Origin of the sequence: Patulibacter sp. NPDC049589 (assembly GCF_040675535.1) — a bacterium.
In the GTDB taxonomy this organism is placed as follows: Bacteria; Actinomycetota; Thermoleophilia; order Solirubrobacterales; family Solirubrobacteraceae; genus Patulibacter.
Genome location: NZ_JBFAPC010000033.1, coordinates 1 through 42,021 on the forward strand (window position 1 = coordinate 1; position 42,021 = coordinate 42,021).

Annotated in this window: 41 protein-coding genes, 1 tRNA gene and 3 pseudogenes; 36 read left to right on the top strand and 9 right to left on the bottom strand. The window is 75.0% G+C overall.

Annotated elements, in window-relative coordinates; all coding sequences use genetic code 11:
* The 14 genes and pseudogenes from AB0L40_RS08545 to AB0L40_RS08610 form a co-directional block, all read left to right on the top strand.
* Positions 1 to 1,292: AAA family ATPase (locus AB0L40_RS08545; protein ID WP_364352127.1), on the top strand; the 1,292-nt coding region annotated here is incomplete at its 5' end.
* 134 nt (positions 1,293 to 1,426) lie between these two features.
* A complete protein-coding gene (gene ftsY / locus AB0L40_RS08550; protein ID WP_364352130.1) occupies positions 1,427 to 2,434 on the top strand; it encodes a signal recognition particle-docking protein FtsY in 1,008 nt (335 codons plus the stop codon).
* A 68-nt stretch (positions 2,435 to 2,502) separates the two neighbouring features.
* A complete protein-coding gene (locus AB0L40_RS08555) occupies positions 2,503 to 3,504 on the top strand; it encodes an aldo/keto reductase (RefSeq protein ID WP_364352133.1) in 1,002 nt (333 codons plus the stop codon).
* Positions 3,505 to 3,586: 82 nt separating this feature from the next.
* Positions 3,587 to 4,015: an NfeD family protein gene (locus AB0L40_RS08560; protein WP_364352136.1), complete on the top strand. Its 429-nt coding sequence runs from the start codon at positions 3,587 to 3,589 to the stop codon at positions 4,013 to 4,015.
* A 210-nt stretch (positions 4,016 to 4,225) separates the two neighbouring features.
* On the top strand, positions 4,226 to 5,221 hold the full coding sequence (locus AB0L40_RS08565; protein WP_364352139.1) for an SPFH domain-containing protein: 996 nt from the start codon (positions 4,226 to 4,228) through the stop codon (positions 5,219 to 5,221).
* 48 nt (positions 5,222 to 5,269) lie between these two features.
* Positions 5,270 to 5,803 (top strand): SRPBCC family protein, encoded by a 534-nt coding sequence (locus AB0L40_RS08570; protein WP_364352142.1) that lies wholly within the window; start codon positions 5,270 to 5,272, stop codon positions 5,801 to 5,803.
* Positions 5,804 to 5,839: 36 nt separating this feature from the next.
* Positions 5,840 to 7,264, top strand: a complete 1,425-nt coding sequence (gene ffh, locus AB0L40_RS08575) for a signal recognition particle protein (protein WP_364352145.1) — start codon at positions 5,840 to 5,842, stop codon at positions 7,262 to 7,264.
* A 204-nt stretch (positions 7,265 to 7,468) separates the two neighbouring features.
* Positions 7,469 to 7,717: a 30S ribosomal protein S16 gene (gene rpsP / locus AB0L40_RS08580; protein WP_364352148.1), complete on the top strand. Its 249-nt coding sequence runs from the start codon at positions 7,469 to 7,471 to the stop codon at positions 7,715 to 7,717.
* 7 nt (positions 7,718 to 7,724) lie between these two features.
* A complete protein-coding gene (locus AB0L40_RS08585; protein WP_364352151.1) occupies positions 7,725 to 7,994 on the top strand; it encodes a KH domain-containing protein in 270 nt (89 codons plus the stop codon).
* A 1-nt stretch (position 7,995) separates the two neighbouring features.
* Entirely contained in the window at positions 7,996 to 8,619 is a 624-nt protein-coding gene (gene rimM / locus AB0L40_RS08590; RefSeq protein WP_364352154.1) for a ribosome maturation factor RimM, read from the top strand.
* 4 nt (positions 8,620 to 8,623) lie between these two features.
* Entirely contained in the window at positions 8,624 to 9,319 is a 696-nt protein-coding gene (gene trmD / locus AB0L40_RS08595; RefSeq protein WP_364352157.1) for a tRNA (guanosine(37)-N1)-methyltransferase TrmD, read from the top strand.
* Between the two features lie 203 nt (positions 9,320 to 9,522).
* Positions 9,523 to 9,861, top strand: a pseudogene (gene rplS, locus AB0L40_RS08600) (50S ribosomal protein L19); the annotation flags it as partial.
* Between the two features lie 129 nt (positions 9,862 to 9,990).
* Positions 9,991 to 10,695 (top strand): signal peptidase I, encoded by a 705-nt coding sequence (gene lepB, locus AB0L40_RS08605; protein WP_364352160.1) that lies wholly within the window; start codon positions 9,991 to 9,993, stop codon positions 10,693 to 10,695.
* A 6-nt stretch (positions 10,696 to 10,701) separates the two neighbouring features.
* Positions 10,702 to 11,385, top strand: a complete 684-nt coding sequence (locus AB0L40_RS08610) for a ribonuclease HII (protein WP_364352163.1) — start codon at positions 10,702 to 10,704, stop codon at positions 11,383 to 11,385.
* A 198-nt stretch (positions 11,386 to 11,583) separates the two neighbouring features.
* Here the strand turns inward: AB0L40_RS08610 and AB0L40_RS08615 are convergent, their stop codons facing one another.
* Entirely contained in the window at positions 11,584 to 11,991 is a 408-nt protein-coding gene (locus AB0L40_RS08615; protein WP_364352166.1) for a YraN family protein, read from the bottom strand.
* A gap of 179 nt (positions 11,992 to 12,170) precedes the next feature.
* Here AB0L40_RS08615 and AB0L40_RS08620 point away from each other — a divergent pair, with 179 nt between their 5' ends.
* The 8 genes from AB0L40_RS08620 to AB0L40_RS08655 all read left to right on the top strand — a co-directional run bounded on the left by AB0L40_RS08620 (position 12,171) and on the right by AB0L40_RS08655 (position 21,702).
* Positions 12,171 to 13,661 carry a YifB family Mg chelatase-like AAA ATPase gene (locus tag AB0L40_RS08620; RefSeq protein WP_364352169.1) on the top strand — a complete coding sequence of 497 codons (1,491 nt, stop codon included), beginning with the start codon at positions 12,171 to 12,173 and terminating at the stop codon, positions 13,659 to 13,661.
* A 17-nt stretch (positions 13,662 to 13,678) separates the two neighbouring features.
* Positions 13,679 to 14,914 (top strand): DNA-processing protein DprA, encoded by a 1,236-nt coding sequence (locus AB0L40_RS08625; RefSeq protein ID WP_364352172.1) that lies wholly within the window; start codon positions 13,679 to 13,681, stop codon positions 14,912 to 14,914.
* Between the two features lie 57 nt (positions 14,915 to 14,971).
* Positions 14,972 to 15,856, top strand: coding sequence for a bifunctional hydroxymethylpyrimidine kinase/phosphomethylpyrimidine kinase (gene thiD / locus AB0L40_RS08630; protein ID WP_364352175.1), 885 nt, complete (start codon positions 14,972 to 14,974; stop codon positions 15,854 to 15,856).
* On the top strand, positions 15,853 to 16,497 hold the full coding sequence (locus AB0L40_RS08635) for a hypothetical protein (protein WP_364352178.1): 645 nt from the start codon (positions 15,853 to 15,855) through the stop codon (positions 16,495 to 16,497). Before thiD ends, AB0L40_RS08635 begins: the two co-directional genes overlap by 4 nt.
* 86 nt (positions 16,498 to 16,583) lie before the next feature.
* Positions 16,584 to 18,275: a dihydroxy-acid dehydratase gene (ilvD, locus tag AB0L40_RS08640; RefSeq protein WP_364352181.1), complete on the top strand. Its 1,692-nt coding sequence runs from the start codon at positions 16,584 to 16,586 to the stop codon at positions 18,273 to 18,275.
* Between the two features lie 2 nt (positions 18,276 to 18,277).
* A complete protein-coding gene (locus AB0L40_RS08645) occupies positions 18,278 to 19,072 on the top strand; it encodes a hypothetical protein (protein ID WP_364352184.1) in 795 nt (264 codons plus the stop codon).
* The gene (locus AB0L40_RS08650; protein WP_364352187.1) at positions 19,069 to 20,286 is read left to right on the top strand and encodes a hypothetical protein; all 1,218 of its coding nucleotides are present in this window, start codon (positions 19,069 to 19,071) and stop codon (positions 20,284 to 20,286) included. The genes AB0L40_RS08645 and AB0L40_RS08650 overlap by 4 nt, the downstream gene beginning before the upstream one ends.
* Before the next feature lie 378 nt (positions 20,287 to 20,664).
* Complete coding sequence (locus tag AB0L40_RS08655) at positions 20,665 to 21,702, top strand: L,D-transpeptidase/peptidoglycan binding protein (protein ID WP_364352190.1); 1,038 nt, start codon at positions 20,665 to 20,667, stop codon at positions 21,700 to 21,702.
* 201 nt (positions 21,703 to 21,903) lie between these two features.
* On the opposite strand, the gene AB0L40_RS08660 is transcribed toward AB0L40_RS08655, so the two are convergent.
* A complete protein-coding gene (locus AB0L40_RS08660; protein WP_364352193.1) occupies positions 21,904 to 22,317 on the bottom strand; it encodes a hypothetical protein in 414 nt (137 codons plus the stop codon).
* On the opposite strand from AB0L40_RS08660, the gene AB0L40_RS08665 reads away from it, so the two are divergent.
* The 3 genes from AB0L40_RS08665 (at position 22,301) to AB0L40_RS08675 (ending at position 25,033) form a co-directional block, all read left to right on the top strand.
* Entirely contained in the window at positions 22,301 to 23,254 is a 954-nt protein-coding gene (locus AB0L40_RS08665; protein ID WP_364352196.1) for a tyrosine recombinase XerC, read from the top strand. The genes AB0L40_RS08660 and AB0L40_RS08665 overlap by 17 nt on opposite strands.
* 134 nt (positions 23,255 to 23,388) lie before the next feature.
* Positions 23,389 to 24,111 carry a FliA/WhiG family RNA polymerase sigma factor gene (locus AB0L40_RS08670; RefSeq protein ID WP_364352199.1) on the top strand — a complete coding sequence of 241 codons (723 nt, stop codon included), beginning with the start codon at positions 23,389 to 23,391 and terminating at the stop codon, positions 24,109 to 24,111.
* Positions 24,112 to 24,247: 136 nt separating this feature from the next.
* Positions 24,248 to 25,033: a hypothetical protein gene (locus AB0L40_RS08675; RefSeq protein WP_364352202.1), complete on the top strand. Its 786-nt coding sequence runs from the start codon at positions 24,248 to 24,250 to the stop codon at positions 25,031 to 25,033.
* A 107-nt stretch (positions 25,034 to 25,140) separates the two neighbouring features.
* Here AB0L40_RS08675 and rsgA read toward each other — a convergent pair whose 3' ends face one another.
* Positions 25,141 to 26,238: a ribosome small subunit-dependent GTPase A gene (rsgA, locus tag AB0L40_RS08680; RefSeq protein ID WP_364352205.1), complete on the bottom strand. Its 1,098-nt coding sequence runs from the start codon at positions 26,236 to 26,238 to the stop codon at positions 25,141 to 25,143.
* Between the two features lie 106 nt (positions 26,239 to 26,344).
* Between rsgA and AB0L40_RS08685 the strand changes: the two genes are divergently transcribed.
* Positions 26,345 to 26,418: transfer RNA gene (locus AB0L40_RS08685), tRNA-Gly, on the top strand.
* A 652-nt stretch (positions 26,419 to 27,070) separates the two neighbouring features.
* Here AB0L40_RS08685 and AB0L40_RS08690 read toward each other — a convergent pair.
* From AB0L40_RS08690 to AB0L40_RS08700, 3 genes and pseudogenes are all read right to left on the bottom strand, one after another.
* On the bottom strand, positions 27,071 to 27,403 hold the full coding sequence (locus AB0L40_RS08690) for a hypothetical protein (protein WP_364352208.1): 333 nt from the start codon (positions 27,401 to 27,403) through the stop codon (positions 27,071 to 27,073).
* A gap of 489 nt (positions 27,404 to 27,892) precedes the next feature.
* A pseudogene (locus AB0L40_RS08695) lies at positions 27,893 to 28,276 on the bottom strand (IclR family transcriptional regulator C-terminal domain-containing protein); the annotation flags it as partial.
* 292 nt (positions 28,277 to 28,568) lie between these two features.
* The gene (locus AB0L40_RS08700; protein WP_364352211.1) at positions 28,569 to 29,288 is read right to left on the bottom strand and encodes a GntR family transcriptional regulator; all 720 of its coding nucleotides are present in this window, start codon (positions 29,286 to 29,288) and stop codon (positions 28,569 to 28,571) included.
* Positions 29,289 to 29,567: 279 nt separating this feature from the next.
* On the opposite strand from AB0L40_RS08700, the gene AB0L40_RS08705 reads away from it, so the two are divergent.
* Positions 29,568 to 29,891 carry a hypothetical protein gene (locus AB0L40_RS08705; RefSeq protein ID WP_364352214.1) on the top strand — a complete coding sequence of 108 codons (324 nt, stop codon included), beginning with the start codon at positions 29,568 to 29,570 and terminating at the stop codon, positions 29,889 to 29,891.
* 374 nt (positions 29,892 to 30,265) lie between these two features.
* Here the strand turns inward: AB0L40_RS08705 and AB0L40_RS08710 are convergent, their stop codons facing one another.
* From AB0L40_RS08710 to AB0L40_RS08720, 3 genes are all read right to left on the bottom strand, one after another.
* The gene (locus tag AB0L40_RS08710; protein WP_364352217.1) at positions 30,266 to 31,729 is read right to left on the bottom strand and encodes a hypothetical protein; all 1,464 of its coding nucleotides are present in this window, start codon (positions 31,727 to 31,729) and stop codon (positions 30,266 to 30,268) included.
* Positions 31,730 to 31,795: 66 nt separating this feature from the next.
* On the bottom strand, positions 31,796 to 32,533 hold the full coding sequence (locus tag AB0L40_RS08715) for a hypothetical protein (RefSeq protein ID WP_364352220.1): 738 nt from the start codon (positions 32,531 to 32,533) through the stop codon (positions 31,796 to 31,798).
* 94 nt (positions 32,534 to 32,627) lie between these two features.
* Positions 32,628 to 33,980 (bottom strand): PAS domain-containing protein, encoded by a 1,353-nt coding sequence (locus AB0L40_RS08720; protein ID WP_364352223.1) that lies wholly within the window; start codon positions 33,978 to 33,980, stop codon positions 32,628 to 32,630.
* A 172-nt stretch (positions 33,981 to 34,152) separates the two neighbouring features.
* On the opposite strand from AB0L40_RS08720, the gene AB0L40_RS08725 reads away from it, so the two are divergent.
* From AB0L40_RS08725 to AB0L40_RS08765, 9 genes and pseudogenes are all read left to right on the top strand, one after another.
* On the top strand, positions 34,153 to 35,658 hold the full coding sequence (locus tag AB0L40_RS08725) for a hypothetical protein (protein WP_364352226.1): 1,506 nt from the start codon (positions 34,153 to 34,155) through the stop codon (positions 35,656 to 35,658).
* Entirely contained in the window at positions 35,655 to 36,674 is a 1,020-nt protein-coding gene (locus tag AB0L40_RS08730; protein WP_364352229.1) for a hypothetical protein, read from the top strand. The genes AB0L40_RS08725 and AB0L40_RS08730 overlap by 4 nt, the downstream gene beginning before the upstream one ends.
* Positions 36,675 to 36,753: 79 nt before the next feature.
* Positions 36,754 to 37,608, top strand: coding sequence for an alpha/beta hydrolase (locus AB0L40_RS08735; RefSeq protein ID WP_364352232.1), 855 nt, complete (start codon positions 36,754 to 36,756; stop codon positions 37,606 to 37,608).
* Between the two features lie 255 nt (positions 37,609 to 37,863).
* A complete protein-coding gene (locus tag AB0L40_RS08740; RefSeq protein ID WP_364352235.1) occupies positions 37,864 to 39,363 on the top strand; it encodes an MFS transporter in 1,500 nt (499 codons plus the stop codon).
* Complete coding sequence (locus AB0L40_RS08745; RefSeq protein ID WP_364352238.1) at positions 39,360 to 40,004, top strand: TetR/AcrR family transcriptional regulator; 645 nt, start codon at positions 39,360 to 39,362, stop codon at positions 40,002 to 40,004. The genes AB0L40_RS08740 and AB0L40_RS08745 overlap by 4 nt, the downstream gene beginning before the upstream one ends.
* Before the next feature lie 55 nt (positions 40,005 to 40,059).
* A complete protein-coding gene (locus AB0L40_RS08750) occupies positions 40,060 to 40,464 on the top strand; it encodes a phage holin family protein (RefSeq protein ID WP_364352241.1) in 405 nt (134 codons plus the stop codon).
* On the top strand, positions 40,461 to 41,036 hold the full coding sequence (locus AB0L40_RS08755) for a DUF3618 domain-containing protein (RefSeq protein WP_364352244.1): 576 nt from the start codon (positions 40,461 to 40,463) through the stop codon (positions 41,034 to 41,036). The genes AB0L40_RS08750 and AB0L40_RS08755 overlap by 4 nt, the downstream gene beginning before the upstream one ends.
* Positions 41,033 to 41,293: a DUF4235 domain-containing protein gene (locus tag AB0L40_RS08760; RefSeq protein ID WP_364352247.1), complete on the top strand. Its 261-nt coding sequence runs from the start codon at positions 41,033 to 41,035 to the stop codon at positions 41,291 to 41,293. Before AB0L40_RS08755 ends, AB0L40_RS08760 begins: the two co-directional genes overlap by 4 nt.
* A 101-nt stretch (positions 41,294 to 41,394) precedes the next feature.
* A pseudogene (locus tag AB0L40_RS08765) lies at positions 41,395 to 42,021 on the top strand (hypothetical protein); the annotation flags it as partial.

The following is a 42,021-nucleotide window of genomic DNA, read 5'->3' on the forward strand; positions in this document are numbered from 1 at the left end:
CCGTCCAGCGCCGCCGGCTCGCCCCCGACGAGGGGCCGACGGCCGTCCGCCGCGCGCAGATCGTCGGCGAGCTCGGGGCCGAGCGCCGCACTGCCGAGCGCCTGACCCGCGAGCGCGCCGAGCGGGACGCCCGCGTCGCGACGCTGCAAGAGACCCTGGAGTCCGACCTGCGCGTCGAGCCCGTCGGCCAGCGGATGACGGACCTGCTGCTCGAGGCCCTGCGGGTCGTGCGGGAGCGCGCCGCGGTGCTCGAGCAGGCCGTCCAGGACGACCGGGCCGCGGGCGACGACGTCGCCGGCCGGCTGCGCTCCTGCGCCCAGCGCGAGGCCGACCTGGCGACCCGGATGCGCCGCACCGGCGAGCGCCTGACCACCGGCGAGGTCGCCTTCCAACGCGCCCGCGACCAGGAGGCCGAGATCCTCGTCGAGCTGCAGGCGCTGGCCGAGCGCCTGGGCCTGCCGCCGGAGCCCGCCGAGGAGGCGCTGGACGAGGAGACCGCCCAGACGCTGCGCGACCGGATCGCCCGCCTCCAGAAGCGCCGCGAGACGCTCGGCCCGGTCAACCCGCTCGCGACGGCCGCGTACGAGGAGGCCCGCGAGCACGTCGAGACGATCGAGGCGCAGCGCGGCGACCTGGAGACGGCGCTGCGCGAGCTGCGCGCGTTCGTCCGCGACACCGACCGCCAGATCCGCGAGACGTTCGAGCAGACGTTCACGGCCTGCGCGAAGAACTTCGAGGAGCTCTCCCAGCACGTCTTCCCCGGCGGCCGGGGCCGGCTGCGACTCGTCCGCGAGACGCCCGAGGACGAGACGTCCGACGCCGACGGCGAGCCCACCGGCGACGGCGCCCGCGACCTCGACGACGCCGACCAGGCCGACGCGGACCGCGACGAGGACCTCGGCGTCGAGATCGAGATCACCCCCGCCGGCAAGTCGATGAAGCGCCTGACGCTGATGTCCGGCGGCGAGAAGACGATGACCGCGATCGCGTTCCTCTTCTCGGTCTTCCTCGCCAAGCCGAGCCCGTTCTACGTGCTCGACGAGGTCGAGGCCGCGCTCGACGACCTCAACATCGACCGCTTCCTCCAGCTCCTGCGCCGCTACCGCGACCGCGCGCAGTTCATCGTCGTCACGCACCAGAAGCGCACGATGGACGTCGCCGACGCGCTCTACGGCGTGTCGATGGGCGGCGACGGCGTGTCGAAGGTCGTCTCGCGCCGCCTGGACCAGCAGGGCGTCGGCCCCGCCGAGCAGCTGCCGGGGCTCGCCGACCGCAACACCGCCGCGGGCTGAGCGCCGCGCGACCGGCTCGCGGGTGGACGCGGGCCGTCCGGCCGACGCGTCGGCCGCGCGACCCGTCGGACCGGTGTCGGTGGCGCGGCGCCACGACCCGGTGGAGCTTGCGGACCCCGGTATCGTCGGAGGGGATGGCGCGCGAGTGGACCGACCTCTTCGTCCTGGACGAGACCCGCGCGGCGGCGCTCCCGGCGCCGGAGCCGGAGAAGCGCGGGCGCTTCTTCAAGCGCCTACGCGAGAACATGAAGAAGACGCGCGACGCCCTCGGCGCCGAGCTGACGCAGACGCTCTTCGACAGCCTCGACGAGGAGACCTGGGAGCGCCTCGAGGAGGCGCTGATCATGGCCGACTGCGGCGCGAAGGCGACCGCGGCGATCGTCGGGCGGCTGGAGCAGGAGGCCACCACCGGAGGCGTCACCGACCCGCAGGCGCTGCAGAACCGCCTCGCCGAGCTCCTCGCCGAGGCCGCGCGCCCGAAGGAGGACGCCCGGATCGACCTGCGCGAGGGGCCGACCGTGATCATGGTCTGCGGCATCAACGGCACGGGCAAGACGACGTCGATCGGCAAGCTCGCCAACACGCTGACCAAGGAGCTGGGCCAGAAGGTCGTCCTCGGTGCTGCCGACACGTTCCGCGCCGCGGCGGTCGAGCAGCTGCAGATCTGGGGCGAGCGCGCCGGGGTCGAGGTCGTCACCGGCAAGCAGGGCACCGATCCCGCGTCCGTCGCCTACGAGGCCGTCCGCCGCGGCCGCGAGTCCGGCGCCGACGTCGTCATCGTCGACACCGCCGGCCGCCTGCACACCCAGCTGCCGCTGATGGAGGAGCTCTCGAAGGTCCGCCGCGTCGTCGAGAAGCTGATGCCGGGCGCCCCGCACGAGATCCTCCTGACCGTCGACGCCACCACGGGCCAGAACGGCCTGCGCCAGGCCGCGGAGTTCTCGAAGGTCGCGCCGGTCTCCGGGATCGTCCTGACGAAGCTCGACGGTAGCGCCAAGGGCGGCATCGCGATCGCGATCGCCCAGGACCTCGGCATCCCGGTCAAGCTCATCGGGATCGGCGAGGCCCTCGAGGACCTCCGCCCGTTCGACCCGGACGACTTCGCCCAGGCGCTCGTGAAGCCCGACGAGGTCGCGGCCTGAGCCGACGGGCCGCGGCGCGGATCGCCCGTCCCGCCGGGCCGCCGCGCCGTGCGTCGTACGGTGGCCGCATGACCAGCACCGGTTCCCTGACTCCGCGAGCCCTCGGCCCCGACCAGGTCCCGGTCGGCCCGGTCGGGCTCGGCTGCATGGGGATGTCCTGGGCCTACGGCACCGAGGGCGACGAGCCCCGGTCCCACGCGACCATCCACCGTGCGATCGCGGCCTACGCCGACCTCGGCGTCCCGCCGCTGATCGACACCGCCGACGTCTACGGCCCGTTCGTCAACGAGGAGCTCGTCGGCCGCGCACTGGCCGGGCGCCGCGACGAGGTGCTGCTCGCGACGAAGGTCGGCCTCGTCTCGGAGGCCCCGGCCCCGGGAGAGCCGCCGCGCCTGCGCCGCGACGCCCGCCCCGAGCGGATCCGCGGCGCCGTCGAGGACTCCCTCCGCCGCCTGGGCGTCGACCACGTCGACCTCTACCAGTTGCACCGCGTCGACCCCGACGTCCCGATCGAGGAGAGCTGGGGCGCGATGGCGGGGCTCGTGGCCGCGGGCCTCGTCCGCGCGATCGGGCTGTCGGCCGTGACCGTGGAGGAGGCGCAGCGGGCCCACGCCGTCCACCCGGTCGCCTCGATCCAGTCCGAGCTGTCCCTCTGGACGCGCGACCCGATCGAGAACGGCACGCTCGCCTGGGCCGCCGAGCACGGCGCGTCGTTCCTGCCGTTCTCGCCGCTGGGCCGCGGCGTCCTGACCGGGGCGATCGACCCGACGACGCTCGGCTCGGGCGACTTCCGCTCCACCCTCGGGCGCTTCCGCGGCGACGCCTGGGAGCAGAACCGCAGCACGATCGACGTCGTCGCCGAGCAGGCCGCGCGCCTCGGGGCCACCAACGCCCAGGTCGCGCTCGCCTGGGTCCTGGCCCAGGGCCCGCACGTCGTGCCGATCCCGGGCACCACCAAGCCGGAGCGGCTGGAGGAGAACGTCGGCGCCGCGGCGCTGGTCCTCGACGACGAGGCGACGGCCGCGCTGGCCGCCACGACCGCCGCGGTGGGGGCGAACACCGGGGCCTGATGCCGCGCGGGGCGGTGGGCCGGGGAGGCGCGACGGAGGACGTCCGCTGGGCGCCGTGCCGCTCGCCGAGTAGGATCACGCCATGGACGCGTGGGTCCCCTGGCTCCTCATCGCCGTCGTCCTCGGGGTCGGCGAGGTGCTCACCCTCTCGCTCTTCCTCGGGCCGTTCGCGATCGGCGGCGGCGCGGCCACGCTGGCGTCGCTGGCGGGCGCCGACACCGGGCCCCAGATCGCGATCTTCGCGCTCGTCACGGCCCTGATGTTCGGCTTCGTCCGCCCGATCGCCAAGCGGCACCTGCGCCAGCCGCACGCCACCAAGACCGGCACCGCGGCGCTCGTCGGGCGCACCGCGCTGGTCGTCCGGGCGATCGAGGGTCCCGAGCTGCTCGGTCAGGTCCGCCTCGACGGCGAGATCTGGACGGCGCGGGCCGAGGGCCACGAGCCCGTCGCCGTCGGGCAGACCGTCACGGTGCTCGAGATCCGCGGCGCCACGGCGGTCGTCGCCGACTGACGGACGGCGGTCGTCCGCGTCCCGCCGGAACTCCGGCCCGCCCACCGGACTGGCGCACCGCCACTCGCGGGGGCCGCGTCCGACGCGCCGGTGCCGCCCCGCTCGGTGCCGTCCCCGAGCCGATTGTGCGGCGGGCCCCCGGCTTTGTAGGCTCCCCCGCAGGTCGGGCGTTCGTCCAGGCCGCCGAGCCGTCCCCCCCCGGAGGTCCCCGTGGTCATCCTGATCGTTCTTGCCGTCCTGCTGTTCTTCGCGCTGCTCGTCGCGGCGAAGACGGTGCGGATCATCCCGCAGGCGCGGGCCGGGATCGTCGAGCGGCTCGGCCGCTACCAGCGCACGCTGGAGCCGGGCCTGCGGATCACGGTGCCGTTCATCGACCGCCTGCTGCCGCTGCTGGACCTGCGCGAGCAGGTCGTGAGCTTCCCGCCGAACTCGGTCATCACCGAGGACAACGTCTCGGTCTCGATCGACACGGTCCTCTACTTCCAGATCACCGACCCCAAGGGCGCGACCTACGAGGTCGCCAACCCGCTCCAGGCGATCGAGCAGCTGACGGCGACCACGCTGCGCAACGTCATCGGCGGCCTGACCCTCGAGCAGGCGCTGACCTCCCGTGACGAGATCAACGGCCAGCTGCGCACGGTGCTGGACGAGGCGACCGGCAAGTGGGGCATCCGCGTCGGCCGCGTCGAGCTCAAGGCGATCGACCCGCCGTCGACGATCCTCGACGCCATGGAGAAGCAGATGCGGGCCGAGCGCGACCGCCGCGCCGCGATCCTCACCGCCGAGGGCTCCAAGCAGAGTCAGATCCTGACCGCCCAGGGCGAGAAGGAGTCCGCGGTCCTGAAGGCCGAGGGCGCGAAGACCGCCGCCGTCCTCCGGGCCGAGGGCGAGGCCAAGGCGATCGGCACCGTCTTCGACGCCATCCACGCCGGGCGCCCCGACAAGGAGCTCCTGAGCTACCAGTACCTGCAGATGCTGCCGGAGCTCGCCAAGGGCCAGGCCAACAAGCTGTTCATCATCCCGTCCGAGTTCACGCAGGCGCTGTCGGGCCTGGGCAGTGTCGTCGACGGGCTGCGCGACCAGGCCGCCGCGGCTCCCGACGGCCCCGCGCCGACCGGCGGCCGCCCCGCGGACCCGGCGCGTGCCGTCGACCCCCCGCGCCCGATCGATCCGCCCCGCCCGGCGGACCCGACCCGGCCCGCGTAGGGACCGACCCCGGCCGCCGGCGACCCCGCCGGCGGCCGGACCACCGTCGTGCGCTGGATCGAGCTGGAGATCGTCGTCCCGGCGCCGCCGGAGGAGGCGTTCCCCTGGGTCGTCGAGCCCGGGCTGCTGAAGGAGTGGCTGCCGCAGCTGCAGGAGCTCCGGCCCCGCGGGTTCCTGCATCACCGGCCGGTGATGCGCCACGGCGGCCTGCGGCTCGGCCTCGACGTCCGCGTCGCCCGGGTCGTCGTCCCCGAGGTCATCGAGCTCGACGTCATCTGGCGCGGGGTCGTCGGCCGCTCCGTTCTCGAGGTCGCGCCGCACGACGACGGCTCGACGGTCACCTGGCGCGTCGGCCTGACGCTCCCGCCGTCGCTGCGGCTGGCCGGACCGGGGATCGCCCGCGAGCTCCGGCGCGTCGTGCGTCGCGACCTCGAGCTGCTCGCCGAGCGCCTGGGGGAGCCCCATCCCGACGTCGCGGAGCACCCCGACGACGAGCTCGACGACGACGTCCTCGGGCCGGGCGAGGAGCCGTCCGGTCCCGCCGGGCCCACGACCGCCCTGCCGGAGCAGCGATCCGGCTGAGCCGCGGGGCCCCGGCCGTGCGAGACTGGGGGAGCCGTGTTCGACGCCCTCTCCGAGAAACTCCAGGCGACCCTCGACGACGTCCGGGGGCGCGGCTCGCTGACCGAGTCCGACGTCAACGTCGCGATGCGGGAGATCCGCCTCGCCCTCCTCGAGGCCGACGTCAACTTCAAGGTCGTCAAGTCCTTCACCGCCACGGTCAAGGAGCGCTGCCTCGGCGCCGACATCCTCGGCAAGCTCAACGCCGGGCAGCAGGTCGTCAAGATCGTCCACGAGGAGCTCGTCGACCTGATGGGCGGCCAGTCGGAGGGCCTGACGTTCGCGTCGAGTCCCCCGACCGTGATCCTCATGTCCGGCCTGCAGGGCTCGGGCAAGACGACCGCCGTCGCGAAGCTCGCGCGCTGGCTGAAGGAGGAGAAGGGCTCCTCCGTCGCCGTCGCCGCCTGTGACGTCCAGCGCCCGGCCGCCGTCGAGCAGCTGCGCCTCGTCGGCGCGCAGGCCGGGGCGACGGTCTACGACCGCGGCACCGAGCTGCCGGCCGTCGAGGTCGCCCGCTGGGCGCTCGACCAGGCCAAGCAGGACGGCAAGGACGTCCTGATCGTCGACACCGCCGGCCGCCTGCACGTCGACCAGGACCTGATGGACGAGCTCGTCCAGATCCGCGACGCGGTCCGGCCCGACACCGTCCTCCTGACCGTCGACGCGATGACCGGCCAGGACGCCGTCAACGTCGCCGAGCAGTTCGCCGCCGCCGCCGGCTTCGACGGCGTCGTGATGTCCAAGCTCGACGGCGACGCCCGCGGCGGCGCCGCGCTGTCGGTCAAGGCCGTCACCGGCAAGCCGATCCTCTTCGCGTCCACCGGCGAGAAGCTCCCCGACTTCCAGGCGTTCCATCCGGACCGCATGGCCCAGCGGATCCTCGGCATGGGCGACGTGCTGTCGCTCATCGAGTCCGCCGAGAAGCAGTTCGACGAGGGCGACGCCAAGGACCTCGAGCGCAAGCTCCGCCGCAACGAGTTCACGCTCGAGGACTTCCTCAAGCAGATGAAGATGATCCGCCGGATGGGTCCCTTGTCGAAGGTCCTCGGCATGCTGCCGGGCGTCGGCTCGCAGCTGAAGGACGCCCAGATCGACGACCGCGAGATGGACCGCGTCGAGGCGATCATCCTGTCGATGACCAAGCAGGAGCGCCGCCAGCCCGAGCTCATCAAGGGCGGCCGCCGCCTGCGCATCGCCAAGGGCTCCGGCACCTCGGTCCAGCAGGTCAATCAGCTGGTGAAGAACTTCCAGCAGATGCGCAAGATGATGAAGCAGATGTCCAAGGGCGGCATGAAGGGCCTCGAGGGGATGATGGGCGGCCAGATGCCCGGCGGTCTCCCCGGCGGCGCGGGCCAGGCCGGCCAGGGCGCCCCGGTCGGCGTGCGCGGCGGCAGCCGCGCGGCGCGGCGCCGCAAGCGCTGACCGGGAAGGGGTGCGGGGCCCCGGCCCGTGCCTCTCGGGTCCGGGAGCGGGCCGCACTGCGACGGGGCACGGCCCATCCGCAGGGGAAGCCCGCGGTGGCGCACCGCAGGCAATTCCGGGTCGCGGTAGGCTGTCCGTCTTCCGGCTTGCGGCCTCTTGGCCCCTGCCGCTGTTTTTCCTCCTGACTTTGACTGAAGGACGTTCGTGGCTGTTCGACTGAGGCTCACCCGCGTGGGGAGCAAGAAGAACCCGGTGTGGCGCGTCGTCGCCGCTGATTCGCGCAACAAGCGCGACGGCCGGGTGATCGAGACCATCGGTCAGTACAACGCGCAGACCGAGCCGTCCACCATCCTTCTCAAGGAGGATCGGGTGCGTCACTGGCTCGACGTCGGCGCCGAGCCGTCCTCGACGGTGAAGAAGCTCCTGCGCACGCAGGGCATCGAAGTCCGCTGAGCCGGCCGTGACGGCCGCCGACCAGGATCCGACCGTGGTCGCCGAGCTGCTCGGCGACCTCACGCGAGCGATCGTGGACGAGCCCGAGGCCGTCACCGTCACGCCGGAGCAGAACGCCGAGGACGGCTCCGTCGTCCTCGAGCTGCGCGTGGACGACGGCGACTACGGCAAGGTCATCGGCCGTGGCGGTCGCACCGCCTACGCGCTGCGGACCGTCGTGAAGGTCGCCGCCGCGCACCGCGAGCAGCGCGTCCTCGTCGACATCGTCGACGACTGACGTGGCGACCGACCCGCAGTCCGGACCGGACGCCTCGGGCGCTCCGGCCGGCTCCGACGCGCCCGTCCCGGGGCTCGACGCCGTCCCGATGTACGCCCTCGGGCGCATCGGCAAGGCCCACAGCCTCGACGGCTCGTTCGGCGTCACGAAGCCCAAGGGCGAGCACCTCGTCCAGGGCGCCATCGTGGTCGTCGCCGGCGTGGAGCGCGAGATCGTCCGCCGCAGCGGCACGGACGCCAAGCCGATCCTGCGCCTGCAGGGCATCGACGGCATCGACGCCGTCGAGGCGATGCGCGGCACCGACCTCTTCATCCCGCGCGCCTCGCTGCCGGAGCTCGACGACGAGGAGTACTGGCCCGACGACCTCGTCGGCCTCCCCGTCCGCGCCACCACGGGCGAGCCCGTCGGCACGCTCGCCGAGGTCCTGACGATGCCGTCCGTCGACGTGCTCCGGGTCGAGCGGGACGGCGCGGTCGACCTGCTGGTGCCGTTCCACCGCGAGGCCGTGCCGGTCTTCGACGTGGAGGGCCGGGACGTCGCGATCGACCTGGTCTTCCTCGACGAGCCCGTGCCCGGCGCGGGGGACGCCCCGGCGGGCCCCGCCGCGACGACCGACGAGGGGTGACCGGGTGCAGCTCGACGTCATGACGCTGTTCCCGGACTGGTTCGACTGGTTCCGCGAGCAGCGCCACGTGAAGAACGCGATGAAGGACGGCCACGAGGTCCGCACCTTCAACCCGCGCGACCACAGCGACATGTCCGCGCGCCAGGTCGACGACACGCCCTTCGGCGGCGGCGCCGGCATGGTCCTGCGCGTCGACGTGATGGAGAAGGCGCTGCGCGGCGTCTACGACCAGGACCCGGTCGAGCTGCGCAAGGAGCGCCGCGTCATCGCGCTGACCCCCGGCGGCCGGGTCCTCGACGACGCGTTCGTCGACGAGCTCGCGGCCGAGGAGCAGGGCATCACGCTCCTCTGCGGCCGCTACGAGGGCTTCGACGAGCGCATCGTCCAGCACTTCTGCTCCGACACGCTGTCGATCGGCCGCTACGTGCTGGCCGGCGGCGAGCTCGCGGCGATGGTCGTCTGCGACGCCGTGCTGCGCAAGCTGCCCGGCAGCCTCGGCCACGCGAACTCCGCGGTCGAGGAGAGCTTCTCGGTCGCGCTGGACGGCGACCCCGAGTACCCGCACTACACCCGGCCGGCGGAGTACCGCGGCTGGAAGGTCCCCGACGTCCTGCTCTCGGGCCACCACGCCGAGATCGAGACGTGGCGACGCGCCCGGAGTCGCGAGCGCGGCGACGGCGGCTCCCGCCTCGGTCGCTGACCGGCCCGGGGCGGACGGTCGCTCGAGGGCCGCGACGACGCGTCCTCGGGCCGTCCGGCCGGCGTTCCGGCCGCTCTGCAGCGGTTTCCGGGCCGGCAGGGGGGAGGCGCGAGGCGCCGGACCCCGGGGCTCCGCTAAGGTTCCCAATCTTGCCCGGATCACGCGCTGGTGCGTGTTTTCCGACCAGTCCGGGCCCCTCGCTGATGACCACCGTAATCGAGAAGCTCGAGCGTGAACAGCTCCGCTCGCAGCCCGACTTCCAGCCCGGCGACCGCGTTCGCGTCCACTTCCAGGTCGTCGAGGGCACGCGTCGCCGTACGCAGGTCTTCGAGGGCATCGTCATCAAGCGCCAGGGACACGGCGCTCGCGAGACGTTCACCGTGCGCAAGCAGAGCTTCGGCGTCGGTGTGGAGCGGACGTTCCCGCTGAGCTCGCCGAAGATCGAGAAGATCGACGTCGCCGCCCGCGGTGACGTCCGTCGCGCCAAGCTGTACTACCTGCGTGGCCGCGTCGGCAAGGCCGCCCGCGTCCGCGAGCGCCGCTACGTCGCGCCGGAGAAGGTCGCCGCCGCGCCCGCTCCGGTCGCCGACGAGGCTCCGGTCGCCGAGGCCCCCGAGGCCGAGGCGCCCGCCACGGAGTCCTCGGACTCCTAGCCGCACCGCTCTCCCCCCGTGAGCGACGACGCTCCCGAGCCCCGGTCCTCGACCGGGGCTCCGGCCGCGAAGGCGAAGAAGAAGAAGGGCCTCAACCCGCTCGTGGAGCTGGTGGGGCTCGTCGCCATCGCGCTGCTGCTGGCCCTCGGCATCCAGGCCTTCCTCGTGAAGCCCTACCGGATCCCGAGCGAGTCGATGGAGCCGCTCCTCGACATCGGCCAGCGCGTGCTGGTCAACCGCCTGTCGCACCACCTGGGCAGCGACCCGTCGATCGGCGACGTCGTCGTCTTCCACCCGCCCAAGGGCGCGAAGACGGACGACACCGGCCAGATCGACTCCGCGGAGTGCACCGAGGCGGACAACATCGAGAACGGCCGCCCGTGCCCGCAGAGCGTCGGCGGCGAGTGGAAGAGCGAGAACTACATCAAGCGGGTCGTCGCCGGCCCGGGCGACAAGGTCTCGGTCAAGGACGGCCACGTCATCCTGAACGGCAAGCTCCAGAAGGAGTCGTTCATCTCCGACACCTGCGACGGCGCCGGGTCGACGAACACGCCGTGCAACCTGCCGAAGACCATCACGGTCCCGACGGGGCACTACTACATGATGGGCGACAACCGGGGCGAGTCCAACGACAGCCGCTACTGGGGCCCGGTCCCGCGCGACTGGGTCATCGGTGGGGCGTTCGCGACCTACTGGCCGCCCAAGCGCATCGGCGGCATCTAGCCGCCGGTGGCTCCCGCGACGCCCGCCTCCAAGCGCCGGACCCCGTCCTCGGGGTCCGTCAGCCGCGGGCGTCGCCTGTTCGCCCACGACCGGGCCCTCGGGGTCCGCTGGGTCGTGGGCGCCGACGAGGCCGGCCGCGGCTGCCTCGCCGGGCCGCTCGTCGCCGGTGCGGTCCTCTTCGACCTGCAGCGAATCGGCCCGGCCGAGGTCCGCGCCCTCGGGGCGCTCGACGACTCGAAGGCCCACACGGCCGAGGCGCGCGAGCGCCTGTTCGGCGTCGTCCTGCGGATCGCGGAGCGGGTCGGCTCGGTGTCCCGGTGCGTCGAGGGCCTCGACGACCGCGGCCTGCACGTCACGAACCTCGAGGCGCTGTCCACCGCCGCGCGCCGCGTCGCGTGTCCCGGGGCGCTCTGCCTGACCGACGGCTTCCGGGTGCCCGACACCGGATTCGAGCAGCGCCACGTCGTCGGCGGCGACGCGAAGAGCGCCGCCATCGCGGCCGCGTCGATCGTCGCGAAGGTCACCCGCGACCGCTTCATGCACCGCGCGGCGGAGCGCCTGCCGTCCTGGGGCTTCGACCAGCACATGGGCTACGGCACGCTGGCCCACCAGGACGCGATCCGGGCCCACGGCCTGTCGGAGCTGCACCGCCGGTCCTTCCGCGCGGCGGCGTACGAGGGCCTGCTGTAGGCGGGGGACACGGCGCCGTCCGGGGCCGGTCGGCCGCGGGTGGTCGGGCGTCGGTCGGGCTCCGGTGGTCGATCGTCGGTCGTTGGTCGTCGGTCGGACGCCGGTGGTCGGTGGTCGGTCGTTGGTCGTCGGTCGTCGGTCGGGCATCGGCCGTCGGTCGGGCATCGGTCGCCGGTCGGGCGCCGGACGGGGCGCGGCTCAGAACGCCGCCTCGATGTGGTCGAGCCGGACGAGCCGGCCCGCCTCGTCGACGAGCACCCCGATGGCGTCGAAGCGCACGTCGCGGCCCGTCGGGCGGTCGGTGGTCTCCGACAGCCACGCCGCGGCGAGCCGCCGGACCTGCCGCCGCTTGCGTTCGTGCAGCGACGCCCAGGGGGCCGCCCGCCCGCGCGCCAGCCGCGCCTTGACCTCGCAGAAGACGATCGTCCGGCCGTCGTGCACGACGAGATCGATCTCGCCCCAGCGGGTGCGGGCCCGGGCCTCCAGCACGTCGAAGCCCAGCCGCTCGAGGTGCTCGCGGGCGTAGCGCTCCCCGATGCGGCCCACGGCCGGCCGGTGGTCGGGGCCGCGGGACGGGCCGGTGGGGGAGGACGACGGATCGGGCACGGTTCCGACGCTAGGTGGCGGGGCGTCACGGATCAGGAGCCCGGGAGCACCGTCCGGGGCACGACTCCGTGCCGGTCCTGCGCGCCCGGGGTGCGGCGCGGAGTCGCCGCCGTCCCGGTGCCGTTCCGGCACGATCGGGCCCTGGAACGGGCGCGACCCCCCGGCCTAGCGTGGCGCCCATGTTGGCCCGTGTGCACACGTTCTCGATCGACGGTCTCGAGCCGCGTCCGGTGGTCGTCGAGGTCGACGTCCGCCCGGGGCTGCCGTCGTTCACGATCGTCGGCCTGGGGGACCTGGCCGTCCGCGAGTCCCGCGAGCGCGTCCGCGCGGCCCTCGGCAACCAGGGGTTCGAGCTGCCCCAGCGCCGGATCACGGTCAACCTGGCGCCGGCGAGCCTGCCGAAGGGCGGCCCGGGCTTCGACCTGGCGATCGCCGTCGGCCTGCTCGCCGCGTCCGGGCAGGCCCCGGGCGTCGACCTGGGAGCCGTGGCGGTGGTCGGCGAGCTCTCGCTCGGCGGGATCGTGCGCCCCGGCCGCGGCGCGCTCGTGGTGGCGGAGGGCGCGCGGGCGTCGGGGCTGCGCGCGATCGTCCTTCCCCGCGAGCAGCTCGACGAGGCGGGACTCGTCCCGGACGTCGCCGTCCGCGCCGTCGGGACGCTGCGCGAGGCCGTCGGGGCCCTCGCCCAGCCCGGCCGCGACGACCGCCGTCCGACGGATGCCCCGCCGCCCGCTCCGTCGGGTCCGGACCTGGCCGACGTCCGCGGGCAGGCGCTCGCGCGGCGCGGACTCGAGGTGGCGGCCGCGGGCGGCCACAGCCTGTTGCTCGTCGGGCCTCCGGGGACGGGGAAGACGATGCTCGCCCGGCGCCTCCCCGGCCTGCTGCCCCCGATGCGGGCGAGCGAGGCGCTCGAGGTCACGCGGATCCACAGCGTCTGCGGGTTGCACGACGGCGCCGGCCTGGTCGCCGAGCGCCCGTTCCGGGCCCCGCACCACGGCACGTCCGCCGCGGGTCTCGTGGGTGGCGGATCGGTCGGCCGGCCGGGGGAGATCACCCTGGCCCACCGCGGCGTCCTCTTCCTGGACGAGCTCCCCGAGTTCCGCCGCGACGCGCTGGAGGCCCTGCGCCAGCCGCTGGAGGACGCCCGCGTGGTCCTCGTCCGCCAGGGCCGGACCCGGACGTTCCCGTCCCGGACGCTGCTCGTGGCCGCCGCGAACCCCTGCCCGTGCGGCCACCACGGCACGAACCGCTGCCGCTGCGGCCCCCAGGACCTCGACCGCTACCGGCGCAAGCTCTCCGGCCCGCTGCTGGACCGGATCGACCTGCACGTGTCCTGCCCCCGGCCGAGCGCCGAGGAGATCTCGGGCGCCCCGGCGGCCGGGACGGCAGAGGTCCGCGAGCGGGTCCAGGCGGCACGGGAGCACGGCGCCGACCGCCGCCGGAGCACCGGCCCGCGGCGGCTGGAGTCCGACCTCGCGGGCGACGCGGCAGCGCGGCTGGAGCGCGCCTACCTCGGCGGCTCGCTGTCGGCCCGCGGCCGGGCCCGCGTCCTGCGGCTGGCCCGCACGATCGCGGACCTCGGGGCGTCGGCGGCGATCACCGGCGACCACTTGGACGAGGCGCTGTTCCTGCGCATGCACGTGCGCTCGGACGACGGCGCGGTGGCGGCGTGAGGGCCTGCGCGGCCTGCGTGCGGCGGGCGCAGCTCGTCCGGGAGCTGACGCCCCGCATGGACCGCCCGGCCGCAGGGCGGGTGCCGCTGATCCTGGGGCTGGGGGACGAGGAGCTCGCAGCTGCCGTCCTCGGGCCCGGAGCGCCCCGGGCCCGGTCACTCGGCCGGTCCGACGACGACGTCCTGACGGTGGCCGACGCGGACGAGCGGGACCACGGCGTCGAGTCCGTGTGCATCCACGACGGCGGCTACCCCGAGCGCCTGCGGGGGCTGTCGGATCCGCCGGCGGTGCTCCACGTGCTCGGCGGGATCGGCCGTCTGCACGCACTCCTGGGGCCGGCCGGGGAGCGGCCGACGGTCGCGATGGTCGGTGCGCGCAGGGCCCCGGAGGACGGGCTCCGCACCGCGCGCCGCTTCGGCGAGGCCGTCGCCCGAGCCGGGATCACCGTGATCAGCGGCATGGCGTTCGGGATCGACGCGGCGTCGCACGAGGGCGCGCTGGCCGCCGGATCGCCCCGCGCGGGGTCGGCCCACCCCACCGTTCCGCGACCCGGAGGGACCCTCGCGGTCCTCGCCGGCGGACCGGAGCGACCGTCGCCGGCGAAGCTCCGCGACCTCTACCGCCGGATCGCCGCCCACGGGGTCGTCGTCAGCGAGCTGCCGCCCGGGACGACGCCGCGGCCGTGGACGTTCCCCGCCCGCAACCGGCTGATCGCGGCCCTCGGGGATGGGCTGCTCGTCATCGCGGCGGCCCGGGGGTCGGGGTCCCTGCACTCCGTCGTGCACGCTCAGGAGCTCGGCCGGCCGGTCGGGGCCGTTCCCGGGTCGATCCTGGATCCGACCTACGCGGGCGGCAACGACCTGTTGCGCGGCGACGACCTGCGACGGGACGAGGGCGACGGCCCCGGTCCCGCGCGGGTGATCGTCGATCCCGACGACGTCCGGCTGATGCTGCGCGCGGATCAGCAGCGACTCGACCTGCTGGCCGGCCGGGAGCCCCGGTCGGTGCGGGCCGAGCTGGCGGCGGCGATTCCCCCCGCGGACCCGCTCCTGGGCCTCGAGGGCCGCGCGCGACTGATCGGGGAGCGGCTGCTGGCCGGCCCGCGGACGATCGAGAGCCTGATCGCGGAGTCCGACGCCGCGACGATCCTGGCGGGGCTCGGGGCGCTGGAAGCCGACGGGCGCCTGCGACGGGGGCTCGGAGGCGAGCTGGAGCTGCTGGCCGCTCGCCTGGACGGGACCGCGGACGCTTGAGCGATCCCGGGAACACCCTCGTCCTCCCGGCGGCCGGGCGCGGTAGCCTCGCAGTGCATGGCTGTGCGCACCCCCATCTGCCTGACGATCGCCGGCTCCGACTCCGGAGGCGGTGCCGGTATCCAGGCCGACCTCAAGGCCTTCGCCGCCCAGGGCGTCCACGGGACCTGCGCGATCGCGGGCCTGACCGCCCAGAACACGGTCGGCGTCACGCGCATCGACCCCGTCGCGCCTCGGATGATCGTCGAGCAGGTGCACGCTGTCCTCACCGACATCGGGACGGACGCCGTGAAGATCGGCATGGTCGGGTCCGAGCCCAGCATCCGCGCGGTCGTCGAGGCCCTCGCCGCGCTGCCCGCGGGCGTCCCGGTCGTCATCGACCCCGTGATGGTCGCCGAGTCCGGCGCCCGGCTCCTGGAGGCCGACGCCCAGCGCGCCTTCGTCCGGGACCTCCTGCCGCTCGCCACCGTGGTCACGCCGAACCTGCCCGAGGCCCTCGTGCTGGCCGGCCGCGACGACGTGACCGACCTCGACGCGCTCACGGACGACGACGTCCTCGCCGTCGCGCGGACCATCCAGGCCGCCGGCCCGGCGAACGTCCTCGTCACCGGCGGCCACCGCGCCGCCGCCGAGGACCTCCTGCTGCTGCAGGACGGGACGGCCCTGCGGCTGCCGGGCGAGCGTCACGCCGACGGCGCCGCCCACGGGTCCGGCTGCACCCACTCCAGCACGCTCGCGGCCCGCCTCGCGGTCGGCGACGACCTGCCCCGGGCCGCCCGCGTCGCCCGCGCCGAGGCCGGCGAGTCCGTGCGCCGGGGGCTGCGCGACGTCGGCGCCGGCCCGGGCCCGGTCGACGTCCTCGACCTGCAGGCCCTGCGCGCCCGCGCCGCCGAGCGCGCGGACGCCCTCGTCGCGGCCCCGGACCGGATCGCGACCCCATGACCGTGCTGCTGGCCGTCCTGGCGTTCGTCGGCGCCGCCGTCCTGCCGCTGGCGCTCACCGCCGGCTACTGGTTCCCGATCCTGGCGGACCGGATCGGGCGGGCGGTCTCGTGGCTCCGCGCCGGGCGGGCCGGCCGCGTCGCCCGGCGCCGGGCGGAGTCCACCGCCCGGGAGCTCCTGCGCACCTGCCTCGACGAGGACAGCTGGGCGATGTACCGCGACCTCGGCTTCGTGCGCGTCTGGGGCGGCGGAGGACGCGCCCCCGCGCCGTCCGGCCGGCGCCCAGCGCCCGGCGTCGCCTACGCGTACCTCGTGTACCCCCACCGGCCGCACATGGTGTTCCTGCCGCAGACCGCGACGCTGCTGGGCGAGTGCCGGGTCCAGCTGGCCGGGCTGGATCCCGACCAGCCGCTCGTACCGACCGACGACGTGCTCGCCCACTGGATGGCGCTCACGCAGGACGAGCACGGCGTCGTCGCCTCCGCCCGCATCAGCTTCCCCGGCACCGAGCTGTCCCGCCGCACGGTCCGCCGCGACCTCTGGCGCCTGCGCGAGTGGGAGCGCGAGCGCACCGAGCGCGCGCTCGGTGTCGTGCGCCCCGGCCGTCTCGAGCGCGCCGCCCGCGGCCGCCCGGCCGGCTGAGCCCGCGCCGAACGCCCCGCCCGGCACCCCCAGGACCCCCCGGCCCGGGGGTCGGTGGCGCGCATCGTGGAGTAGCGTTCGCCGCGATGAGCAGCACTCCGGACGGCGTCGACCTCAAGCGCAACAGCCGCCAGGTCACCGAGGGCCCGCAGCGCGCGGCCGCTCGGACGTACCTGAAGGGCATCGGGTTCGACAACGAGGCGCTCGCCAAGCCGATCATCGGCGTCGCGCACGGCTGGATCGAGACGATGCCGTGCAACTTCAACCACCGGGTGCTCGCCAACAAGGTGAAGGAGGGGATCCGCGCGGCCGGCGGGACCCCGATGGAGCTCAACCACATCGCGATCTCCGACGGGATCACGATGGGCACCTCCGGCATGAAGACGTCGCTGGTCTCCCGCGAGGTCATCACCGACTCGATCGAGCTCGTCGCGCGCGGCCACCTGTTCGACGGCCTCGTCGTCATCACCGGCTGCGACAAGACGATCCCGGCCGGCGTGATGGCGCTGGCGCGGCTGAACATCCCCGGCCTGATGCTCTACGGCGGATCGATCCCGCCGGGCCACCTGCACGGTGAGCAGGTGACGATCCAGAGCGTCTTCGAGGCCGTCGGTCAGCACGCGGCGGGCACGATGACCGACGCGGAGCTCGACGAGCTCGAGAACGTCGCATCCCCGGGCGCCGGGGCGTGCGGCGGCCAGTTCACGGCCAACACGATGGCGATGGCGTTCGAGGCGATGGGCATCAGCCCCGCGGGCGCGGCGATGGTCCACGCCCAGGCGCCGAGCAAGCTCGAGGTCGCGTTCCGCACCGGCGAGCTGGCGATGGAGGTCCTGCGCCGCGACCTGCGTCCCGCGGACGTCATCACGAAGGAGTCGCTGCAGAACGCGGTCGCGGCCGTGTCGGGCTCCGGCGGCTCCACCAACGCGGTCCTGCACCTGCTCGCGGTCGCCAAGGAGATGGGCGTCGACTTCGACATCGACGACTTCGACCGGATCAGCCGCTCCACCCCGCTGCTCTGCGACCTGCTGCCCGGCGGGAGGTACAACGCGGTCGATCTCTGGCACGCCGGCGGCACGCCGGTCTTCCTCGGCCGCCTGAAGGAGGCCGGCCAGCTCCACGAGGACCTGCCGACCGTCACCGGCCCCACGATCGGCGAGCTCGCCGACCAGGGCGTCGAGCAGGAGGGCCAGCGCGTCATCCGGCCGCTGGACGACCCGCTGCGCGACTCCGGCGGCCTCGCGATCCTGCGCGGCAACCTCGCCCCGGAGGGCTGCGTCGTCAAGCTCTCCGGCCACGAGCGCCGCCGCCACGTCGGCCCCGCGCGCGTCTTCGAGCAGGAGGCCGCCGCGATGGAAGTCGTCACCAGCGGCGGCATCCGGCCCGGCGACGTCATCGTCATCCGGAACGAGGGCCCGACGGGCGGCCCGGGGATGCGCGAGATGCTCGCGGTCTCCAGCGCGCTGTCGGGGATCGGCATCAGCGGCGAGGTCGCGCTGATCACCGACGGGCGCTTCTCCGGGGCCACCCACGGCTTCTCCGTCGGCCACGTCTCGCCCGAGGCGTTCCACCGCGGCCCGATCGCGGCGATCCACGAGGGCGACGAGATCACGATCGACGTCGACGAGCGCCGCCTGTCCGTCGACCTCACCGACGAGCAGATCGCCGAGCGCTCCGCCGCCTACGAGCCGGTCGTCAGCCCCGACGCCACCGGCGTCCTGGCCAAGTACGCGAAGCTCGTCGGGACGGCCAGCGAGGGTGCCGTCACCATCGGCTGACCGTGGAGCGCACGAACGACATCCTCCCCGTCGTCGAACCGGACCGCGACCTGGACGACTGGGGCCGGTCGGCCCGGCTCTCGGGCGTGCTGGACCGCACGCTCTGGGAGGCGGCGCACAAGCTGTGGTTCCGCGTGGAGCTGCAGCAGGCGCCGCAGATCCCGTCGTCCGGCGGCGCGCTCCTGATCGTCAACGGCGGCGGCGTCGTCTCGCCCGTCGGCCCGCTCCTGGCCAAGGCCGTGCGGGAGGACCACCCGCGCCGCCGCGACCCGCGGCTCTGCGTCGACCGCGGCCTGCTGGACCAGCCCGGCCTCGCGGTCCTGCTCACCCGCGCCGGCGCCGTGGGCGCCCAGGTCGACGACCTCGTGCGGCTCCTGGGGGACGAGGGCTCGCTGCTCGTCCTGACGACGCGCACCGACCGCCTCCACGACGAGGGCGCGAAGTCGACCCTGGCCTCGCACCCCGCAGTGCTGGCCGCGGTCCGCACGGGGACCCCGGTCGTGCCGGTCGTCGCGGTGGGCGCCGACGACGCGCAGCCGGTGCTGGCCCGCGTGCCCCTGCCCGGCGGCCGGCGCCTGCCGATCACGCTCGGCTTCCCGCACCTGGGGCCGCTCGCGCTGCTCGCCTTCCTGCCCGCGAAGATCCGGCTGCGGGCGCTCGCGCCCCTGACGCCCGACACGGACGACGGCACCGGCGAGGCCGCGGAGGCCGAGCGCATCGCGCTCTCGGTCGCCCGCCGCCTGCGCCACGAGAGCGCCGACATGCTGCACGCCCGCGGATCGCGGTGGGTCGGATGACCGGCGAGGGGCTCCGCGTCCTCGTCACGGCCGGCTCCAGCCGCTTCGCGGCGCTCGTCGTGACCGCCCTGGAGCGCCGCGACGACGTGGCGACGGTGATCGCGGTCGACGACCGCGCGCCCGGTGCGCCGTTCGCCCGAGCCGAGTTCGTCCGCCTGGGCGCCGGCCTGACCCAGCTGCCGCGGATCGTGCGCGGCGCGGCGGTCGACGTCCTCGTCGACGTCCGGGCCGCCGCGGCGATCGCACCGCTCGACGAGCGCCGGATCACCGGCCACGCGGCCGTCACCGAGCGCGTGTCCGCCGCCTGCATCGAGTCCGGCAGCCCCGTCCGCCGGCTCGTGACCGTCGGCTCCGTCCACCGCCACGGGTGGGACCGCGACCTGCCGGCGTTCCTCACCGAGGAGATCGAGCCGCCCGCCAACCCCCGCGGCGGGCTGGCCCGCGCGCTGGCCGAGATCGAGCGCTCCGCCCTCGCGACCCGCGCCCGGCGGCCCGAGGTGGCCGTCACCACGGTGCGGCTCGCCGACCCGGTGGGTCCCGCCGGCAGCGGGATCCTCCAGGCCGCCGACCGGCTGCCGCTGCTCCCGACCGTCCTCGGCTTCGACCCGCCCGTGCAGGTCGTGCACGAGGAGGACGCCGCGGCGGCCGTCGCGCACGTCGTCGGCGAGCGGCTGGACGGCCCGTTCCTCGTCGCGGCCGACGGGACCCTCGCGCTGTCGGAGGCCCTGCAGATCCTGGGCCGTGCCCACGCGCCCGTCCTGCCGCCGTGGGGGACCGCGGTGATCGCGGGCGTCCTCTCGCGGGCCGGCCTCGGCGGCGCGCACGAGATCGCCGGCCAGCTCCGGCGCGGGCGCGGGATCGACAACCGGCGCCTGAAGGCGACCGGCTTCTCGTACCGCGCGACATCGCGCGAGGCCCTGCTCACGGCGTCCGGCGTCCGCCGCCGTCGCCGCGTGCTGCACCCCGGCGTCCCCGCCCCGTACGAGCCGGAGGTCGAGGCGTTCCTCCGCTACAGCCCCTCGGCCCGCACCGGCGACGGCGCGTCCTCCGCGCCGGACGAGGACGGCATCGGCGCGCTCGAGGGCGACGCGCTCCTGCTGCTCCTGCCGTCGCTGGACCCCGAGGCGCTGCGGGCGCTGCGGGCGCACGAGGAGGCCGGACCCGGCCGCCGCCGCGTGCTCGACGAGATCGACCTGCTGCTGCACCGGACCTGAGGACGCGCCGCGACGCCGTCGCGCGGTCGCGGCCGATGTGCCGGTGGCCGGCGAGCACCCCGGCGCACTGGGCACGTCCGGCGCCGGAGACCGCGTCCGTCGATCCGGGATCGACGGCGCCCGGGGATCGGGCCGGCCGGGGGAGTGCGGGCCAGCCCCGAACCCGGCCGAGATCGGCGCGGCGCGACGTCGCCGCCGCTAGGATCCCCGCGCGGCGCGCCCACGCCCGCGCCCGACGTACGGCGTGCGCCTCCGTGTCATCCGTCCGGTCGTGCAACCGATCCCCCCGTCGCGGCGTATGACCCCCCAGCCGGCTGAACGCCCTCGTGCAGCCGGAGGCGGTTCCGCCGATCCCCCGATATCATCAATGGTGCCGCCATGCGTCAACGTCCCGTCCTGATCATCACCAGCCTGCTCGCGGTGCTCCTCGTCGCCTGCGGGGGCGTGCTCGTCGCGGACGCCAGCACGCCGAAGAAGATCCCGGACGGCGTCACGATCGGTGGCGTCGACGTCGGCGGGCTGACGAAATCAGCCGCCGAGGTCAAGGCCCGGACCGAGCTGACCAACCGGCTGTCGAAGCCGATCCGCGTCGTGCACAGCGACCAGGAGTGGAACCTCACCGCCAGGCAGGCGAAGATCCAGGTCGACATCAAGGACGCCGTCGAGCAGGCCGCGCGCCTCGGGGAGGACGGCAACGCCTTCTCCCGCGTCTACGACCGGGTCACCGGCAAGCGCGTCACGAAGGACTTCTCGCCGACGAGCACGTACAACCGCCACGCGATCACGCGGCTGCTCAACCGCGTTGAGAAGGACCTCCACCGCGACCCGACGTCCGCCTCGGTGGCGCTCTCGGGCGGCGAGCTGAAGGTCACCGAGGGTCGCGTCGGCCTGAAGCTCAAGCGCGCGAAGGTCGCGCAGCTGGTCCGCACCGCGCTGCTGGACCCGTCGGCGAACCACCAGGTCTCGGCCTACACGGACAAGATCAAGCCGACCGAGACCACCGCCGCGGTCAAGAAGAAGTACGGCACCGTGCTGGTCGCCAACCGCTCGACGTTCAAGCTGACCCTCTACAAGGGCCTGAAGGTCGCCAAGACCTACGGCATCTCGGTGGGCGCCGCGGGGCACGACACACCCGCCGGCCAGTACACGATCGCCAACAAGGCGGAGAACCCGTCCTGGCACGTCCCGAACTCCGCCTGGGCCGGCAGCCTCGCCGGCACGGTGGTGCCCCCGGGCCCGTCGAACCCCATCAAGGCCCGCTGGCTCGGCATCTACGACGGCGTCGGCATCCACGGCACGTCCGACGACGCCTCGATCGGCACCAACGCCTCGCACGGCTGCCTGCGCATGCACGTGCCGGACGTCATCGATCTGTTCCCGCGGGTGCCGGTCGGGACCCCGATCTACATCCTCTAGCGTCGCGGCCCCTTCGCTGGCCCGACGTCGCGGTCCCGCGGGCGCCCCAAGGCGCCCGCGCCGCGTTCGGGGGCGACGACGGCTCGGGGCCCGGGTTCCGGTGCCGTGACTCCCTCGACCCCGCCTCTTGGCCCCTGGCTCTTGGCCCCGGCCTCCGGGCACGGCGTCCTGGCCCGGAGGCACGCCGCCCGTGGCGACCCTTCAGTCGTCGGCGGGACGCGGCGCCTGGCCGCCGAGGGCCCGCAGCTCGGGCGTGTGTCCGGAGATCTCGGCCGCCGCGAGGGCCTGGATCGCGTCGTCCAGGTCGCCGATGCCCTCCTGGCTGGTGGGCGTCGCGGGCCCGAAGGACGCGATCTCCTCGACGGAGACCTCGTCCCAACCGCGGCTCAGGAGCAGGGGATAGTGGTCCCCCTGGCGAAAGACGAGGGAGCCCAGCCAGATCCCACGCTCCTGCTTCCGCAGCACGGCGTACCAGAGCGTCGAGGCGTCGCCCGAGCCGCGGATCTGGTGCCACGGCCGCGGGGGCGGGGTCATGGTGTCGCCCAGGCCCGCGAACGTCAGCTGCCGCTGCGTCGCGACGCGACCGGAATCGGTGTCGATGAAGAACAAGCCCACAACGCCAGAGGATACGGCGCCCGCCCTCCCCGCCGCCTGGGGCGCCGCGCTGCTGGTGCTCGACGACGAGCAGCGCCGCAAGGGCGCCGCCGAGCGCACCCGGGTCGCCTACGCCGGCGACGTCCGCCGCTTCGCCGCGTGGTGCGCCGCCGCGGGCCGCGACGGCCCGGCCGACGTCGACGTCCGGACCGTTCGCCGGTACACCCAGACGCTGACGGAGTCCGGGGCGGCCGCGTCGTCGGTCACCCGCGCGCTCGCGGCGCTGCGGGCGCTCTACCGCGCGCTCGTGCGGGCCGGCGTCGTCGCGGGCAACCCGGCCGAGCTGGCCCCCGGCCCGCGCCGGCCGCAGAACCTGCCGCGGATCGTCAAGCCCGAGGCGGCCGCGCGGCTCCTGGACGAGATCCCCGCCGACGACGACGCCCTGGCCATCCGCGACCGGGCGATGCTGGAGATCGCGTACGGCTGCGGGCTGCGCGCGGCGGAGCTCGTGCGCCTGGACGTCACCGACGTCCACCTCGAGGACCGGGCGCTGCGGGCGACCGGCAAGGGCGAGAAGACGCGGACCGTCCCGCTCGGCGACCCGGCCGCAGACGCGATCCGACGCTACCTGTACCGCGGCCGCCCGGCCCTGGTCGCTCCGGGGGCCGACGGGCCCCCGGAGGCCGCGCTGCTGGTGTCCCGCCGGGGGCGCCGGCTGTCCACCAGCGACGTCCGCCGGCGCATGGACCTGTGGGTCCGCGCGGCCGGTCTGCCGAGCGATCTGCACCCGCACGCCCTGCGACACTCGTTCGCCACCCATCTGCTGGACGGCGGAGCGGACCTTCGGTCGATCCAGGAGCTGTTGGGACACGCACGGCTGTCCACAACGCAGGTGTACACGCGTGTAGAGTCCAGCCGACTGAAGACGGCTTATCGGCGCAGTCATCCTCGGGCTTGAGCCCCGGCCGGGTGACTGGACGAAACCACCCGTTTCCCCCTTCACCACCACGACGGATCCCCTCGGTGCCGAGCCCGCCACGTCCAAACGACCTCCGCGACCTCTGGCGTCGCCTCCGCGAGAGCCAAGACCCAGTGGCACGGGAGAAGCTGGTCCTCAACTACGCGCCACTGGTCAAGTGGGTCGCGGGCCGGGTCGCGGCGACGCTGCCCCCGCACGTCGAGGAAGGAGACCTCATCTCCTACGGGCTCGTCGGGCTCACCACCGCCGTCGACCGCTTCGACACGACCCGCGACGTGCGCTTCGAGACCTACGCGGTCACCCGCATCCGCGGCGCGATCATCGACGAGCTGCGCTCCCAGGACTGGGTGCCGCGTTCGGTCCGTCAGCGGGCGCGGGAGATCGAGCGCACGCACGCGAAGCTCGAGCACAAGCTCCACCGCGCGCCGACCGACGAGGAGATGGCCCACGCGCTGGAGATGACCGTCCGCGAGTTCCAGGACGCGCTCGTCTCCGTCTCGCAGTCGACGATCCACGCGCTGGACGAGATGTGGTCCGTCGGCGACTCCAGCGGCGGCGACCAGGTCTCGCTGCTGGACACCATCGAGGACCAGCACGCGCCCGACCCCGCGGCGATGCTCGCGGAGCAGGACCTGCGCGACCAGATGCGCGGCGCGATCGAGCGGCTGCCGGAGCGCGAGAAGGTCGTGATCGCCCTCTACTACTACGAGAACCTCACGCTGCGCGAGATCGGCGAGGTCCTCGGCGTGACGGAGTCCCGGGCGTCGCAGCTGCACACGAAAGCCGTGCTGCGGCTCCGGGCGCGCATCAGCCCGGACGACGTCGCCGTCGCCTGATCCGACTGCGCCCGGCGCGGTCCTGATCCCCCGGCGGTCGGCCGATCGCGGCACCGGCAGCCGGGCCCCCGGCGCGGCCCTGCAACGAGCGTCCCTCCCGCGGCCGGGAGCGTGGCCACGTTGCTAGCCTCCACGGGTGTCGTCTCCTGGGAACTACGAGGTCTGCGCGGTCTGCGACCGGCATCTGCTGCGCGGTGAGCAGCCCGAGATCTTCCTGCACGACGGCGCCCGCAAGGACGTCTGCGAGCTCTGCGTCCCCCGGGCCCTCTACGCGGGCTGGATCCGCGTCGGCGTGAACGACGCCCCGACGCTCGAGCCCGCCCGCCGTCGCGGCGCCTCGATCGTCGAGCGCCTGCGCCGCGGCGTCAGCCGCGATCGTGCGCCGCGGACCCCGGAGCCCGAGAGCGCGGCCCACCGCTCATCGCGCCGGCGCGAGCAGCACGCCACCGAGGAGCAGCCCGACGGCGTGCCGACCCGCCCGGAGTGGCGCCCGCACCGGCTCGAGGACGAGGTCGAGGGCCTCGGGCTCCAGGAGGAGCCCGCCGCCGCGCCGCTGGCCGCCTACGCGTCCACCTCCGCCGGGTCGCCCGTCCAGGTGACGACGTCCGGCGCCCGCATGACCGCGCGCGCCATCGACCTCTACAACCACTCCGAGCACCCGCGACGGCTGGCCGGCATCGCCCGCACACTCGGCGCGCCCTGGGTGACCGTCCGGACCGTCGAGGGCTCGCGCGTCCAGATCGTGCTCGCGTGGGAGCTCACGTGGTACCGCTTCGACCTCGACCTCGCCCGCGAGGCCGACGGCGTCCGCCAGACCGGCGAGGGCACGTCGCTGCAGGACCTGACGCCGGGCGACGTCGACCCCAACGCCGTGGCCGACGACCACGGCTACCTGTACCTGCAGGCCGGCGTCGCGGGCTGACGCTCGTCGGGCGGCCGCTGCCGTAGCCCGGGCCGACACGTCGGCGGGGTAGGGGGCCGTCTCCTCGGACGCGCGACGGGTCCGTCCCGATGGCCGGTCGGTGCCGCTCAGCCCTGACGGGGCCGGCGGCCCTCGCCGAGCCGCTGCTCGCGCTTCTCGCGCTTCTCGTCCAGCTCCTCGATCTCGGCGCGCAGCTCGAGGTAGGAGACCCGGCGGGCCTCCGGCAGCGTGCCGTCCGCGACGGCGCCGAGGACCGCGCAGCCCGCCTCGCGGTCGTGCCGGCAGTCGGTGAAGCGGCAGTGGAGCCCGAGCTCCACGACGTCGACGAACGCGGCGTCGAGGCCGCCGGTGTCGCGGACGAGTCCCAGCTCGCGCGTGCCCGGCGTGTCCAGCAGGCACGTCCCGCCGGTCAGCGGCACGAGCTCGCGCGCCGTCGTCGTGTGGCGGCCCTTCGCGTCGGTGCCGCGGACGGCGCCCGTGGCGAGCAGCTCCCGGCCGAGCAGCGCGTTGACGATCGAGGACTTGCCGGCGCCGGACTCCCCGATCAGGGCCGTGGTGCCGCCGCGGGGGAGGAGTGCCTCCAGCTCGTCGAAGCCGCGGCCGTCGCGCTTGGACACCGCGACGACGGGGGTCCCGGGCGGGATCTCGTCCTGCAGCGCCTGCCACTCGCGCGGCAGGTCGAGGTCGGCCTTCGTCGCGACGACGATCGGCAGCACGTCGCCCTCGTGCGCGATCACCAGGGAGCGCTCGATGCGGCTCGGCCGGAGGGGACGGTCCAGCGCATGGACGACGAGCACCGCCTCGACGTTGGACGCGAGCACCTGCTCCAGGAGCTCGCGCGAGGGATCGCGGCGGCCGACGAGCCTGTGGCGCGGCCCGACCGCGACGGCCAGGAGGCGGTCGTCGCTCTTGTCACGCTCCGTGGCGACCCAGTCGCCGACCGCCAGCGGGGTGTCGGAGCGGTCGTCGTCCAGGGCCGAGGTGCGGCCCAGGCGGCCGACCCCGGGGGTGCGGCCCTCGGCGGTGACGAGGTGGCAGCCGCCGTACTCGATGCGCGCGACGCGGGCGGGCCTGCGGTCGCCTGTGAGGTACGGGGCGAGGTCGGCGGCGACGCGATCGTTCCAGCCGGCCGCGGCCAGCGGGTCCTCCAGGTCCCAGAGGTCCGCGACCGCCTCGCCGTCCCCGACCGCGTCGACGTTGGTCATTGGCGCGTGGAGACTGGCCGCATTCACCGTGAAGCCTACGGGTTGGATGCCCGACCCGGAAGGAGCCGACACGCAGAATCGCCGCTCGCTATATTCCAGATCCCGCGCGGATGTAGCTCAGTTGGCTAGAGCGTCTGCTTGCCATGCAGAAGGTCGAGAGTTCGAGTCTCTTCATCCGCTCCTCGGGAAGTACCAGAAGCCCCCGCTGACGCGGGGGTTTCTGCGTTCCGGGGGAGGTGGCCCGCAGTGGTGTCGACGGGAGACCTCGGTGCGGTCGCCCGCGACGGGCGCACGTTCAGGTCGCGTCAGCAGCTCGACCCTCGATCCGCCCCTGCAGCTCGCCGACGGCGGTGCGGGCGATCGGTGTGGAGCACGGTCCGGGCGCGACGCACGGCAGGACCTGCTCGACGCGTCGACCGATCGGAGAGCGGCGTTCCAGCGCGGGCACGGCACGGCACGCGGTGGTCGCCATTCGTTCGCCCCGGGCGAGCAGAGGACGACCACTTCATCCCGACGGCGCGCCGACCCGCGGGGTGGTCGCGGTTCCCTCGCCCACCGCGACGGGATGTCGACCAGTCTCCGGCTCGTGCCGCCCCGTCGCCGAGCCCTCCCGCGATTCGCCGGAGGGACCGGACGCGAACCGCGTTCCGGACGACGTCAAGCGCGACCTCGGCGATGCGCCGGCCTCGCACGCCGCGGCGCGGGCGTGCGGTGGTTCACGGAGCGCCGTCGCCGGCGATCGAGCGCAGGGCGCCGGGGTCTCGCCCGGCGCCTCTGGATCCATCCGGACCGATCCGCGTCGGTCCGGGCGGACGCCGGCCCCGCCGTCAGGTCAGAAGGAGCTGCCGTCGGGGCGCTTGACCTTCACGTGCTGCAGCATCCCGTCGCCGCGCGCCTCCGTGATGAGGTCGTCGGACGCCTGGCCGGGCCACATGCCGTACCGCGTGAAGAAGGCGCGCGTCTCGGCCTCCTTGTCGCGGTCGATGTCGCCCGCGAAGCCCACCTTCTGGATGTAGTTGACGACCACCACGGCCGCTCCGCCGCCGAAGAGGAGGCCCGCACCCTCGAGCCCGATGATGTCGGGGCTGGAGATCAGGACCACGGCGACCGCGAGGAAGACGGAGCCGGGGATCCAGTAGCGGGCGATGCTGTCGAAGGTGAACATCAGCGGACCTCGGGGTGGAAGGCGGCGGGTGGGCTTCTCGGCCCACCATGGATGCTGACACGCGACGGGCCGCTCCACGTGGTGGAAAACCCGACCATCCGTGTGCGGTGGCGCACCGGGGACCGTCATGTCCGCCGAGCCGGACCCGACGGCCGCAGGACCGCGGCGGCGATAGGCGGCGGCGCGGGCGAGATCGTGGGCGCCTCGGCGCTCTCAGCGAACCTTTACACCGCAGCCCTGGATGTCGACCGCCGGGCGCGCTACGGTGCTCCTGTCCGACTCTCCTGGTGGAGCGGACGGGACAACACGGTCAAGGGCCCGGGACGGCCCGCGACCACCACACACACGCACGCCGAGCGCTCTCGGGACTTCGGTCCCGGGGGCGCTCGGTGTTTCTGCGGATCGTCATGACGTGGCGGGCGCCGGGCACGTCCGGGGCACCGGTGCGGGCACGTCGGACGGTCGTGGTGCGGGCTGGCGCCGGATCGGTCAGGTCGTCGTCCGCAGGCGCCCGAGGTCCGCGCGGATCGCGTCGGCGGCGCGCAGCAGGTGGGGGAGGACGACCTCGCGCAGGTCGTCGACCGGCCGGCGCGCCGCGTGCGTGGCGACGTTCATCGCCGCGACCGTCTCGCCGGCGCCGGCGCCGTCGCGGACCGGCACCGCGATCGACCGCAGGCCCCGCTCGAGCTCCTCGTCGACGACCGCGTGGCCGTCCTCCCGCGCGTCGGCGACGGCGGCGCGCAGGCCGTCGAGCGTCGTGATCGTGCCCAGCGTGAAGGCCGGCACCGGGGCGGCGGCGAGGACGCGCTCCGGCCGCGCGTCGGATTCCCCGGCGGGCATCGCGGCCAGGAGCACGCGGCCCATCGACGTCGTGCCGGCGGGGAACGGGTGCCGTTGGCGATCGCCACCGACATGATCCGGTGCGTCGGGACCCGGGCGACGTGGACGACCTCGTCGCCGTCGAGGACCGAGATCGACGCGGACTCGTCGACGGCGTGGGAGACCGCCTCGAGGTGGGGGCGGGAGACGCCGAGGAAGCCGAGCCCGGACAAGTAGGCGACCCCGAGCTCCGACACCCGCGGGCGCAGCGCGAAGTCGCGCCCGTCCTGGGCCACGTCCCGTGCACGGCGATCGCGGCGACCTCGTCGAGCGTCCCGGTGGCCGGTCAGCCGACGAAGACCGTGGACGAGCGGCGCTCGTACCAGCGGGCGAGGTGCTCCCCGGCGCCCACGACGTGGGCGATCATCTCGCGCCTCGCGGCGGCGACGTCGCCGGCGGCGATCGCGTCGACGATCCGATCGTGCTCGCTGATGCTCTCCTCGCTGTGGCGGGGATCGTCGGCGAGGACGAGGGCCGAGACGTTGCGCGGGAACGTCTCGTTGATCTCGTTGATCGTGCGCGCGAGCCGCTCGTTGCCGGACGCGAGGTGGATCGTGGTGTGGAACTCGTCGTTGGCGTCCGTCGTCGTCCCGCACTCGCCGCGCGCGGCCCCGGAGGGGTTGGCCGTCGCGTCGCGCAGCGCGCCGTTGGCGGCCCGCAGGCCGGCGACCTGCACGCCGGTGATGTGCCGGACCGCGAGCTCGCAGGCGAAGGCCTCGAGCTGCGCCCGCACCTCGTACGCCTCCCGGACCTGCCACGGGACCGGGACGCGGACGATGGCCCCCCGGTTGGGGAGCACCTCGATGAGACCACCGGACTGCAGCTGCCGGAGCGCTTCGCGGATCGGCGTCCGGCTGACCCCGAGCTCGCCGGCGAGCTCCGCCTGCCGCAGCTGTGCACCGATGGCGATCTCGCCCGACATGATCCGCGCGCGGATCGCCGTCGCGATCTCGTCGACGAGATTGTTGCCGCCGGCAGCGGGCCTGGGGTCGGGGTCGGTCTTCATGGTTCCTCGGGACGGTACGCGGACGGCGTACGGGATCCATCCCGCCGCGTGTGGGATGGCAAGGTACCAGGAGGAGCGAACGCCGTTGCGCCCATCGGCCGCGCGGCAGCGTACGGCGACGACGGCCGACGCCCGGCGACGATCCAGTCGCCCGGCGTCGATCAGGGGATCCCTGGCCAGGCCGTCCACCGGGGGCGCATGCCACGGCCCGACGAGCGGACCATCGAGCCGGATGTCGACGCGCGGTCACAACTCGGGGCCGGGCTGCGAACAAGGGGCATGGCCCCCCACGCCCCGTCTTCGCAGCACGACTCCACCGCCGGCCACGACGCCCCCGGGCACCGCCGGTCCGGCCGCCCCCGGCGGCGGGGCCGCCCCCCGCTGCGCGAGGTCGTCAGCCCGGAGGAGATCGTCCGGGTGCTCGAGACGGTCGGCGAGCCGCAGTCCGCGCGGCAGCTCCGCGCGGCGCTGGGGGTGCCGCCGACGTACCTGTCGGGCGAGGTCACCGAGCTCTTGCGCGAGGCGACCCTCAGCGGCCGGGTGCAGCGCACCGGCAAGGCCGTCGGTACGCGGTACCACCCGCGGTCGGTGCACACCGCCTGAGGCCGTTCGCGGAGGTTCTCGGTGATCCGCCGCGAGGTCCATGGTGGGTCCCCAGTACGGGGGACCGACGCGGCCATCACCGCCGCGGCGCTCCTGCCCCGACGTCCCTCGAGGGCAGCCCGGACGCGCGACGGGCCGCTCGACAGCCGTGGTCGCTCGTCGTCCCCGCTCGAAAGCCGTCCGTGGTGCTCACCCGACCGACACTCGCGTCGATCCCGGATCCCACCGGAGCCGCGGAGCCGTGCGTCATCCCGGTCGCTCCTGACCGAGGGCCTCGACCGCCGGCTGACCGCGCTCTACGGCCACGGCTGCGCCGCGGCCGACGATGCGCTCGTCTCGACCTCGGAGGACCGCCTCGGGCGCATCGGGGCCCTTCAGCGCTGCAGCGACCACTCCTTGCCCGCGTAGCAGTAGTCGAACTCGATCTTCCCGGTGCCCAGGAGCGGCGAGCGGTCCTCGACGGCGAGCTTGCCGGTGGCCGCGTCGCCGCTGATCCGGCCCTCGAACTTCAGCTTCACGAAGCCGTAGCCCTGCGTGGCCTCCCACGCGAAGGAGCCGTCGCCGCCGACGGTCGGCGCCGGGTCGTCCGCGGCCATCGAGTACGCGACCGTCTTCTGCTTCCCCGAGCGCGTGCAGTAGAGCGACAACGAGCCGCTGAAGCTCACGACCTTCCCGCCCTCGACGGCCATCACCTGGCCGTCGGACGCGCGGTAGGTGCCGTCCGGGCCTGCGGCCTTGCCGCCGTCGTCCGTCGGCCCGTCGTTGGTCGAGCCGCCGTTCGTCGACCCGCCGCCGGTGGTCGTCCCGCCGGTGCCCTTCGAGACCGTCGCCGTCAGCGTCCGGGAGCTCGTCCGGTACCGGCCCGCGGGGCCCTTGAGCCGCGCCTCGACGGTCACCGTGAGCCGGCGCTTGCGCTTCAGGACGGTCCGCCCGGCGGGCTTCAGGCGCACCGCCGTCGTCGCGCTGCCGTCGGCGGCGACCCGCACGGCGGCGGAGCCGACGGCCTTCTTGCCCCGGCGCACGGTGACGCGTCCGCTCAGGGCCTGCCCGTAGGGGTTCTTCACGGTCACCCGGACCACGCCCTTGGCGGTGGCCGGCGCCGTCTTCGCGAGGGTGACCTTCGGCCCCGCCTTGGGGACCTTGGGGCCGGCCTTCTTCGCCGGGGCGCTCGGGGCCTTCGGCGCGGTCGGTGTCGTCGGGGCCGACGGTGCGGCGGGCGGGGCCGGCGTGCCGGGGTCGGGCGTCCAGCCGGGCCCCGGGTCGCCGACCACCGGGGACCCGCCGTCCGGATCCTGCGTCTCGTCGCCCAGGCCGTCGCCGTCGCCGTCGGGCTCGATGTCCAGCGCGAGCGCGACGGTGCCCTCGCTCGTCGTCCCGCCGCCCGGGCCGGCGCCGTCGGGCAGGGCGGGGCTCCAACGTCGCACGACGTCCGCGTCGCTCGGGAAGAACGGGGGGACGATCCGCAGGACGGCGCCGGAGCGCCCCTCCACGGCGACGAGCTGGCCGGCCGCGACCGGCAGCTGGGCGGGCCTGGTCGCCGTCGACGCGGTCGGCGACCACGCCGTCGCGGCGGTGCCCCCGAGCGCCCGCAGCCGCACCTCTCCCCCCGCACCCGCCACGCGCCAGCCGGTCACGACGGCCCGCGCCGAGGGCCCGAGCACGTCCTGGAGGTCCTGGTTGGCGTAGCGCTCCTGGGCGAGGGTGCACGAGGTCGGGCAGGCGATCGGGTCGCCGCCGCCGGCGTCGGGCACGTCCCCCCAGCGGGTCGCGGCGGAGGCGCCGGCCGGGACGGCGAGGACCGCGGTCAGGGCGGCGAGGGGGAGGGAGCGACGGAGCATCCGGCGACCGTACGAGCCCCGCGGCGCCACCGAATCGGGGACCTCCCCGTGATGCTCCGGCGCCGCTCACTCCGCGGTCGGCGGCGCGGCGACCGGGAACGCGGGGACCGGCCGCCCGAGCTGCTCGACGGCCTCGACGACGAACGCCTTGACGCGGCGGCCGGGGAACAGCCGCTCGCGGACCCCGGTGCCCTCGAGCTCCTGGGCGTCCCCGGCCACGTCACGCAGCCGCCAGAGGAGGCGGACGGCCGCCCGCTTCGTCATCGGCTCGGGCAGTTCCAGCGCGTCGATCCGGCCCTGCGCGCGCTCGCGCAGCACGGCCGCGACGTTCGGTCCGCTCCCGGCGATCGCCCCGGCCGCCGCGTCGAGGTCCGGCACGACGTGCCAGAGGACCAGCAGGTGGGCGGCGACGGCCTCGTCGCTCAGCGGGTCGCCTTTGAGCTCGACGAGGTCGCAGAGCGTCGCGGCCTCGCAGTAGAGCGTGACCAGCACGCCGCCCACCGGCCCGGACGGCAGCGAGAGGGCCCCGAGCCGGCGGTAGCGCCGGCGGGCCGCCTTCAGGACGTCGCGGTCGGAGAGGTCGCGCTCCTCGTCGCTGCGCACGGCAGACACGAGCAGGACGGTGATGCCCTCGATGGTGACCCGGCGGTCGTCGTCCATCCGCAGCAGCCCGAGCAGGCCGCCCTGGGCGCGGGCGGAGACGGCGTCGCGCGCCGCGCCGGCGGCGTCGCGGGCCCGCGCGGTGGCGCTGCTCCGTGCCTGCTCGGTCATCGCGGCCGCCTTCGCCGCCAGCCTCTCGGCCATTCCCACGGTGGTCTCCTCCGGACGGACGGCCACAGCGTAGACGGCCCGCCGCGCCGGATCGCCGCGGGCCGGTGGTGGCACCGGGCCCGCGGGCTCAGCCGCCGCCCGTGCCCCAGTGGTCCCGCTCGGCGACGTGGGCGAACAGCCCACGCAGCAGGGCCTCGCGGGTCCGGACCGCCGAGAGCCGGGCGTGGACGGTGACGCTCGTCCCGTCGCCGCGCAGCATCCGCGTCTCGAGGTCGAAGCCGTCGCGGTCTCCGGCCTGCACCGCGCGGACGAGCTCCGACGCCCTCCCGCGGTCGTCGGGGTGGACGACATCGAGGACGGCGGTCCCCAGGAGCGACCCGTCGGTGTGGGCGAGCAGGCGGCGCAGCGGGGCGTTGACCCGCACCCAGTCGCCCTCGGGGGACAGCAGCGCCTGCCCCGTCGGGGCGCCGTCGAACGACGCGGCGAGGACGTCGCGCAGCTCGTCGAGGCGCTGCCCGTCCTGGCGCTCGGCGGTGACGTCCAGCAGCGTCACGGTCCCGCCCGTGACGCGGCCGTCGACCACCAGCGGGCGGAACGTGGCCTCGTAGCGTCGCCGGCCGTCCGGGCTCGGCGTGTCCAGCGTCGTCGTGCGTCCGTGGAGGACGCCGGTATAGCCGGGCTCCAGCGTCCTCCAGATCGCGGGGGAGACGATCTCGTGCGGGCGGCGGCCCCGTAGGGCGGACCAGTCGTGCTCGTGCCGGTCGTGCAGCGCCCCGGCGGCGCGGACGAACCGCAGGTCGGTGTCGAACGTCAGGATCGAGAGCGAGCCGATCCCGTCCAGCGCCTCGCGGACGCCGTCGTGCTCCGGGCCGGCGGGCCGCGAGCCCGGGGCGTCGGGCCCGGCGGAGCCGGCGGGCGGGGGAGCGGCGCCGGGCCTCGTGGTCCGACGACCGGCGTCCGGGCGCGCGGCGCCGGGCGGTCGCGTCGGGAAGGGCGGCACGGCCCGGGTCCGCTGGTGCGCGGACAGGGCGCCGGGCACGGCGTGGTGCTCCCCGGTCCGGGCCTCGGGGCGGGCGTCGGCCGGGTGCCGGCCCGAGGGCTCGAGCTGCAGCTCCAGCCGCCCGTCGACCGCGACGCACGAGCGGAGCTCGCGGCCGAGGACCCGGCGCAGCTCGCCCGCCAGGGCGACGGGCCGGGTGGTCCGCAGCACGAGCTCGGCACGCCCGCGGTCCGCCCACGGCCCGACCCGCACGTCCCCGATGCCGCGGATGCCGCGGACGGCGGCGGCGACGGCGTCCAGCTGGGCGCGGCTGCGGACCCCGCCGACCCGGACGACGACCTCGCCGCTGCTCAGGGCGGCGGCGCCGAGCCGGACCAGCGGGTCGCCGGGGGTGTCCGCGGCGCCGCGGCGTGAGCTCATCGGCGGCCACGTGGCCCGCGAGGATCCACGCTCGTCGTCGGTGCCGGTGCCGCGCGCCACACACCCGCACCGTAGCCGACCACGTCCCCGCGCGTGACGGTCGGTGGACCACCGATCGGGGGAATACGGCATCCACCGATCAGGGGATCGTCGGCGCGAGGTCGTGGCGACCGGGCGAGCTTCCGGGACCTCCCCGATGCCGAGGGGGAGCCCCGCGGGCAGGGTCCCGGGCATGCCATCCCGATCCCTCCTCCGGGCGACCGCCGTGACCGTCGCCCTGCTCGGCGCCGCCCCGGCCGTCGCGTCGGCCGGAACGACCACCATCGAGGGCGGCGCCCTCGTCTTCCGGGCCGCCCCCGGCGAGGCCAACGACCTCTTCGTCAACCGCGAGGACGACCTGATCGTCGTCGACGACGGGAGCGCCATGACCAACGGCGCGCCCGGCGCGTGCTCGCGCGGCGAGTTCGACCCGCCCGGGCGCCTGCGCTGCCCGTGGCCGGCGGGCGGGGCCCGGGTCGAGCTCGGAGACGGCGACGACCACCTCCGCGTCGGCTTCTCGTGGCCGGCCGACGTGCCGGTGACCGCCGACGGCGGGGCCGGGAACGATGCGCTCGACGGGGGCGACGGCCCCGACGCGTTCCACGGCGGCGACGGCAGCGACGTCCTGGAGGGCAACCAGGGCGCCGACCACCTCTTCGGCGACGCCGGTGCGGACGACCTCGACGGCGACGACGGGGCCGACGAGGTCCGGGGCGGCGACGGGGACGACCTGCTCGCCGGCGGCGGCCTGGCGTCCTTCGCGGACGTGATCGACGGCGGCGCCGGGCGCGACACGCTCAGCCCGTACGAGTACACGGCCCAGGGCGGATCGCCCGTCCAGCCCGTGCGGATCACCCTCGGCGGCGGCGCGGACGACGGCCGGCCGGGGGAGGCCGACGACGTGCAGGGGATCGAGATCGCCCACCTCCTGGTCGCCGCGGACGTCACCGCGGGGGCCGACCCCGTCGACCTTCAGGTGTTCCGCACCGCCGCGGCGCCGTCGCGGCTGGTCGGCAGCCCGGGCGCCGACGTCCTCACCGGCTTCGACTACGACGACGCGATCGTCGGCGGCGCAGGGGACGACGCGATCGTCGGCGGCTACGGGCACGACGCGATCGACCCCGGTCCCGGCCGCGACACCGTCAACGCCGACACCGCGACGGCCTGCAACTTCTTCGAGTGCCGGCCGGCGTACGGCAACGACACCGTCGACGTGCGCGACGGCGAGGTCGACACCGTCGCCTGCGGGGTGGGGCAGGACCGCGTGCTCGCCGACGCCATCGACGTCGTCGCGGCCGACTGCGAGACCGTCGAGCGCCCGAGCGGTGGCGGCGGGGGCGGGGGCGGCGGGAAGACCGGCGGCGACCAGGGCGGGAAGACGCCGACGCCCAAGAAGCTCGCGGTCACGGTCCCCGCCAAGCTGCGGGCGGCCGCGGTGCGGGCGGGCACCCGGCTGTCGGTGGCCGTCCCGAAGGCCGGCCGCGTGACCCTGACCCTGACGAGCGGCAAGGGGCGCAGGGCCCGCAAGGTCGCGACCGGGTCGGCGACGGCGAAGAGGCCGGGGACGATCGGCGTCCGGCTGAAGGCGCTGAAGGCCCAGCGGTCGCGGGTCCGCAAGGGCACGTTCCGGCTGACGGCGACGCTCCGCCCGACCGCCGGCAAGGCCACGACCGTCGTCCGGACCGTGAAGGTCCGATGACCCGCCGCCTGCGCGCCGCGGCGATCGTCGCCCCGGTCCTCGCCGCGCTCGCCGCGACAGCCCCGGCGCACGCCGAGGTCGTTCGCAACATCTACGCGGTCACCTACGACGCCACGGTGCAGTGGAGGCTCGAGGAGGCCTTCCAGGGCGTGTCGAGCTCGGACTCCGTGTCGTACAACGTCGAGGGCCGGCTGCCGAACGTCACGTTCGACGACCTCGTCCTGCAGTCGCCGTCCAGCGTGGTGGTCAAGCAGACGAAGCCCGGGACGATGAAGCTCCGCACCGACAACGCCCAGGGCACGTCGGTCACCTGCACCGGCGGGCCGGTCACGGCCAACGGCATGATCGCCGTGGGGCAGATCGCGGGGAGCAGCGCGTTCTGGATCGCCCCGTGGCTCGCGTCCGAGGGCCCCGTGACCTGCACCGACAGCGACGGCGGCACCGGGACGGGAGAGATGTCCGTCCCAGCACCGAACGCGGCGAACCCCGCGGCCACCGCGGTGCCGCCCGGCGGCGTCCGGCTCAGCCCGTCCTTCGCCCAGCTCGACTCGGGGAGCTGGACCGAGGAGTTCGAGAAGCGCTACACCGGCGAGGAGTGCCCGCGGTACGTCGCCTCGTCGACGACGTCCTGCGCGTGGTCCGTCCAGGGCCGGATCCGCCTGCGCCGGATCGGGCGCGAGACGCGGGCGGACCCCAACGACGAGCTGCTCTCGCCCGCGAAGCCCACGGCGCCGCCGAAGCTCGACTCCGGGCGCCGGAGGGCGAAGGCGACGGTCCGCTGCCCCAAGGCGTGCGACATCGAGGCGCTGATCGGGGCCTTCGGGATGAGGAACGGCCGGCCGCACGTCACCCCGGGCCGGTCGCGGAAGGTGCGGGTGAAGGCGCGGCGGACCGGCACCGTCTCGATCGCGCTGACCGGCGCGCAGCGCGCTGCGGCGGGTAAGGGCACGGCCGTGATGGTCCTGCGGGTGACGATCGGCGGCAAGCGGCGAGAGGCGACCTACCCCCTGCGGTGACGCGGCGGGGACCCCACGACCTTCGGGTTGGTCGTGGGGACCCCGAGGACGCGCCCGCGGGCCGGGGCACCATGGACGGATGCCCCGCACGCGCTCCGGACCCGCGGCCCCGCCGTACCACCGCTCCGGCGAAGGATCCCCGCTGGTGCTCCTCCACGGCCTGACCGGCACGTGGCGGATCTGGCGGCCGGTGATCCCGCTCCTGGAGCCGCACCACGACGTGATCGCCCCGACGCTGCTCGGTCACGCCGGCGGCGCCGCGTACGCGTCCGGCGGCGAGATCAGCGTCAAGTCGCTGGCCGACGACGTGGAGCGCGTCCTCGACGAGGTCGGCGTCGACCGTCCCCACGTCGCGGGCAACTCGCTCGGCGGCTGGCTGTCGCTGGAGCTCGCCGCGCGCGGCCGCCCCGCGTCGGTGATCGCGTTCTCCCCGGCCGGCGGCTGGACCACGGAGGCGCAGCTCGCCCGCGTCTCGAAGCTCATCCTCCAGGGCTTCAAGGCCGCGAACGTCGCGCCCGAGAGCGTCCTGCGGATCCTGCGCCGCCCGCGCGCCCGCCTCTGGGGCTTCCGCAGCACCATGGCCCACGGCGACCGCGTGCCCGCGGCGGCGGCGTTCGAGCTGCTCGACGACCTGGTGTCCTGCTCGGCGCTCGAGCCGATCCTGGAGGCGACGCTGCGGGACGGCCCGTTCGACGGCGACCTGCAGGACGTGACCTTCCCGATCCGCGTGGCGTGGGGCGAGCTGGACCGGACGATCCCGTTCCAGGACTACGGCGAGCCGCTCCTGAAGCACGTGCCGACCGCCGAGCTGCTCGAGCTCCCCGGCGTCGGGCACGTGCCGATGTACGACGACCCGCAGCTGGTCGCGCAGACGATCCTCGACGTCACGGGCGCGGTCGACCGGGCCGCCACGGTCGCCTCGACCGGCCCCTGACCCGCCCCGGCACGACCTCCGACGGGACCCCGACGGGGCCCGGTCCGCGGCCGCGGGCCGGGCCCCGGGTCGTTCCGGGGACTGCCCGCGCGCCACGTCGGGAAGGCCACCGCGCCAGCCTCGCGGCGAGGCGCCACGTTCCGTGGCGTCGCGTGCGGGATCGCACAGAGAAGCGGAGGCGCGACTCCGCATCCGGCGCTACGATCTCGCTCTGTTTGCGGAGCCGCGGCTCCGCTTGTGACCGAGGAGCACCCGATGGCCCGTTCAACCGCCCGCACACCACACCAGCTGACGTTCGTCGTCCTCGCGGCCGGCGTCGCCGCGTACGCGCTGCTGCAGTCGCTGGTCACGCCGGTGCTGCCGACGATCCAGGAGGAGCTCCACACCTCCCAGTCGTCGGTCACCTGGGTGCTGACCGCCTACCTGCTGTCCGCGTCGATCTTCACTCCGATCCTCGGGCGCGTCGGCGACATGGTCGGCAAGGAGCGGATGTTCGTGGCGACGCTCGCCGCGCTCTCCCTCGGCTCCCTGCTCGCGGCGGTCGCCACGTCGATCGACGTGATGATCCTGGCGCGCGTGATCCAGGGCATCGGCGGTGCCGTGCTGCCGTTGGCCTTCGGGATCATCCGCGACGAGTTCCCCAAGGAGAAGGTCGCGGGAGCGGTCGGCGTGATCGCCGCGCTGACCGCCGTCGGCGCCGGGCTGGGCATCGTCCTCGCCGGCCCGATCGTCGACGCGCTGAGCTACCACTGGCTGTTCTGGATCCCGATGATCGTCACGGTGCTGGCGGCGATCGGGGCGCACCTGTTCGTCCCCGAATCACCCGTCCGGACGCCCGGGAGGATCGGCTTCGTCGCGCCGGTCCTGCTGTCCGGCTGGCTCGTCGCCCTGCTCGTCGCCGTCAGCCAGGCCGAGAGCTGGGGCTGGGGCTCGCCGAAGGTCGTCGGCCTGATCGTCCTGGCCGTCATCATCGCCGTCGTCTGGGTGGTCGTCGAGGACCGCTCCGAGCACCCGCTGATCGACATGAAGATGATGCGCGTCCCGGCCGTCTGGACGACGAACCTCGTCGCGCTGCTCTTCGGCATCGGGATGTACGCGGTCTTCGCGTTCCTGCCGGCCTTCCTCCAGACGCAGGAGTCCGAGGGCTACGGCTTCGGCCTCAGCGTCACGAGCTCCGGGCTCCTGCTGCTCCCGATGACCGTGATGATGTTCGTCCTCGGGCTCGTCTCCGGCCGGCTCGCGCACCGCTTCGGCTCCAAGGCCGTCCTGGTCGCCGGGTCCGCGCTCAGCGTCATCCCGTTCGTGATGCTGACCGTGGCCCACGACGAGACGTGGGAGATCGGCGTCGCGATGGCCCTCATCGGCGTCGGCTTCGGCATGGCGTTCGCGGCGATGTCGAACCTCATCGTCGCGGCGGTCCCGCCGCAGCAGACCGGCGTGGCATCGGGCATGAACGCCAACATCCGGACGATCGGCGGCTCCCTCGGCGCCGCGATCATGTCCAGCATCGTGACCGCGGGCGCCACGGCGGACGGCGTCCCGAAGGAGTCCGGCTACACGCTCGGCTTCGGCGTGCTGGCCGGCGCCGCGGTGCTCGCGACCGTCGCGGCCGTCTTCGTCCCGGTGCTGCGCGCCGCGCGGGCCGGCGCCGGGACCGGGGACGGTGCCGGCGGTGCCGACGGGGTCGAGGAGCTGCCGCACCCGGAGCTCGCGCTCGTCGCGGCCGGTACGGTCCGGGGCGACGAACCCGAGTGAGCACCGGAGCGACCCCCACCGAGCGGCCCCTGCGCCGCGACGCCGCGCGCAACCGCGAGCTCCTCGTCGAGGCGGCGGCGACGGTCTTCGCCGAGCAGGGGCTCGACGCGGGGGTCGACGAGGTCGCCCGGGTCGCGGGGGTCGGGGTCGGGACGCTCTACCGGCGCTTCCCGACGAAGGACGCGCTGATCGACGCGCTGGTCCAGGACCTGCTGACCTCGGTGGTCGCCGCGGGGCGCGAGGCGCTGGCGCGCGCCGACGGCACGGGGCTGGAGTCGTTCCTCGCCTACGCAGCAGAGCACCAGGCGCGGAGGCGGGGCTGCCTGCCGCGGCTGTGGGCCGGCGACGAGGTCACCGAGGGCCTGCGCCGCGAGTTCCGCGTCGTCGCGGCCGAGCTGCTCGCCGACGCGCAGGCGCACGGCCGCGTTCGCGGGGACCTGACGTCCCAGGACGTCTCCGTGGTGCTGTGGTCGATCCGCGGCGTCATCGAGACGACGAAGGACGTCGCCCCCGACGCGTGGCGGCGGCACCTCGAGCTGCTCGTGATCGGCCTGCGACCCTCCGACGTGCGGCTCTCGAGCCCGTCGCTGACGGCGGACCAGGCCCAGCGGGTCACCACCCCCGCGCCGCGCCCGCGCTGAGTCCCTGCGCCGAGGCCGATCGTTTGGCACGGGAACATCGGGGCAGTCGCCATGCATGGCCTCTCCCACTGCGGACGAGCGGCCGGTAGCGCAGCTCGTCCACGACCTCTCCCAACAGACGTCCACCCTCGTGCGGCAGGAGCTGAAGCTCGCCCAGCTCGAGATGCAGCAGAAGGGCAAGAAGGCCGGCATCGGTGTCGGGCTCTTCGGCGGCGCGGGCGTCTTCGCCGTCTACGGCATCGGTGCGCTCGTCGCGGCGGCGGTCCTCGGCCTGGCCACCGCGGTCGACGGCTGGCTGGCGGCCCTGATCGTCGCCGTCCTGCTCTTCACCGTCGCCGGCGTCGCCGCGCTGGTCGGCAAGAAGGAGGTCTCCGAGGCGACCCCGCCGGTGCCCGAGCAGGCGATCGGCAGCACCCAGCTGGACGTGCAGGAGATCAAGGACCGGAGCGGACGGGCATGAGCGCGAAGAAGCGGGACGACGAGGCCGTCGCGGAGGACGCCACGCTCGAGCAGGTCGCGGCGGCCGAGCCCGAGCACGCCGGCGAGCCGGAGCTCGTGGGTCACGCGTCCACCCCGGACCCGGCCGAGGCCGGGAGCCCCGAGGAGCTGCGCGACCAGATCGAGGAGACGCGCGAGGAGCTCGGCGACACCGTCGAGGCGCTCGCTCACAAGCTCGACGTGAAGGGGCGCGCCAAGGAGGGCATCGAGGAGCGCAAGCAGCAGGCCAAGGACGGCGCCCAGTACGCGAAGGAGTCCGTCGCCGGGGCGGCCGCGAAGGCCCAGTCCTCGGTCGCGGACGTGGCCGCAAAGGCCCGCGAGAAGGCCACCGGGGTCGCATCGGACGCCCAGGAGGCCGTCGCCGGCGCCGGATCGAGCGTCAGGGACTCCGCCGCGGGTGCGGCGTCGAGCGCCCAGGGCACGGCCGGGCAGGCCGGCCGCGCGGTGCAGGAGCAGAAGGTCCCCGTGGCGGCGGTCGCCGCGGCCGCGGGCGTCCTCGTCGTGGTCCTCGTCTGGCGGAGGCGGTCCCGGTGAAGCTCCTCTACAAGCCCCTCGGCATCGCGTTCGGCGTCCTCGGCGGCCTCGTCGGCGGCGCGATCTTCAAGCAGATCTGGAAGCGGGTCGCCGGCGAGGAGGACGCTCCCGGCGCGCTCCAGAGCGAGTACGGCTGGAAGGAGATCCTCCCGGCCGCCGCGCTGCAGGGCGCGATCTTCGGGGCCGTCAAGGCCGCGACCGACCGGGCGGGCGCGAAGGCGTTCCAGCGGGCCACGGGGGAGTGGCCCGGGGACTGACCCCGGCGCTCCGGCCCCGGCACGCCCCGTGTGTGCCCGAGGTCGCCAAGGGGCCTGCAAGAATCGGTTCAGGACCACCGATTCGGGGAACAGGGAGAGCCATGGAGCACCAGTCGTCAGCGCCGGGACCCGAGGTCGGTTGGGGCGTCGGGCTGGTGGGGTTCATCGCCTCCGCGCTCGCAGGGTGGTTCCTGGACGCCGGCGTCGGCTTCGTCCTCGTCCTGCTGATCTTCTGGGGCGGCATCGGGGCCCTCTTCGCGTTCCTCGTGGAGCGCAGCACGATCGAGGAGCACGACCGCGTGGACGAGCTGCAGAACACGCGCCTCGGCACGCTCGCGCGGGCGCCCGGACCGGTGGCGGGGCCGTCGGTCCGCGCGTCCCGCGAGGACGAGCAGCGGCGGACCACGGAGCGCGAGTCGTCGTCCGTCCGCGCGTCGCGGGAGGACGGCGACCACCGGCCCACCGAGCGCGACACCGGCTCGCCGGACACGAGGGTCGCCCCGCCGGCCGTCGACCGGCCCGCCGTGACGGCCACGCAGGTGGTGCCGTCGCCGCGCGCGTACCGCGAGGCGGACGAGACGCAGCGGGCGCCCCGTCCCGACGGCCCGCGCGCGGGCCGCAGGCCGACGGCGGAGGAGGCGGCCCGGATCGCCGCCCGCCGCGAACAGGGCCCGGTCCCGTCCCGTGACGCCGCGCCCGCGGGCTCCCGCCCGGACCGGCGGACGAAC

Bases quoted from the DNA above. Each gene is read 5' to 3' on its own strand.
- rsgA (WP_364352205.1), bottom strand. From the start codon at position 26,238: ATGACCAACGTCGACGCGGTCGGGGACGGCGAGGCGGTCGCGGACCTC.
- AB0L40_RS08755 (WP_364352244.1), top strand. From the start codon at position 40,461: ATGAGCGCGAAGAAGCGGGACGACGAGGCCGTCGCGGAGGACGCCACG.
- AB0L40_RS08635 (WP_364352178.1), top strand. From the start codon at position 15,853: ATGACCGTGCTGCTGGCCGTCCTGGCGTTCGTCGGCGCCGCCGTCCTG.
- AB0L40_RS08735 (WP_364352232.1), top strand. From the start codon at position 36,754: ATGCCCCGCACGCGCTCCGGACCCGCGGCCCCGCCGTACCACCGCTCC.
- AB0L40_RS08710 (WP_364352217.1), bottom strand. From the start codon at position 31,729: ATGCTCCGTCGCTCCCTCCCCCTCGCCGCCCTGACCGCGGTCCTCGCC.
- ftsY (WP_364352130.1), top strand. From the start codon at position 1,427: ATGGCGCGCGAGTGGACCGACCTCTTCGTCCTGGACGAGACCCGCGCG.
- AB0L40_RS08620 (WP_364352169.1), top strand. From the start codon at position 12,171: ATGTTGGCCCGTGTGCACACGTTCTCGATCGACGGTCTCGAGCCGCGT.
- AB0L40_RS08705 (WP_364352214.1), top strand. From the start codon at position 29,568: ATGGCCCCCCACGCCCCGTCTTCGCAGCACGACTCCACCGCCGGCCAC.
- AB0L40_RS08715 (WP_364352220.1), bottom strand. From the start codon at position 32,533: ATGGCCGAGAGGCTGGCGGCGAAGGCGGCCGCGATGACCGAGCAGGCA.
- AB0L40_RS08665 (WP_364352196.1), top strand. From the start codon at position 22,301: ATGAAGAACAAGCCCACAACGCCAGAGGATACGGCGCCCGCCCTCCCC.
- ilvD (WP_364352181.1), top strand. From the start codon at position 16,584: ATGAGCAGCACTCCGGACGGCGTCGACCTCAAGCGCAACAGCCGCCAG.
- AB0L40_RS08750 (WP_364352241.1), top strand. From the start codon at position 40,060: ATGGCCTCTCCCACTGCGGACGAGCGGCCGGTAGCGCAGCTCGTCCAC.
- AB0L40_RS08650 (WP_364352187.1), top strand. From the start codon at position 19,069: ATGACCGGCGAGGGGCTCCGCGTCCTCGTCACGGCCGGCTCCAGCCGC.
- thiD (WP_364352175.1), top strand. From the start codon at position 14,972: ATGGCTGTGCGCACCCCCATCTGCCTGACGATCGCCGGCTCCGACTCC.
- AB0L40_RS08725 (WP_364352226.1), top strand. From the start codon at position 34,153: ATGCCATCCCGATCCCTCCTCCGGGCGACCGCCGTGACCGTCGCCCTG.
- AB0L40_RS08555 (WP_364352133.1), top strand. From the start codon at position 2,503: ATGACCAGCACCGGTTCCCTGACTCCGCGAGCCCTCGGCCCCGACCAG.
- AB0L40_RS08730 (WP_364352229.1), top strand. From the start codon at position 35,655: ATGACCCGCCGCCTGCGCGCCGCGGCGATCGTCGCCCCGGTCCTCGCC.
- AB0L40_RS08655 (WP_364352190.1), top strand. From the start codon at position 20,665: ATGCGTCAACGTCCCGTCCTGATCATCACCAGCCTGCTCGCGGTGCTC.
- AB0L40_RS08700 (WP_364352211.1), bottom strand. From the start codon at position 29,288: ATGAAGACCGACCCCGACCCCAGGCCCGCTGCCGGCGGCAACAATCTC.
- AB0L40_RS08560 (WP_364352136.1), top strand. From the start codon at position 3,587: ATGGACGCGTGGGTCCCCTGGCTCCTCATCGCCGTCGTCCTCGGGGTC.
- AB0L40_RS08690 (WP_364352208.1), bottom strand. From the start codon at position 27,403: ATGTTCACCTTCGACAGCATCGCCCGCTACTGGATCCCCGGCTCCGTC.
- AB0L40_RS08740 (WP_364352235.1), top strand. From the start codon at position 37,864: ATGGCCCGTTCAACCGCCCGCACACCACACCAGCTGACGTTCGTCGTC.